This window comes from Streptomyces sp. NPDC002588 (assembly GCF_040295925.1).
GTDB lineage: Bacteria > Actinomycetota > Actinomycetes > Streptomycetales > Streptomycetaceae > Streptomyces.
Genome location: NZ_JBEOWF010000002.1, coordinates 1 through 57671, shown reverse-complemented (window position 1 = coordinate 57671; position 57671 = coordinate 1). Strand labels below are relative to the sequence as shown.

At 72.5% G+C, this 57671-nt stretch carries 51 protein-coding genes (1 of these 51 running past the window's edge); 31 read left to right on the top strand and 20 right to left on the bottom strand.

From position 1 onward, the window contains the following. The 3 genes in view from ABT057_RS02940 to ABT057_RS02930 are tightly spaced (each overlapping or abutting the next) and all read left to right on the top strand, a layout consistent with a single transcriptional unit that may run on beyond the window. Positions 1-325, top strand: partial view of an acyl-CoA dehydrogenase family protein gene (locus ABT057_RS02940; protein WP_352340640.1) — the 3' end only. Its footprint begins 854 nt before the window's first position; the window shows 325 of its 1179 coding nt (coding positions 855-1179); its start codon lies off the left edge, out of view; the stop codon is at positions 323-325. Then, on the top strand, positions 322-837 hold the full coding sequence (locus ABT057_RS02935) for a nuclear transport factor 2 family protein (protein WP_352340639.1): 516 nt from the start codon (positions 322-324) through the stop codon (positions 835-837). Before ABT057_RS02940 ends, ABT057_RS02935 begins: the two co-directional genes overlap by 4 nt. Continuing rightward, on the top strand, positions 834-1589 hold the full coding sequence (locus ABT057_RS02930) for an SDR family NAD(P)-dependent oxidoreductase (protein WP_352340638.1): 756 nt from the start codon (positions 834-836) through the stop codon (positions 1587-1589). The genes ABT057_RS02935 and ABT057_RS02930 overlap by 4 nt, the downstream gene beginning before the upstream one ends. A gap of 2 nt (positions 1590-1591) precedes the next feature. Here the strand turns inward: ABT057_RS02930 and ABT057_RS02925 are convergent, their stop codons facing one another. After that, positions 1592-2773, bottom strand: a complete 1182-nt coding sequence (locus ABT057_RS02925) for a CaiB/BaiF CoA transferase family protein (protein WP_352340637.1) — start codon at positions 2771-2773, stop codon at positions 1592-1594. Positions 2774-2920: 147 nt separating this feature from the next. Between ABT057_RS02925 and ABT057_RS02920 the strand changes: the two genes are divergently transcribed. From ABT057_RS02920 to ABT057_RS02895, 6 genes are read left to right on the top strand one after another with little or no spacing between them, the layout of a single operon-like run. Further along, on the top strand, positions 2921-3427 hold the full coding sequence (locus ABT057_RS02920; RefSeq protein WP_352340636.1) for a PaaI family thioesterase: 507 nt from the start codon (positions 2921-2923) through the stop codon (positions 3425-3427). Positions 3428-3431: 4 nt separating this feature from the next. Continuing rightward, complete coding sequence (locus tag ABT057_RS02915; protein ID WP_352340635.1) at positions 3432-4280, top strand: enoyl-CoA hydratase-related protein; 849 nt, start codon at positions 3432-3434, stop codon at positions 4278-4280. 17 nt (positions 4281-4297) lie between these two features. Continuing rightward, on the top strand, positions 4298-4750 hold the full coding sequence (locus ABT057_RS02910; RefSeq protein WP_352340634.1) for an FAS1-like dehydratase domain-containing protein: 453 nt from the start codon (positions 4298-4300) through the stop codon (positions 4748-4750). Next, positions 4747-5169 (top strand): MaoC family dehydratase, encoded by a 423-nt coding sequence (locus ABT057_RS02905; RefSeq protein WP_352340633.1) that lies wholly within the window; start codon positions 4747-4749, stop codon positions 5167-5169. The genes ABT057_RS02910 and ABT057_RS02905 overlap by 4 nt, the downstream gene beginning before the upstream one ends. Before the next feature lie 4 nt (positions 5170-5173). Next, positions 5174-6625 (top strand): class I adenylate-forming enzyme family protein, encoded by a 1452-nt coding sequence (locus tag ABT057_RS02900; protein WP_352340632.1) that lies wholly within the window; start codon positions 5174-5176, stop codon positions 6623-6625. Continuing rightward, on the top strand, positions 6618-7721 hold the full coding sequence (locus ABT057_RS02895; protein ID WP_352340631.1) for a serine hydrolase domain-containing protein: 1104 nt from the start codon (positions 6618-6620) through the stop codon (positions 7719-7721). The genes ABT057_RS02900 and ABT057_RS02895 overlap by 8 nt, the downstream gene beginning before the upstream one ends. A gap of 38 nt (positions 7722-7759) precedes the next feature. Here ABT057_RS02895 and ABT057_RS02890 read toward each other — a convergent pair whose 3' ends face one another. After that, positions 7760-8941, bottom strand: a complete 1182-nt coding sequence (locus ABT057_RS02890) for an amidohydrolase family protein (protein ID WP_352340630.1) — start codon at positions 8939-8941, stop codon at positions 7760-7762. Positions 8942-9052: 111 nt separating this feature from the next. Further along, a complete protein-coding gene (locus tag ABT057_RS02885) occupies positions 9053-9859 on the bottom strand; it encodes a FadR/GntR family transcriptional regulator (RefSeq protein WP_352340629.1) in 807 nt (268 codons plus the stop codon). A 154-nt stretch (positions 9860-10013) separates the two neighbouring features. On the opposite strand from ABT057_RS02885, the gene ABT057_RS02880 reads away from it, so the two are divergent. Further along, positions 10014-10820 (top strand): enoyl-CoA hydratase-related protein, encoded by an 807-nt coding sequence (locus tag ABT057_RS02880; protein ID WP_352340628.1) that lies wholly within the window; start codon positions 10014-10016, stop codon positions 10818-10820. Beyond that, complete coding sequence (locus ABT057_RS02875; RefSeq protein ID WP_352340627.1) at positions 10817-11398, top strand: DUF2889 domain-containing protein; 582 nt, start codon at positions 10817-10819, stop codon at positions 11396-11398. Before ABT057_RS02880 ends, ABT057_RS02875 begins: the two co-directional genes overlap by 4 nt. A 34-nt stretch (positions 11399-11432) precedes the next feature. Here ABT057_RS02875 and ABT057_RS02870 read toward each other — a convergent pair whose 3' ends face one another. After that, positions 11433-12659: an acyl-CoA dehydrogenase family protein gene (locus tag ABT057_RS02870; protein WP_352340626.1), complete on the bottom strand. Its 1227-nt coding sequence runs from the start codon at positions 12657-12659 to the stop codon at positions 11433-11435. A 126-nt stretch (positions 12660-12785) separates the two neighbouring features. Here ABT057_RS02870 and fabG point away from each other — a divergent pair, with 126 nt between their 5' ends. From fabG to ABT057_RS02845, 5 genes are read left to right on the top strand one after another with little or no spacing between them, the layout of a single operon-like run. Then, positions 12786-13532: a 3-oxoacyl-ACP reductase FabG gene (fabG, locus tag ABT057_RS02865; protein ID WP_352340625.1), complete on the top strand. Its 747-nt coding sequence runs from the start codon at positions 12786-12788 to the stop codon at positions 13530-13532. A gap of 26 nt (positions 13533-13558) precedes the next feature. Beyond that, positions 13559-14791 (top strand): acetyl-CoA C-acetyltransferase, encoded by a 1233-nt coding sequence (locus ABT057_RS02860; protein ID WP_352340624.1) that lies wholly within the window; start codon positions 13559-13561, stop codon positions 14789-14791. Between the two features lies 1 nt (position 14792). Further along, the gene (locus ABT057_RS02855) at positions 14793-16232 is read left to right on the top strand and encodes an OB-fold domain-containing protein (protein WP_352340623.1); all 1440 of its coding nucleotides are present in this window, start codon (positions 14793-14795) and stop codon (positions 16230-16232) included. Further along, positions 16229-17437 carry an acetyl-CoA acetyltransferase gene (locus ABT057_RS02850; protein WP_352340622.1) on the top strand — a complete coding sequence of 403 codons (1209 nt, stop codon included), beginning with the start codon at positions 16229-16231 and terminating at the stop codon, positions 17435-17437. Before ABT057_RS02855 ends, ABT057_RS02850 begins: the two co-directional genes overlap by 4 nt. Before the next feature lie 28 nt (positions 17438-17465). Next, positions 17466-18260: an SDR family NAD(P)-dependent oxidoreductase gene (locus tag ABT057_RS02845; RefSeq protein ID WP_352340621.1), complete on the top strand. Its 795-nt coding sequence runs from the start codon at positions 17466-17468 to the stop codon at positions 18258-18260. Between the two features lie 4 nt (positions 18261-18264). On the opposite strand, the gene ABT057_RS02840 is transcribed toward ABT057_RS02845, so the two are convergent. Next, on the bottom strand, positions 18265-20955 hold the full coding sequence (locus ABT057_RS02840) for an ABC transporter permease subunit (protein ID WP_352340620.1): 2691 nt from the start codon (positions 20953-20955) through the stop codon (positions 18265-18267). Positions 20956-21089: 134 nt separating this feature from the next. Between ABT057_RS02840 and ABT057_RS02835 the strand changes: the two genes are divergently transcribed. From ABT057_RS02835 to ABT057_RS02815, 5 genes are all read left to right on the top strand, one after another. Next, positions 21090-22331 carry an ABC transporter substrate-binding protein gene (locus ABT057_RS02835; protein WP_352340619.1) on the top strand — a complete coding sequence of 414 codons (1242 nt, stop codon included), beginning with the start codon at positions 21090-21092 and terminating at the stop codon, positions 22329-22331. Between the two features lie 32 nt (positions 22332-22363). After that, positions 22364-23068, top strand: a complete 705-nt coding sequence (locus ABT057_RS02830) for an ABC transporter ATP-binding protein (protein ID WP_352340618.1) — start codon at positions 22364-22366, stop codon at positions 23066-23068. Between the two features lie 18 nt (positions 23069-23086). After that, on the top strand, positions 23087-24430 hold the full coding sequence (locus ABT057_RS02825; protein WP_352340617.1) for a phenylacetate--CoA ligase family protein: 1344 nt from the start codon (positions 23087-23089) through the stop codon (positions 24428-24430). After that, positions 24427-25809: an acyl-CoA reductase gene (locus ABT057_RS02820; protein WP_352340616.1), complete on the top strand. Its 1383-nt coding sequence runs from the start codon at positions 24427-24429 to the stop codon at positions 25807-25809. The genes ABT057_RS02825 and ABT057_RS02820 overlap by 4 nt, the downstream gene beginning before the upstream one ends. 84 nt (positions 25810-25893) lie before the next feature. After that, on the top strand, positions 25894-26694 hold the full coding sequence (locus ABT057_RS02815) for a VOC family protein (protein ID WP_352340615.1): 801 nt from the start codon (positions 25894-25896) through the stop codon (positions 26692-26694). Positions 26695-26963: 269 nt separating this feature from the next. Here the strand turns inward: ABT057_RS02815 and ABT057_RS02810 are convergent, their stop codons facing one another. Beyond that, entirely contained in the window at positions 26964-28529 is a 1566-nt protein-coding gene (locus ABT057_RS02810; RefSeq protein WP_352340614.1) for an FAD-dependent oxidoreductase, read from the bottom strand. A 110-nt stretch (positions 28530-28639) separates the two neighbouring features. Here ABT057_RS02810 and ABT057_RS02805 point away from each other — a divergent pair, with 110 nt between their 5' ends. Beyond that, complete coding sequence (locus tag ABT057_RS02805) at positions 28640-29116, top strand: SRPBCC family protein (protein ID WP_352340613.1); 477 nt, start codon at positions 28640-28642, stop codon at positions 29114-29116. 115 nt (positions 29117-29231) lie between these two features. On the opposite strand, the gene ABT057_RS02800 is transcribed toward ABT057_RS02805, so the two are convergent. Then, positions 29232-29615, bottom strand: coding sequence for an STAS domain-containing protein (locus tag ABT057_RS02800; protein ID WP_352340612.1), 384 nt, complete (start codon positions 29613-29615; stop codon positions 29232-29234). Between the two features lie 156 nt (positions 29616-29771). On the opposite strand from ABT057_RS02800, the gene ABT057_RS02795 reads away from it, so the two are divergent. Further along, entirely contained in the window at positions 29772-32714 is a 2943-nt protein-coding gene (locus ABT057_RS02795) for a GH92 family glycosyl hydrolase (RefSeq protein ID WP_352340611.1), read from the top strand. Positions 32715-32925: 211 nt separating this feature from the next. On the opposite strand, the gene ABT057_RS02790 is transcribed toward ABT057_RS02795, so the two are convergent. The 6 genes from ABT057_RS02790 to ABT057_RS02765 form a co-directional block, all read right to left on the bottom strand. Beyond that, positions 32926-34626, bottom strand: coding sequence for an ABC transporter ATP-binding protein (locus tag ABT057_RS02790; RefSeq protein WP_502973760.1), 1701 nt, complete (start codon positions 34624-34626; stop codon positions 32926-32928). A gap of 337 nt (positions 34627-34963) precedes the next feature. After that, the gene (locus tag ABT057_RS02785) at positions 34964-35125 is read right to left on the bottom strand and encodes a hypothetical protein (RefSeq protein WP_352340610.1); all 162 of its coding nucleotides are present in this window, start codon (positions 35123-35125) and stop codon (positions 34964-34966) included. Positions 35126-35267: 142 nt separating this feature from the next. Beyond that, a complete protein-coding gene (locus tag ABT057_RS02780; protein ID WP_352340609.1) occupies positions 35268-36770 on the bottom strand; it encodes a sigma-70 family RNA polymerase sigma factor in 1503 nt (500 codons plus the stop codon). Between the two features lie 144 nt (positions 36771-36914). Continuing rightward, complete coding sequence (locus ABT057_RS02775; protein ID WP_352340963.1) at positions 36915-38186, bottom strand: sugar ABC transporter permease; 1272 nt, start codon at positions 38184-38186, stop codon at positions 36915-36917. A 5-nt stretch (positions 38187-38191) separates the two neighbouring features. Beyond that, complete coding sequence (locus tag ABT057_RS02770; protein WP_352340608.1) at positions 38192-38965, bottom strand: ATP-binding cassette domain-containing protein; 774 nt, start codon at positions 38963-38965, stop codon at positions 38192-38194. 45 nt (positions 38966-39010) lie between these two features. Further along, positions 39011-40099: a sugar ABC transporter substrate-binding protein gene (locus ABT057_RS02765; RefSeq protein ID WP_352340607.1), complete on the bottom strand. Its 1089-nt coding sequence runs from the start codon at positions 40097-40099 to the stop codon at positions 39011-39013. A 254-nt stretch (positions 40100-40353) separates the two neighbouring features. Here ABT057_RS02765 and ABT057_RS02760 point away from each other — a divergent pair, with 254 nt between their 5' ends. Then, the gene (locus ABT057_RS02760; protein ID WP_352340606.1) at positions 40354-42621 is read left to right on the top strand and encodes a SpoIIE family protein phosphatase; all 2268 of its coding nucleotides are present in this window, start codon (positions 40354-40356) and stop codon (positions 42619-42621) included. Next, entirely contained in the window at positions 42618-43703 is a 1086-nt protein-coding gene (locus tag ABT057_RS02755; protein WP_352340605.1) for a sugar ABC transporter substrate-binding protein, read from the top strand. Before ABT057_RS02760 ends, ABT057_RS02755 begins: the two co-directional genes overlap by 4 nt. Here ABT057_RS02755 and ABT057_RS02750 read toward each other — a convergent pair. Further along, the gene (locus ABT057_RS02750) at positions 43693-43938 is read right to left on the bottom strand and encodes a zinc-ribbon domain-containing protein (RefSeq protein ID WP_352340604.1); all 246 of its coding nucleotides are present in this window, start codon (positions 43936-43938) and stop codon (positions 43693-43695) included. The two genes, ABT057_RS02755 and ABT057_RS02750, sit on opposite strands and share 11 nt — an antisense overlap. A 225-nt stretch (positions 43939-44163) precedes the next feature. On the opposite strand from ABT057_RS02750, the gene ABT057_RS02745 reads away from it, so the two are divergent. Continuing rightward, on the top strand, positions 44164-45144 hold the full coding sequence (locus ABT057_RS02745; protein WP_352340603.1) for an SMP-30/gluconolactonase/LRE family protein: 981 nt from the start codon (positions 44164-44166) through the stop codon (positions 45142-45144). Positions 45145-45242: 98 nt separating this feature from the next. On the opposite strand, the gene dmpG is transcribed toward ABT057_RS02745, so the two are convergent. Genes dmpG through ABT057_RS02730 form a run of 3 tightly spaced genes read right to left on the bottom strand, consistent with a single transcriptional unit; the run spans position 45243 to position 47997 of the window. After that, positions 45243-46250, bottom strand: coding sequence for a 4-hydroxy-2-oxovalerate aldolase (gene dmpG / locus ABT057_RS02740; RefSeq protein WP_352340602.1), 1008 nt, complete (start codon positions 46248-46250; stop codon positions 45243-45245). Beyond that, positions 46247-47185: an acetaldehyde dehydrogenase (acetylating) gene (locus ABT057_RS02735; RefSeq protein ID WP_352340601.1), complete on the bottom strand. Its 939-nt coding sequence runs from the start codon at positions 47183-47185 to the stop codon at positions 46247-46249. The genes dmpG and ABT057_RS02735 overlap by 4 nt, the downstream gene beginning before the upstream one ends. Beyond that, positions 47182-47997: a 2-keto-4-pentenoate hydratase gene (locus ABT057_RS02730; protein WP_352340600.1), complete on the bottom strand. Its 816-nt coding sequence runs from the start codon at positions 47995-47997 to the stop codon at positions 47182-47184. Before ABT057_RS02730 ends, ABT057_RS02735 begins: the two co-directional genes overlap by 4 nt. A 101-nt stretch (positions 47998-48098) precedes the next feature. Here ABT057_RS02730 and ABT057_RS02725 point away from each other — a divergent pair, with 101 nt between their 5' ends. After that, complete coding sequence (locus ABT057_RS02725; RefSeq protein ID WP_352340962.1) at positions 48099-48821, top strand: IclR family transcriptional regulator; 723 nt, start codon at positions 48099-48101, stop codon at positions 48819-48821. 44 nt (positions 48822-48865) lie between these two features. Here the strand turns inward: ABT057_RS02725 and ABT057_RS02720 are convergent, their stop codons facing one another. Then, positions 48866-51784, bottom strand: a complete 2919-nt coding sequence (locus ABT057_RS02720) for a glycosyl hydrolase 115 family protein (RefSeq protein WP_352340961.1) — start codon at positions 51782-51784, stop codon at positions 48866-48868. 177 nt (positions 51785-51961) lie between these two features. Then, positions 51962-52561 carry a sigma-70 family RNA polymerase sigma factor gene (locus tag ABT057_RS02715; RefSeq protein WP_352340599.1) on the bottom strand — a complete coding sequence of 200 codons (600 nt, stop codon included), beginning with the start codon at positions 52559-52561 and terminating at the stop codon, positions 51962-51964. A gap of 74 nt (positions 52562-52635) precedes the next feature. Here ABT057_RS02715 and ABT057_RS02710 point away from each other — a divergent pair, with 74 nt between their 5' ends. Then, entirely contained in the window at positions 52636-53619 is a 984-nt protein-coding gene (locus ABT057_RS02710; RefSeq protein ID WP_352340598.1) for an alpha/beta fold hydrolase, read from the top strand. Here the strand turns inward: ABT057_RS02710 and ABT057_RS02705 are convergent. Beyond that, positions 53555-54082: an SMI1/KNR4 family protein gene (locus ABT057_RS02705; protein ID WP_352340597.1), complete on the bottom strand. Its 528-nt coding sequence runs from the start codon at positions 54080-54082 to the stop codon at positions 53555-53557. The two genes, ABT057_RS02710 and ABT057_RS02705, sit on opposite strands and share 65 nt — an antisense overlap. 135 nt (positions 54083-54217) lie before the next feature. Between ABT057_RS02705 and ABT057_RS02700 the strand changes: the two genes are divergently transcribed. The 3 genes from ABT057_RS02700 to ABT057_RS02690 form a co-directional block, all read left to right on the top strand. Beyond that, entirely contained in the window at positions 54218-55099 is an 882-nt protein-coding gene (locus ABT057_RS02700) for an SCO6745 family protein (RefSeq protein WP_352340596.1), read from the top strand. Positions 55100-55418: 319 nt separating this feature from the next. Continuing rightward, positions 55419-55874, top strand: a complete 456-nt coding sequence (locus tag ABT057_RS02695; RefSeq protein ID WP_352340595.1) for an RpiB/LacA/LacB family sugar-phosphate isomerase — start codon at positions 55419-55421, stop codon at positions 55872-55874. A 139-nt stretch (positions 55875-56013) separates the two neighbouring features. Further along, a partial coding sequence (locus ABT057_RS02690) for a phosphoketolase (protein WP_352340594.1) occupies positions 56014-57671 on the top strand: 1658 nt, incomplete at its 3' end.

The window sequence follows — 57671 nt, the reverse complement described above, 5'->3', positions numbered from 1 at the left end:
GATCGTCGACGCCTGGATCTCCGTACGCATCATGCGCACCACCAACCTCCGCACCCTCGCCGAACTCACCGCGGGCCGCACCCCGGGCGCGCAGGCCACCACCGCCAAGCTGTACGCCTCGACACGCCACCAGCAACTCGGCCGGCTCGCCATGGAGCTCGCCGGGCCCGCCGGGCAGATCGTCGGCGAGGACTACGGCCTGGACACCCGCCAGCGCTCCTTCCTGCTCTCCCTCGCGGAGACGATCTACGGAGGGTCGAGCGAGATCCAGCGGAACATCATCGGGGAGCAGCTCCTCGGTCTGCCGAAGGAGCCCCGGCCATGACCTCGATCGAGGACCGCCTGGACCGCGTCGAGTCGCAGCTGGCCGTCCAGCAGCTGCCCGTCCGCTACGCGCTCGCCGTGGACGCCCGCGACCTCGATGCCTGGGTGGGCTGCTTCCGGCCCGACGTGCAGCTGGGACGGTACGGCCGGGGGCGGGCGGCGCTGCGGTCGTACATCGAGCCCCTGGTCCGGGGCTTCGGCCGCTCCGTCCACCAGATCTGCGGCCACCGCGTCGAGTTCACCGGCCGGGACACCGCCACCGGCTCCGTCTACTGCCGGGCCGAGCACGAGGTGGGGGAGCGGTGGATCGTCATGGCCATCCGCTATCTCGACGACTACGCGCGCGTCGACGGCGAGTGGTACTTCTCCCGGCGCCGTGAACAGCACTGGTACGCCGCCGATGTGACCGAGCGGCCCCAGGCGGTGGGATTCCGCGGCTGGAAGGGGGCCGGCGAACCGGCGCTGCCGGAGGCTTTCGCCTCCTGGGCGCCCTTCTGGAAGGAGACGCGATGACACGCTTGTCCGGCAGAACGGCACTGGTCACCGGGGCGGGGCAGGGTGTGGGCCGCGGCATCGCGCTCGCGCTGGCGGCCCAGGGGGCGGCCGTGGTGATCACCGGCCGTACCGGGAGCAAGCTCGAGGACACCGCCGGTGCGATCGGCGAGCGCGGCGGGCGGGTGCACAGCGTGGTCGGGGACGTGGGCGAGCGCGCGGACGCCGAGCGCATGGTGGCCGAGACGGTGGGGGTGTTCGGCCGGCTCGACGTGCTGGTCAACAACGCGCAGAGCTCCGTGCAGCGCCGGCTGGAGCAGACGACGTACGACGACGTCGAACTCACCTATCGGAGCGGGCCGTTGGCCGCGTTCCACACCATGCGGGCTGCCCTGCCCCATCTCAAGGCGAGCCGCGGCAGCGTGGTGAACCTCGGGTCCTCGGCCGCCGTGCAGGGCGAGGCGACCTTCGCGGCGTACGCGATGGCCAAGGAGGCGATCCGGGGGCTGAGCCGGGTGGCCGCGCGGGAGTGGGGCGCGTACGGGATCCGGGTCAACGTGGTCTGCCCGGCCGCGCTGAGTCCGGCCGCGGAGGCGTACTTCGCCGATCACCCCGACCGGGCCGAGCAGGTGCTCGCCGGCATCCCGCTGGGCCGGATGGGCGATCCGGAGGCGGACATCGGCCGGGCGGTGGCCGCCCTCGTCAGCGACGACATGTCCTATCTGACCGGGGCGACGCTGATGCTGGAGGGCGGACGGACCCTGCTCGGCTGACGTCAGACGACCCCCCGGGCACGCAGCTCGGCCAGCCGATGATCCGTCACTCCCGCGAGTTCGGCGAGGACTTCGGCCGTGTGCTCGCCCAGCGCGGGGGGCGGGGCGTACCCGTCGACGGGGGTCGCGGAGAGCCGGATGGGGTTGGCGAGCAGCGGCAGCCCCCCGGCCTCGGCCAGCATCTCCCGGTGCCGGATCTGCGGGTCGGCGAACACCTCGGGCATCTCGTTGTACGGGCCCGCGGGCACGCCGTGCCGGTCGAGCAGGTCCAGCCACTCGTCCCGGGGCCGGGTGCGCAGCACCGCCTCGAGGACCGGCAGGATCTCCTCGCGGTGGACGATCCGGGCCGAGGTCGTGGCGAACCGCTCGTCCTGGAGGAGATCGGTGCGGTCGGCCGCCGCGCAGAACGCGGCGAACTGCCTGTCGTTGCCGGCCACCATGAAGAGCGGCCGGTCCGCGCACATGAAGGCCTGGGAGGGGATCCCGCCGTACCCACCGTTCCCGCGCCGCGCCGGCACCTCCCCGGAGACCAGGTAGTTCATCGCGAAGTGCGACAGCGAGGCCAGGCCGCAGTCCAGCAGCGACAGGTCGATGAACTGGCCCTCGCCGGTGGCGTCCCGGTGCCGCAGCGCCGCGAGGACGGCCGTGGAGGCGTACAGCCCCGTGAGGATGTCGACCATGCTGACCCCGACCTTCATCGGTTCCTCGGGGTGCCCGGAGACGCTCATCATCCCGGACATGGCCTGGAAGACGCCGTCGTATCCCGGCCGCCCCGCGTACGGCCCGGTCTGGCCGAAGCCCGTCACCGAGAGGTAGACCAGCCGTGGGTCGAGCTCCCGCAGGCTCTCCTGGCCGAGGCCGTACCTCGCGAGCGTGCCCGCGCGGAAGTTCTCCACGACGACGTCCGAGCGGGCGGCGAGGGCGCGGATCAGTTCCTGCCCCTCGGGGGTGGCGTGGTTGACGGTGACCGACCGCTTGTTGCGGTTGCAGGAGAGGAAGAAGGCCGCGGTGTCGGTTCCCGGGGCGAACGGCGGGCCGTAGGTCCGGGAGTCGTCGCCCGTTCCCGGCCGCTCCACCTTGATCACCTCGGCGCCCAGGTCGGCCAGCATCTGGGTGGCCAGCGGCGCCGCGAGGATGCGGGACAGATCGAGGACACGGATCCCGGCCAGGGCGGTCGACGGCATCTGGCTGCCTCCTTCTGCTGACTTTCGACTGAATGAGTTAGATAAATATACTTCTGAAGTCCCACTTTCGGTCCTATGATTGCTGCAACTAGCCAAATCATGTAACTATATTGGTCGGTCGACAGGCCGAGACCGGAGGGCGTGCTGATGACCGTCGCGGCGAGGACCCTCACCGACCAGGAGCAGCGCGAACACCGTGCGTGGTTCCGGGCCCGCTGGGAACGCGGAGTCGCTTTCAACCGCCTCTGCCGGATCCGGGTGACCCGCTGGGACCCGGACGGCGTCGAGATCGTACTGCCCTACGCCGAGTCCCTCTCCGCCCACGAGGACGTCTTCCACGGCGGGGTCGTCTCGGCCCTGATCGACACCGCCGGCGCCGGAGCCGTCATCGCCGGGCACGACTTCACCAACGGCAGCCGCCTGAGCACCGTGTCGCTGTCGGTGCAGTTCCTGGCACCCGCCCGGGGCGCGGAGGCCGTCGCCCACGCGCGCTGTGTCCGGCGCGGCCGCCGGGTGCACTTCGCCGACGTCGACGTGCTCACCGAGGGCCGGGTCTGCGCGCGGGGGCAGGTGGTGGTGACCATCTCGGGGGAGCGGCCGGGCATCGGTGACCCCATCGAACCGCTGACTGCCGAACCGCTGACACAGGAGTGACGTGATGTCCGAGGAACCCGGCCAGGACGACCTGGTGCTGTACGAGGTCGACGAGGAGGGTGTCGCCACCGTCACCCTCAACCGGCCCGAGCGCAGCAACGCCTGGAGCATCCCCATGGAGCGCCGCTTCTTCGCCCTCCTGGACGAGGCCGCCCACGACCCGGCCGTCCGCGTCGTGATCGTCACGGGCGCGGGCAGGGCCTTCTGCCCGGGCATGGACGTCCAGCGCCTGGAGCAGAACTCCCGGCCGGGCCGGTCCCTCGACCTCCAGGCCCGCGTCCCCATGTACAGCAGGCGGAACCTGCCGAAGCCGCTGATCGCCGCGGTCAACGGCGCCTGCGCCGGCATCGGCCTGGTCCAGGCCCTCATCTGCGACATCCGCTTCGCCGCCCGCGGAGCCCGCTTCACCACCGCCTTCACCCGGCGCGGCCTGGCCGGCGAGTACAACCTGCCGTACGTGCTGCCCCGTGTCATCGGCCTGGAGAACGCGCTCGACCTGCTGCTGTCCGGCCGGGTCTTCGACGCCGACGAGGCGAAGGACCTCGGCCTCGTCAGCCGCGTGGTGGAACCGGGGGACCTGCTCGACGCCGCCCGCGCCTACGCCCGGGACATCGCCCGCAACTGTTCCCCGCGTGCCATGGCCGTCGTCCGCCACCAGGTCTACGCAGACCTGGACCGCCCCTTCACCGACGCCCTCGCCCGCTCCTACTCCGCCATGGAGTTCTTCGCCGGTTCCCCGGACTTCCGGGAGGGCGTGGCGAGCTTCGTGGAGAAACGGGAGCCGAAGTTCGAGGGCCTGCCGCCGGACTTCGACCCCGAGGACGCCACCCGCGGCGCGTTCCTGCCGTACTGACCGAGGAGAGACCGCACATGTCAGGTCAGCCGTTCCCCGTCGAGGCCGGGCACATCATGATGTTCGCCCGGGCCATCGGTGACGAGAACCCCGCCTACGGGGGCGAGGCCGCGCTCGCCCCGCCCACCTTCACCATGGCGAGCGCCCACTACGACCCGGAGTACCACCTGCGGCCCAGGCCGGACGAGGAGTGGTTCGGATCCGGGGGCGGGCCCGGGGCGATGGCCGAGGGCGGCGGCGGACTCCACGCCGAACAGCACTTCGAGTACCACCGCCCGGTCCGGGCAGGCGAGACCCTCTACGCGCACACCGTCGAAGGGCGCAGCTGGGAGAAGCAGGGCCGTACCGGCCGGCTGCTGTTCAGCGAGCGCGTCACCGAGTACCTGGACGCGGACGGCGAACCGGTCGTCAGCGCCGTCACCGTGGCCGTCGTCCCCGAGGGCCCCGCGACCCCGAAGGACGCCCGATGAGCCTGAGCACCGCCGACATCAAGGTCGGCGAGACCCGCGAGAGCGTACTCGTCGGCGATCTGAAGCGCACCCGGATCGTCCAGTACGCGGGCGCCTCCGGCGACTTCAACCCCCTGCACACCGACGAGCGGTTCGCCGTCGAGGCCGCCGGATATCCCGGGGTGTTCGCGCACGGGATGCTCACGATGGGCATGACCGGCCGGGTGCTCACGGACTGGGTCGGGGCCGGGGCGCTGCTGCGCTACGGCGTCCGCTTCAAGGCCCAGGTCTGGCCCGGCGACACACTGACCGCCACGGCCACCGTCGAGTCGGTCGAGGACACACCCGCCGGTCCTGTCGCCCACTTCCACGTCCGTACGGTCAACCAGGACGGCGTCGAGGTGGTCACCGGTACCGCGGCGGCCCGCCTGGAGGCCTGAGCCGATGACCGAGGCGGACGGGGCGACCTGGACCGCGATGGTGGCCGCCGCCCAGGACCACTCCCGCCCGGCCGTCCGGTTCGGCGACCTGACCTGGAGCGGGCGCGAGCTCCTCGGCCGGGCGGGCGGCGCGGCCGACTGGCTGGACACACTCGGTCTGGAGCCCGGCGCACCCGTGCCCGCCCTCGTGGCCACCTCCGCCGACGCGCTCGCCCTGGTGATCGGCGGAGCCGGCGCCGGCCACCCCCTCGCGCCGCTCGGCGTCCGGATGACCGCGTACGAGATCGCCGCCGTGGTCGGGAACATCCCCGGCCGAGTGCTCCTCGCACAGCCGGAGTTCGCCGGCCTCGGCGGGCAGGTCGCCGGGCTGTCCGGAAGGCGGCTCCATGTCGTGCCCGAACTGGACGACAGCATGAGGGCGTTGACCGCGAGACCGGACGAACTCGCGGCCGTCCTGCACACGTCGGGGACGACGGGCCTGCCCAAACCCGTGACGCTGACCCAGCACCGCCTGGCCGCCCGGGCCCGTGTCAACGGACGGCTGTGCGACCTCGGACCCGACGGCTTCTACGGTGGCAGCGCCCCCTTCCACCACATCGCGGGCCTCGGCAACATCGCCGTCGCCCTCGCCGCCGGCGCGCTGGTCACCGGCCTGCCCCGCTTCACCGTGGCGGGCTGGTCCCTGCTGCGGGACCTCGGCACCACCCACACGAGCATGGTCCCGGCGATGCTGGAGACCCTGCTGACCGCCGGAGAGGCACGGCACGAGCGGCTGCGGGTCCTCCAGTACGGCGGCGCGCCCGTGCGCCCCGGCACCCTGCGGCGGACGTACGAGGCGATGCCCGGCGTCCGCATGCTCAACATGTTCGGCCAGACCGAGGGCTCGCCGATCAGCGTGCTGACCCCGGAGGACCACCGGGAGGCGGTCTCGGGCCGCACCGAGCTCCTGCGTTCGGTGGGGCGCCCCGCCCCCGGGGTCGAACTCAGGGTCGACGGCGCCGGTCCTGACGGTGTCGGCGAGATCCACGCCCGCGCCGCCCATTTCTTCCGGATCGACGCCGAGGGCTGGCTGCACAGCGGCGACCTGGGCCGAGTGGCGGAGGACGGCTATCTCTACCTCCTCGGCCGGCGCGGCGACATGATCATCCGCGGCGGCGAGAACGTCCATCCGCTGGAGGTCGAGACCGTGCTCGCGGCGCACCCCGGCGTCGCGGACGCGGCGGTCGTCGGCGTGCCCGACGAACGGCTCGGCCAGACCGTCGTGGCTTTCGTCGTACCCGCAGACCCCGATGTCCCGCCGGATCCGGCGGGACTCAGGAAACACACCCGCGCCCGGCTGTCCGGGTTCAAGGTCCCCGTCCGCTGGTGGTTCGTGCCCGACCTGCCGCGCAACGCCAACGGCAAGGTACTTCGGCGTCGTCTGCGGGAGCCGTACGCAGGAGGAACAAGTGCCTGACCATGTCGACGAAGTCGACCCGGAGCGGCTCGACACGCTGCTGAGCCGGATCCGCCGGGCGGTCGAGCAGGGCCCCCTGCCCTCCGCCCAGGTCGCAGTCGCCCGCGGCGGCCGGCTGGTGGCCTTCGAGACCTACGGCGACGCCCACCCCGGCACCCGGTACGTCCTGCAGTCCGTCGGACGGTCGGTCGTCGCGGGCGTGGTGTGGAAGCTGATCGGCGACGGACTCCTGGACGTGGGCGAGCAGGTGGCCTCGATCATCCCGGAGTTCGCGCCGAACGGGAAGGAGACGGTGACCGTCGAGCAGGTGCTCACGCACACCGCCGGCTTTCCCTTCGCCCCGCTCGGCCACCCGAAGACCCTGGACCGCGAGCAGCGGCTCGCCGCCTTCGGGCGCTGGCGGCTGGACTACCCGCCGGGCAGCCGCTTCCAGTTCCACCTCACCTCGGCCGCCTGGCTGATCGCCGAGATAGTCGAGCGGCGCACCGGCCTCGCCTTCGCCGACCATCTGCGCGAGCGGATCACCGGGCCGCTCGGCCTGACCTCGCTCCAGCTAGGCGTCCCGGTGGACGAACAGCCCGGCACCGTCGCCCCGATGCTCGCCACCGACCGCACCGACGACGGCCAGGAGCCGGATCCCTGGGGGCCGTGGTACCTGTCCGACCCGAAGGTCCTGGCGGCCGGCGAGCCCAGCCACGCCCTCGTCGCCACGGCCGCCGACGTCGCCCTCTACTTCCAGGCGCTGGAGCATTCGGGGCTGTGGAAGCCGGAGGCGGTCGCGGAGGGCACCCGGATCCGGCTGACGGAGCACCCGTACGGGGAGCGGATCTACGGGGGCGGCGGAGACCGCCGTACCAGCATGGGGCTGTTCGTCACCGTGGCCGGACCGGACGCCGGCAGCAACCTGCCGTCCACCGGCTCGCCCGCCCTCTTCGGCAGCGCCGGTGCCGCCTACCAACTGGGCTTCATGGACCCGGAGTCCGGCCTGTCCTTCGCCTGCCTCAGCAACGGCTATCCACTCGCCGGCTACGACCACACTCCGCAAGGCACCGCGCTGATCACCGACATCGCGAACCTGGCGGCGGGCCTGGTCTGATCGACCGGGCCCGCCGCCAGGCGGGGGAGTTGTGACGCTCAGCGGCTGACGAGCCGCTGGGCGTTGTGGTACATGATGTCGTCCTGGGCGGACTCGTCGAGCTCCGCGATGAGCTTGCGGAAGTCGGCCGGGGCGGCGAGGCCCTCCGCGTGCGGGAAGTCGGAGCCCATGACGATGGACTCGTGGTGGCCGAGACGCTTGACGACGCCCACGATGTCGTCCTCGGGGTAGGGCACCACGCGGACGTGCTTGCGGAAGATCTGGCTGGGACGCTCGTCCAACTGCCCGCCGATCCAGGGGCCGTTGCGGCCCATGCCGCGGCTCTTGTCCATGTGACGGACGAAGTGCGGCACCCACTCGGAGCCGAACTCGGACACCAGCACGTTGATGTCGGGGAAACGGCCGAAGAGGTTGTCGAAGATCAGCGCCGACAGCGTCTCCTCGATGGGGCGCTGGCCGTAGGTGTTCTGCCACTGCCAGGCCGACATCCGGAAGTGGATGGGGCTCGGGTCGTAGCCCCAGGCGGGCGCCACCTGCGAGTTGTAGTAGAACTCGCTGATGTGGTAACAGACGCTCGCCCTGGCCTCGTTGACGAGTTTCCAGAACGGGTCGAAGTACGGGTCGCCCGGCGAGCGGCCGTACATGGGGCCGGTGGGCAGCAGGATGAAGCGGGCGCCCTGGTTCAGGACGTACTCGAGTTCCTTGACCGCGCTGGGCAGGTCGCGCAGGGACAGCAGCGCCGGGGCGTAGATGCGGCCCTGGTGGTCGAAGCCCCAGACCTCGTTCATGTAGCGGTTGAACGAGTGGTAGTTGGCGTAGAGCGGCTCGACCCCGCTCACGTACTCCTCGGCGACCAGCGCCCAGCCGCCCGGGTACATGATCGTCTGGTCGAGTCCCTGCTCGTCCATGATCCGCAGCCGGGCCTCGCGGTTCTGGTACGCCTCGTGCATCGGCTCGAACTGGTAGGTCTCCTCGGGATTGCCCGAGGCCATCGCCTTGAGCATCTCCTTCAGCGAGCCGGGTCGGTAGACCTGTCCGAACTCCGGTTCCAGGCAGACGACGATCCGGTCGCCGGCGAGGATCACCTCCCGCCCGTCCGGCAGGGTCACCGGTGCGACAGCCGCACCGAGGAACTCCTTCGGAAGGTAGCGGGTGAAGGAGTCCCGCTCCTCGTACATGTGCTGGTCGCAGTCGAAGATGCGCCCTCGCTGTTCGGCCATGGCCGTCGCCTCCGGACCCCAGAGCTATTCAGTACGCCTCCTATAATTATCTAACTGTTTATCGCGCGCAAGGGGCCGGGGTGGACGGAGGTGTGGAGGGGGCGTGTCCGCTCAGTCGATGAGCTCGAGCACCGTCTTGGGTCCGGCGGAGTTCACCACGTCGTCGGCGCTGGAGATGTGCCGCTGCCACAGCTTCTCCGCCTCGTCGGCCTTGCCGGACTCGATCAGGCCGACCAGCCGGACGTGCGCCCGGTGTCCCTTGAGGGCCTGGGCCTGCTGGGTCTCGGTGTCGGTGGCGGCGGCGGTGTACGAGGCGTTGGCGCGGTCGATGATGTTGCGCAGCATGCCGCACAGCAGGATCAGTGTCTGGTTGCCGGTGAGCTCGACCAGCAGGGCGTGGAAGGCGTCCTGTGCGTCGACCAGGGCGAGCGGGTCGTCGAGGGCGGCCTTCTCCGCGGCCACCGCGTCGCGCAGCCGCTTGATGTCGTCCGCCGTGTGCTTCGCGGCGAGCTGGCGGGCGCAGGGCGGCTCGATGACGGCCGCCGCGCGGTAGATGTCGCCCAGGGTGGCGCCGCGGTACTCCAGGATCAGGCCGGCGAAGCGGGCGGCGACGTCCGAGTCCGGCGCGCTCACCCGGGCGCCGCCGTGGGCGCCGCGCCGCACGCTGATCAAGGACTCCGACTCCAGTACCCGGAACGCCTCGCGCAGGGTCGGCCGCGAGATGCCGAACTGCTCCATCAGGCCCGACTCCGGCGGCAGCGCGTCGCCGGGCTTCAGCTCACCCCGGACGATCTGCCGGCGCAGGTGTGCGGCGACCAGTTCGGCGGTCTTCGGCACCCGCACCTGTCGTCCGACGCGGCTGCGGGAGGGGGCGGGTACGGCCGCCGGTCGTGCTGCTGCGCGGGCTGCCTCGGCCACGGTGGGCCCTCCTTGGGTAGCAAACCTTATATAGCAAAATGAATCTTCTTAGTGCATCGAGCGTACCAGGTCAAGGGAAGGATGGATCTTCCCTTGAGCGGGGCTTCTAGGATATAGATGATTCATCTATCTATTAGGTGTGGGAGTGGCCTCGATGACCGAGAATCCGACCCCGGTGATCCTCACCGAACTCACCGACGACGGGGTCATGGTGCTCACCCTGAACCGGCCCGAGCGCCACAACGCCTGGACGCTGGAGATGGAGCTGCTCTACAACGAGCTGTTCGACCGGGCGGAGGCGGATCCGCGGGTACGGGCCGTGGTGCTCACCGGCGCCGGACGCGGTTTCTGTCCGGGGATGGACATGAGCGTGCTGGACGGGGCGTCGTCGGGTGCCCGCCCGTGGCCGACCGACCGGCTGCCGCCCCGCACCCGGCCCATGTCCTTCCCGAAACCCGTGGTGGCGGCCGTCAACGGCGCCTGCGCCGGCATCGGCTTCAACCAGGCGCTGATGTGCGACGTACGGTTCGCCGTGCCGCACGCCAGGTTCGCCGCCGCCTTCAGCGCGCGCGGTCTGGTCGCCGAGGACGGGGTGGCGTGGCTGCTGCCCCGGATCGTGGGCTACGGCAACGCCGCCGACCTGCTGCTCTCCTCACGGAAGATCACGGGATCGGAGGCCCTCGCGATGGGCCTGGTCAATCGCCTCGTCGAGCCGGACGAACTCCTCCCGGTGGCGCTCGCGTACGCCACCGACCTGGCGCGGTCGGCGAGTCCCTACGCGATGTCCCTCATCAAGCGGCAGCTCGCCGACGACCAGGCGCGGACCTTCACCGAGAGCCGTGACAGCGCCGCCGCGCTGCTGGCGACGGCCAAGCGGGCTCCCGACTACCGCGAGGGGGTGCTGAGCTTCATGGAACGCCGACGACCCGAGTTCGCGGGGCTGGAAGAGGCCTCCGCATGACCCGCGCCGAGCTTCCCCTGCATCGCCGTACGGTCACCGTCACGGCGTACGAGGAGGCCGGCGGGGAGATCTCCGTAGAGGCGGAGCTGCGCGACGAGCGTCCTTGGGAGAAGCCGCCGGGCGGGGTCGTCCACCGTATGGCGCTCGCGGTGCGGATCCGGCTCGCCGACATGGTGATCACGGCGGCCGGCGCGCACATGCGGGAGTTCCCGCACGCCGAGTGTCCGCTGATCGCCCCCGCCTTCGACGGACTGGTCGGGCTGAGCGTCGCGGCCGGGTACAACCGGGCGGTCCAGGAGCGCTTCCGCGGAGTCTCCGGCTGTACCCATCTGCACGAGCTGTCCCGCGCCCTCGGCCCTGCCACCGTCCAGGCGGCGATCTCCGCGGGCGCGCTGCGCCGCGCCGCCGACGGCGTGCCGGTGCACAATCCGCGGGCCACCGCCGGCGTGCTGAACAGCTGCCACATCTGGGCCCCGGACGGGGTGGGCCTGCGCAAGCTGGACGCGGGCTGGCGCCCGGGAACGGGCCCGCGCCCGGTCCCGGAAGTCGGCGCGTTCGAGCGGCCCGCGGGCCGGTGACGCCCGCGGGCCGTGCCGCCGGACGCGGGGGCGCCTACGGGCCGGTGATCCTGGGTTCCCGCGGCAGCCCGAGGACCTTCTCCGCGAGGATGTTCCGCTGTACCTGCGAGGTTCCCGCGTAGATCGTGCCGGAGCGGGCGATCAGATACGTCGTCGACCACGACGCCGAGGAGTTCGCGGCACCGGGGTCGTCGGCGCGGTAGGTGCGCAGGGGCGGCCGGCCCGCCGGCACCTGGCCGTGCAGGCCCATGATGTCCATCGCCAGATCGGTGACCTCGGTGTGGTACTCGCTCCAGTACAGCTTGGCGATCGACGTCTCCGGGCCGGGCTCGGCGCCCTTGAGCCAGCCGGTGAGGATCCGGTAGCCGAGGTAGCGCATGATCTCGACCTTGGACCAGCACCAGGCGATCCGCTGCCGGATCACCGGGTCCTGGTCCCTGCCGTACTGCCGGGCCAGCTCCACCAGCCGCTCCACCTCGGCCCGGAACAGGACCGGGTTGGTCGCCGCCTCCTCGCCGCGCTCCACGCCCAGCAGGCTCTGGGCGACGGTCCAGCCGTTGTCCACCCCGCCGACGACGAGGTCGGCCCGGGTACGGGCGCCGTCGAAGAACACCTCGTTGAAATGGAGCTGCCCGCTCATCATGCGGAACGGGCGCACCTCGACGCCGGGCTGGTCGAGCGGGACCAGCAGGAAGGAGATGCCGCGGTGCCAGGGCGCGGCGCTGTCCGTGCGGGCCAGGACGAAGATCCAGTCGCTGTGGTGGGCGCCGGACGTCCACACCTTCTGCCCGTCGATCACCCACTCCTCGCCCTCGAGCACCGCCCGGGTCCGCAGGGCGGCCAGGTCCGAGCCCGCGTCCGGCTCCGAGTACCCCTGGCACCAGGTGTCCTCACCGCTGAGGATGCGCGGCAGGAAGCGGGCCTTCTGCTCGTCCGTGCCCCAGCGCAGCAGCGTGTTCGCCAGCATCTTCACGCCGAAGGTGTCCTGTGGCAGCCCGAACGGCACTCCGGCCAGGGCGAGTTCCTCCATCAACACGACCTGGTGGAGCTTGGACAGGTCACGGCCGCCGTAGGGCTTCGGCCAGGTGAGGGAGAGGTAGCCGCGCTCGGCGAGCCGTCCGCGCCAGTCGCGGGCGAAGGCCCGGGCGGCCTCCTCGTCGAGGGCGCCGATGCCCTTCCAGTCCGACGGCAGCGCCTCGGTGAGGAACTCCTTGACCTCGGCACGGAACGCCTCGGTCTGCGGGGGATAGCTGATGTCCACCTGCTCTTCCTCCCTGTCGATGCACCTGCCGATGCACCTGGTGATGCCCCTGTTGATACTTTCAGTGTAATAGGTTATCTATTTTAGAAGAATAAGCGAGTGACGGAAGGGTCGGGGCGAGCGGACATGGGACTGCTGGACGGCCGGAACGCCGTGGTCACCGGCGGCGCACAGGGAATCGGCTACGAGATCGCCGGCGTCCTCGGCGGCGCGGGTGCCCGCGTGGTCATAGGCGACCTGGACGAGGGCGCCGCGGCCGAGGCCGCCGAGCGGCTCGCGGGGAACGGCGTCGAGGCCTCCTCGGCGCGCTGCGACGTCACCGACGAGGACCAGGTCGCCGCCCTCGTCGCCCACTGCGCCGAGGTCTTCGGGCCCGTCGGCGTCATGGTCAACAACGCCGGCATCACCCGGGACGCGACCCTGCGCAGGATGCCCGTCTCCGACTTCCGCGCCGTCCTCGACGTTCACCTCACGGGCGCCTGGAACGGCACCCGCTTCGCCGCCGAGGCGATGCGCGCACACGGCCGGGGCGGCAGCATCGTCAACATCTCCTCCATCGCCGGCAAGGTCGGAAACTTCGGGCAGACCAACTACAGCGCGGCCAAGGCCGGACTCGTCGGCCTCACCAAGGCCTCCGCGAAGGAGCTGGCCAAGGCGGGCATCCGGGTCAACGCCGTGCAGCCGGGACTGATCCGTACCGCGATGACGGAGGCGATGCCCCGGGCGGCCTGGGACGCCAAGCTCGCCGAGATCCCGATGGGCCGCGCGGGCGAACCCGCCGAGGTCGCCCAGGTGGTCCTCTTCCTCGCCTCCGGCATGGCGAGCTACCTCACCGGAGCCGTGATCGAGGTGACCGGTGGCCGGTACATGTGAATTCCCGTCCACGAAAGGCATGACGGATGCGTGACGCGGTCATCTGCGAACCGATACGGACCCCGGTGGGCGGCTACGGGGGAGCCTTCCGCGACGTCACCGCCGCCGAACTGGCGGCCGCCGTCGTACGGGCCGTCCTCGACCGCACCGGGATCCCGCCGTCGGCCGTGGACGACGTCCTCCTCGGCCAGTGCTACCCCAACGGCGAGGCCCCGGCCATCGGCCGTGTCGCCGCCCTGGACGCCGGACTGCCCGTCGAGGTGCCCGGACTCCAGATCGACCGCCGCTGCGGCTCGGGACTCCAGGCGGTCATCACCGCGGCGATGCAGGTGCAGACCGGCGCGAGCGACCTCGTGCTGGCCGGCGGTGTCGAGTCCATGAGCCGGGCCGAGTTCTACACCACCGACGTCCGCTGGGGCGTGCGCGGCGCCGGCACCACCCTCCACGACCGCCTGGCCCGCGGCCGCGTCACCTCGGGCGGCGCCAACCACCCGGTACCCGGCGGCATGCTGGAGACCGCCGAGAACCTGCGCCGCGCGTACGGCATCCCCCGCGAGGAACAGGACGCACTCGCCCTGCGCTCCCACGAGAAGGCCGTGGCGGCCCAGCGCGAGGGGCGCTTCACCGACGAGATCGTGCCCGTGACGGTACGGACGCGGCGCGGCGAGACGGTCGTCCACACCGACGAACACCCGCGCCCCGACTCCTCGTTGGAGAAACTCGCCACGCTGCGACCGGTGCTCGGCCGGCAGGACCCGGAGGCGACGGTCACGGCCGGCAACGCCAGCGGGCAGAACGACGGCGCCGCGCTCTGCGTCGTCACCCACCCCGAGCGGGCCGCCGAACTCGGCCTGCGCCCCCTCGGCCGGCTGGTCTCCTGGGCCGTCGTCGGCGTACCGCCGGAGACCATGGGCATCGGCCCGGTCCCCGCCACCGCCCGGGCACTCGAGCGCGCCGGACTGAAACTCGCCGACATCGACCTCATCGAACTCAACGAGGCGTTCGCCGCCCAGGTGCTCGCCTGCACCCGGGAATGGGCCCTGACCGAGACCGACTTCGAGCGGTTCAACGTCAACGGCTCCGGTATCTCGCTCGGCCACCCGGTCGGCGCCACCGGCGGCCGCATCCTCGCCACCCTGCTGCGCGAACTCGACCGCCGTCAGGCCCGCTACGGCCTGGAGACCATGTGCCTGGGCGGCGGCCAGGGACTGGCCGCGGTCTTCGAACGACCCGGCAACGACATCACCGGAGGACGCTGACATGCCCGGACTGCTCGCATACGGCGCCCACGTGCCGTACCACCGGCTCGCCCGGGCCGATGTCGCCGCCGCGCTGGGCACCGGTGCGGGGAGGGGAACCCGGGCGGTGGCCGGCTACGACGAGGACACCACGTCGATGGCCGTCGAGGCGGCCCGGGTCGCCCTGGCCCGCGACGGTCTGCGGCCCCGCATCGGCCAGCTCTTCCTGGCCACCGCCGCCCCCGCCTACCTCGACAAGACGAACGCGACCGCCGTGCACGCCGCGCTCGGCCTCGGCGAGCACGTGCTCGCCGCCGACATGGCCGGATCCGTCCGCTCGGGCCTCGGCGCGCTGGTGACCGCCGCCCGCTCCCCGGTGCCCACCCTGGCCGTCCTGTCCGACCTGCGCACCGGCCTGCCCGGCGGCGCCGACGAGGTCGCGGGCGGCGACGCCGCGGCGGCGTTCGTCTTCGGCGGACACCGGGGCGACGCGCCGGTCCTCGCGGAACTGCTCGCCCACGACACCGTCAGCGACGAGATCCTCGACCGCTGGCGGCTGCCGGGCGCCCCCGCCTCCCGTGTCTGGGAGGAGCGCTTCGCCGAGGAGATCTACGTGTCCCTCGCCGACAAGGCGCTGGCCGCCGCCCTCGACCAGGCGGGCCTGGAGCGCGGGGCCATCGACCACCTCGTCGTCGCCGGGCTGCACGCGCGCGCGTGCGCGTCGGTCCGCCGCACGGCGGGGGCCCGCCCCGAGGCGGTGACCCCGGACCTCTCCGCGGTGATCGGCAACGCGGGCACCGCCCAGCCCGGGCTGCTCCTCGCCGACGTCCTCGACCGGGCCCGCCCCGGCGAGGTCATCGCGCTCCTCGTGCTCGGCGACGGCGCCGGGGTGCTCCTGCTGCGCGCCACCGACGCGCTGCCCGCCCACCGCGCCGCCCGCCCGGTCGCCGCGCAGATCGCCGCGGGCGGCCCGCCGATGCCCTACGCCACCTATCTCTCCTGGCGCGGCCTCCTCGACCGCGAACCGCCCCGCAGGCCGGACCCGGAGCCGCCCTACGCCCCGCCCGCGCACCGCCGGGCCGGCTGGAAGTACGGCTTCGTCGCCGCCCGCTGCGAGAAGTGCGGCACCCGCCAACTGCCACCGGACCGGGTGTGCGCCTCGTGTCACAGCGTCGACTCCATGACCGACGAGCCCATGGAACACGTCAGGGGTACGGTCGCCACGTACACCGTGGACCGGCTGGCCCACACCCCGAGCCCGCCGATGCTCGTCGTGGTCGTCGACTACGACGGCGGCGGCCGGTTCCGCTGCCAGCTCACCGACGCCACCGAGGCGGACGCCGTCATCGGCGCCCGGGTGGAAATGACGTTCCGGCGTACGGTCACCGCCGCCGGCGTGCACAACTACTTCTGGAAGGCCCGCCCGGTGCGCGCGGGCGAGACCGAGGGGACACACCGATGAGCTCGCACGGAATCCGGGACCGCGTCGCGATCGTCGGTATGGGCTGCACGCCCTTCGGCGAGCACTGGACCCGCTCGGCGGACGACCTGCTGGTCGACGCCGTGGGCGAGGCCGTGACCTCGGCCGGTGTCACGCTCGACGACGTCGACGCGTTCTGGTTCGGCACCCAGGCGTCCGGCGTGTCCGGTCTGGCCCTGAGCCGTGCCCTCCGTCTGCCGAACAAGCCCGTCACCCGGGTCGAGAACATGTGCGCCACCGGCTCCGAGGCGTTGCGGGGTGCCTGCTACGCCGTCGCCTCCGGGGCGTACGACGTGGCCATGGCCGTCGGGGTGGAGAAACTCAAGGACTCCGGCATGTCCGGGCTCTCCGGGACGGCGATCCCCGGCGCGGGCGACGACAGCCGCGGTGAGATCACCGCCCCCGCGAACTTCTCCCTCCTCGCCCCCGCCTACGCCGCGAAGTACGGCCTGTCGGAGGAGGAGATGAAGGACGTCATCACCCGTATCGCCTGGAAGAACCACGTCAACGGGGCCCGCAACCCCCGCGCCCAGTTCCGCAAGGAGGTCCCGGCCGAGCGCATCCGGTCGGCGCCGATCGTCGCGGGCATGCTCGGCGTGTTCGACTGCTCGGGCGTCTCCGACGGCTCCGCCGCGGCGATCGTCGTACGCGCCGAGGACGCCTACAAGTACACCGACAGGCCGGTCTTCGTGAAGGCGCTGTCCTTCGTCGCCGGCCCCGCCGACGGCCTCCTCGACCCGGGGTACGACTTCACCACCTTCCCCGAGGTCGTCGTCTCCGCGCAGGAGGCCTACCGGCAGGCGGGGATCACCGACCCGCGCGCCGAACTCGCGCTGGCCGAGGTCCACGACTGCTTCACGCCCACCGAGCTGGTGCTGATGGAGGACCTGGGCTTCGCGGAACGCGGCCAGGCCTGGAAGGACGTCACGAGCGGTGCCTTCGACCTCGACGGATCGCTGCCGGTCAACCCGGACGGCGGCCTGAAGGCCTTCGGTCACCCGATCGGCGCCTCGGGCCTGCGGATGATGTTCGAGGCCTGGCTGCAACTGCGCGGCGAGGCGCCGCCGGAGCGCGCGGTGCGGACCCTGGCCGAGGGGCGCTCGCTCGCCCTCACCCACAACCTGGGCGGCGGGCCCGGCGAATGCGTGTCCTTCGTCTCCGTCGTCGGGAGTCAACTGTCGCAGTGAGAGTCGTAGTGAGAAAGGCGGTTCGGGCATGGGACGGCTCGACCAGAAGATCGCGATCATCACCGGGGCCGCGTCGGGCATCGGCGCGGCCACCGCGCGCCGCGTCGCGGCCGAGGGCGCCCGCACGATCGTCGCGGACCTGAACCCGGAGGGCGCCGAGGCGGTCACGGAGGAGATCCGGGCCGCCGGCGGCGCCGCGACGGCCGTCGCCGTCGACCTCGGCGACGTCGGCAGCGTGCGCGCCATGGTGGCGGCGGCCGTCGAGACGTACGGCGGCCTCGACGTCCTGCACAACAACGCGGCGGCCACCCACCTGGCCGCCCGCCGGGACCTGGCCGTCCTGGAGGCCGACCCGGCGGTCTGGGACGACACGATGCGGATCAACCTGCGCGGGACCATGGTCGCCATCCAGGCGGCCGTCCCGCACCTGCTGGCCCGGGGCGGCGGCTCGATCATCAACACCTCGTCCGGGGCCGGCCTCGCGGGCGACCTGCGCAACCCGGCCTACGGCGCGTCCAAGGCCGCCCTCGTCAACCTGACCCAGTACGTCGCGACGCAGTACGGCAAGCAGGGCGTGCGCTGCAACGCCATCGCGCCCGGCTTCATCGTCACGCCGGCCAGCTCCGGTTCGGCGCACGGGGCGATCCGGGAGGCGATGCTGCGGCACCATCTCACCCCGCGCCTGGGCCGCCCGGAGGACGTCGCCTCGGCGGTGGTGTTCCTCGCCTCCGACGAGTCCTCCTTCATCACCGGCCACACCCTGCGGGTCGACGGCGGCCTGCTCGCCCACCAGCCGTATGTCGCCGACCTGCGGGACGCGTAACCCGTCAGGCCAGGGCCTCGGGCTCCAGGTCGCCCAGATAGGCCGCCCGCACCGCCGGATCGCGCCGCACCTCCTGAGGGGAGCCGGCGCAGATCCGGCGGCCGAAGTCCAGCACCACGATCCGGTCGCAGACGCTCATCACCATGTCGACGTCGTGCTCCACGAGCAGGACGCCCATGCCCCACTCCTCGGCCAGCCGCCGCACCAGGCCGGCCAGCTCCCGTGTCTCGTCGTCCGACAGTCCCGCCGCCGGTTCGTCGAGCAGCAGCACCGACGGCGAGGCCGCCACCGCACGGGCGATGGCGAGCAGCCGCCGCTCCCCGTACGACAGGTCGCCCACCGGCCGCTCCAGGCTGTCCTGGAGTCCGAACTCCCTTACGGCGACCAGGACATGGGCGGGCAGCGGGCGGCTGCCGGGACGGATCAGATCGGTGAGGAAGGCCCACCTGCCGGGCCGGTCGCAGGCCGCGTACAGGTTGTCCAGGACGGTCATGTCCTCGAACAGCTCCAGCGACTGGAAGGACCTGCTGAGCCCGGCGGCGGCCCGCCGGTGCACCGGCAGCCGGGTCACGTCCCGCTTCCCGAGGTGTACGGTGCCCGACGCGGCCCGGGTGAAGCCGGTGACGGCGTCGATGGCGGAGGTCTTGCCGGCGCCGTTGGGCCCGATGAGTCCCACGACCCGGCCCGGCTCGATGTCGAAGGAGAGCCCGTCGACGGCGACGACACCGCCGTAGCGCACGGTCAGATCCCGCACCCGCAGCGCGCACGGCGCGGCCCGGCCGACCGCCGCCGCGGCCTCGTCGCCCCGGTCCTGGTCCGCTGCGGCGGCGGGGCGCCCGGGCAGCAGCCGCGCCGCGCCCTCGCCGACCTCCCGCCCGATGCCGTCCTGGTTGCCCACCAGCGTCAGTACCAGGGCGACGCCGCCGATCAGCGGCATCCAGTCGCTCAGCCCGGGCAGGATCAGGTCACCGAAGCGGGCGCCGACCGTGCCCGCCGCGAAGGTGGCGCCGAACAGCGGGCCCACGAGGAAGCCGGCGCCGCCGATGACGGCGAGCCCCAGCGCGGTCACCGAGTCGAAGCTCGCGAAGTCGGAGAAGACCACCGACGTCGACCGGAAGCCGGTGAGCACGCCGGCGAGCGCGGCGATGGCCGCGGACAGGCCGAACGCGTAGAGCTTGGCCGCGCGGACGTCGATGCCGAGGGCGGCGGCGGCCCGTTCGTTGGCCCGTACGGCGACGAGCCGGCGGCCGGTCCTGCTGCGCCGTACGTTGGCGACCACGAGCGTGGCCAGGGCGAACAGCACGAGGACGACGGCGGCGTACCGCTGCGGATGGTCGATTCCGGAGATGCCGACGCCGAACAGCGTCTGCTTGCCCACGGCGATGCCGTCGCTGCCGGGGGTCGTGGACAGATCGGTGTTCTGGAAGACCATCGCCTCCAGCGTCGTGCCGAGGCCGAGAGTGATGATCGCCAGGTTGACGCCGCGGGTGCGGACCGCGGGGAGCGCGAACAGCAGGCCGATCGGGACCGTGCCCAGCACACCTGCCACCAGGGCGAGTTCGAACGGCCAGCCCCAGTCCGCGGCGGCGTGCCCGGCGATGAAGGCGCCGGTCCCGGCGAGGGCGTAGGCCGCGAGGGAGACCTGCCCCGCGTAGCCGGTGACCACCACGATCGACAGGATGACCAGCGACAGCACCAGCGTGTTGGTGATCGCGTCGGCCCACAGCGGCGAGGAGAGGCTCACCAGCACCAGTCCCGCCGCGACGGCGAGCACCAGCGGGACGGGGCGGACGCGTCCGGTGCCGAGGGCGGGCAGCCGCTCCAGGAACGTGCCGCGCAGCGGCAGCGCCCGGCCGCGCGCGACCAGCACCAGGGCGATGAACAGGAAGGGCACCGACGAGGCGAGGCCGGTGACGCCGGAGCCGAAGCGGGTCAGTTCGGACTGCACGACGCCGATGACCAGACCGCCCGCCAGGGTGACGGGGAAGGAGGAGAACCGGCCGACCAGCGCGGCGGCCAGCGCGCTCAGCAGCAGTGTGGTCAGACCGCCCACGGACAGGCCGATGACCGGCACGATCAGGATGCCGGTCAGCCCGGCGAGCGCCGAACCCAGCGCCCAGTTGGCGGCGGCGACCAGGTCGGGGGACCAGCCGAGCGAGGCGGCGGCGCCCTCGTTCTCCGCGACCGCCGTGGTGCCCAGCCCGAACAGGGTGTGCCGGTAGAGGAGATGAAGGCCGGCGGTGATGACGACCGCGATGCCGAGCAGCCACGCCCGGTCCTCGGAGACCGTCGCGCCGGCGATGGTCAGCAGCCGGGCCGGCAGCCTGCCCGGCACCAACTCCAGGCTGTCGCCGTAGCGTTTGACGGCGACGGCGGTGAGCACGATGAACACGGCCAGGGTGCCCACCAGCCGGGCCGGAGAGGACGCCCGGCGCAGCGGGCGGATCACCAGCAGATGGGTGAGCAGCCCCAGCAGCGCGGACGCGAGGACCCCGCAGCCGGTGGCGGGCCAGTAGGGCACGCCGTGTTGCGCGGCGAGCTCCCACTGTACGTAGGCGCCGGCCATTCCGATGGCGCCGTGGGCGAGGTTGAGCACCCCGGAGCCCCGGTAGACCAGCACGATGCCGTGCGCGGTGAGTGCGTAAAGGGCCCCGAGCCCCAGGCCGAGCAGTGCGAAACGCAGGACGTCGTCCATCTGTGGCACCTCCAGACAGACAGAGTAATTATTTAAATAATTGTGTCCAGAGTACTTCACTAACCAATGTCGCCGCCTCCATGCTGTTCGGCATCTCGACGTCGCCCAATGGGCGCGAGCCTCGTGGAGGAACCATGAACCACCCACGCCGACGCAGAACCACCGCGGCGAGCTGTCTCGCGGTGACCGCGACCCTGCTGGCCGCCGGATGCGGGGGAGAGGCGTCCGGCAGCTCCACGGAGACCTCCTCGCTGAAGGGCACCCCCGTCAAGGTGATGGTCTGGGACCCGGAGGACACCCAGGGCAGCGCCCAGCCCGGCGTCCGCCTCACCGCCCAGGCCTACGAGAAGTGGATCAACGCCAACGGCGGGATCAAGGGCGGCCCGCTGAAGGTCGTCACCTGCAACGAGAAGAACGACCCCGACGAGGCCGAGAAGTGCGCCCAGCAGGCGGTCGCCGAGAAGGTCGTCGCGGTCGTCGGCTCCTACAGCCTGGCCGGCGACCGGTACATGCCGATCCTGGAGAAGGCCGGCATCCCCTACCTCGGCGGCACCGGCGTCTCGGCCGCCGAGTTCTCCAGCCCGCTGTCCTTCCCGGTCAACGGCGGCACCCCGGCGGTGTTCGCGGCCCACGGCAAGCAGCTCGTGGAATCCGGCTGCAAGAAGATCTCCGGCGTCCGCTACGACCTGGCCGCCGCCGCGATCGTCTCGCAGTTCCTCACCCTGGGCGCGATGTCCGCCGGCGGCTCCGCCCCCAAGGACCTGAAGGTGCCGGTCACCGCGACCGACCTCGCCCCGCAGGTCGCCGCCGCGACCAAGAACAGCGACTGCGTCAGCGTCATCCTCGGCACGCACTCCGACCTGTTCGTGAAGGCGTACGTCCAGTCCGGCGCCAAGACGAAGCTCGGCAGCGTCGTCGGCAACCTCACCCCGGAGCTCGCCGCGAGCACCGGCGGCAGCGGCAGCCCGCTCGAGGGCGCCGTGATCACCGGCTACTACCCGCCGGTCTCCGACGCGGCATGGAAGGTCTTCAGCGAGGCAGCCTCCGGCAACAAGGAGATCGACACCTCCAACGGCGCCAACGAGACGACCTGGGTGGCCTTCACCGTCTTCACCGAGGCGGTCAAGAAGCTGTCGGCGATCACGTCGAAGGCCCTGGTGCAGGAGCTGAACACCACCTCGGGCATCAGCACCGGCGGCCTGACCCCGCCGCTGACCTGGAGCGCGTCCACGGCCCTGCCGATCAAGGGTCTCAACCGCATCCACAACGCCACCGCCACCGAACTGACCATCCGCGACGGGAAGATCGAGTGGGCGAAGTCCGGATCGACCTTCGTCGACGTCCGCAAGGTGCTGACCGCCGCCTCGGCCGGCTGACCTGTCGCCCGACCGACCGTAGGAGAACGTCCGTGCACGACACCGGACAGCCCCTGATCGAAACCCGCGCCCTGTCCGCCGGATACGGCGCCCGTCCCGTCGTACGCGATCTCGACATCGAGGTCCGCCCCGGCGAGGTCGTCGCCCTCCTCGGGCCCAACGGCGCGGGCAAGACCACGACGCTCCGCGTGCTGTCGGGCGATCTGACCCCCCTGGGCGGCGAGGTGCGCTGGCTGGGGGGCACCGGCCACGCACCCCTGCACCGGCGTGCCCGTGAGGGCCTCGCGTACGTCGGAGAACGCGCGGTCTTCACCCGGCTCGACACCGCGGACAACCTCCGGGTGGGCCGGGTGCGGGCCGAGCAGGCCCTCGCCCTCTTCCCCGAACTCGACAAACGCCTGAGGACGGGCGCCGGCATGCTGTCGGGCGGCGAACAGCAGATGCTGTCACTGGCCCGGGCGCTGTGCCGCGCGCCCAGGCTGCTCCTCGCGGACGAACTGTCCCTCGGTCTCGCCCCCCTCGTGGTCGACCGCCTCCTGCGCGCCGTGCGCGAGGCGGCGGACCGGGGGCTCGGCGCCCTGCTGGTCGAACAGCACGTCCGCAAGGTGCTCGACATCGCGGACCGCGTGTACGTGCTGCGCCGCGGCCGGGTCGCCCTGAGCGGCACCCCGAAGGAACTGCGCGGACAGCTCGACGCGATCGAGTCCTCCTATCTCGCGAACGACCCCACGTCCTGACCGATTGAGGTGGTTGCCGTGCCCAGCGCACGCGAACAGATCCGGAACCTCGCGGTGACCGGAGACACCTTCGACCAACCCGCCGACGAAATAGGCGAGTTGCAGATGGAAGCGGCCCGGGAGACCTTCGCAGCGCACCGCGAGCGCATCCCGCTGCTGCGCACCCGGGCCGAGGAGACCGGCGTGCGGGACATCGGCGGCCTCGAGGACCTCGTGCCGCTGCTGTTCTCCCACACCAGCTACAAGTCGTACCCCGTCTCCCTCATCACCCAGGGCCGCTGGGACCGCCTGCTGCGCTGGTACTCGACCGTCTCCGTGGTGGAACCGGACGAGGTCGACGTGGAGGGCGTCCGGGACATCGACGAGTGGACCGACCGCGTCACCGCCGCGGGACACCGCCCGTACATCACCAGCGGCACCTCGGGGAAGGTCTCCTTCCTCAACTGCGACGCGAGCGACCTGGGTTTCCTGCGCGACATCCTGGAGAACCTCACCTGCTGGCCCGACCCGCTGCCGCCCGAGCCCACCCGGCGCGCCTATCTGCTCGCCCCGGCCGGCGGCCCGATGCGCTCCATCGACGGCTACCGCTGGCATGCGGAGGTCTTCGCCAGGCCCGGCGAGACCCGCCTGCTCACCGAGGAACCACTGCGGGTCTCCGAGCTGATGAGCAGTGCCCTGCTGCGCCGCCGCATGGCCGAGGGCACCGCGACCCCGCAGGAGATCAGCTCCTTCGAGAGCGCGTCCGCCTCCCGGGAGCGGGAACTGGACGCGGCCGTGAACCGGATCGTCGACGACATCGCCGAGCACCGCGACGAACCGCTCCTCGTCGCCGGCATGAACAACCAGCAGTTCACCCTGATCCAGGCACTGCGCGCGCGGGGCGTCGCCGACGGCAGCCTCCACCCGGACACCCTGGTGCTCAGCGGTGGCGGCAACAAGAACGGGGCGCTGCCCGACGACTACCAGGAGCAGTTCGCCGCCTTCTACGCCGGCGTACGGCGGGTGCGCAGCTACGGCATGACGGAACTCCAGGGCTCCTGCCTGGCCTGCGAGCGGGGCCACTACCACCTGCCGCCGTGGGTGATCCCGCTGGTGCTCGACCAGCCGGGAGAGAAGCTGCTGAACACCGAAGAGGCCGTCGTGGAAGGGCGGTTCGCGTTCCTGGACGTCTCCCTGGAGGGCCGCTGGGGCGGACTGATCAGCGGTGACCGCGTCCTCGTCGACTTCGCGCGGTGCGCCTGCGGCCGTCCCGGACCGGCCGTCCTGCCGGACATCACCCGCTACGGCGACCTCGGCGGCGACGACAAGATCACCTGCGCCGCGACGCTCGACTCCTACGTACGGGGGATGATCCACGGATGAGCGGCACCGCACTCGACGGCGCGGTGGCCGTCGTCCATGTGATCCGGGGCGAGGCCGACGACGGCCCGCACCTCACCCACGGCCGCGGGAGCTTCACCGCACCGGCCCTCGACCTGGACCGCCTCGTATGGCCCCGCAGCGAACCCGGCCCCGCCTTCCACGTGCCCGTCGCGGAGATCGTGGAACTGCTGGTGGAGACCGGCGAGGCGCTCAGGGCCGACCGGGACGGCCTGCTCGCCGAGGCACTGGACCGGATGGCCCCGGTCAGTCGGCTCCCCGCCGAGATCCTCGAACGCGCCTACGCCGCGCTGTGGCGCAGCTTCCGGCGACCCTCCCTGTACGCCCAGATCGACCACGAACTCGGCGGGGCGGACGTCCTCGACGGCTGGCGCGAGGTGCGGCTCCCCGAGGGCCGGGTCGCGGCCACCCGCGCCTTCCCGCCCCGCCTGGTGCACATCATCGCCGGCAACGCGCCCGGCGTCGCCGCGATGTCGGTGGTGCGCGGCGCGCTCACCAAGGGCGTCAATCTGCTGAAACTGCCCTCGAACGACCTGTTCACCGCGACCGCGATCCTGCGCACCATGGCCGCTGTGGCCCCCGGGCACCCCGTCGTCCGCTCCTTCTCGGCGGTGTACTGGCGTGGCGGCGACGAGAGCGTGGAGAGCGTGCTGTTCCGGCCCCAGTTCTTCGACAAACTGGTCGCCTGGGGTGGCGAGGGCACGATCCGCGGCGCGCTCAGATACGTCGGCCCGGGATTCGAGCTCGTCTCCTTCGACCCCAAGACCTCCATCTCGCTCATCGGCCGTGAGGCCTTCGCCTCCGCCGAGGCCCTGGCCAGGGCCGCCGACGCGGGCGCCGCCGACGCCGCGTTCTTCAACCAGCAGGCCTGCGTGGCCAGCCGCTTCCAGTTCGTCGAGGGCTCGCCGGAGGAGGCCGACCGCTACGCCGCGCTGCTGTGCGAACGCCTGGGTGTGGCCCGGGAGTTCAGCTCGGCGGGCGGTCCGCGGGTGCCCGCGGAACTCCGGGAGGAGATCGACGTACTGCGCTCCATGGAGCCCGACTACCGGGTGTGGGGCGGCTACGACGGCACGGGTCTGGTCATCCGCTCGTCAGAACCCGTGGACTTCCACCCCGACGGCAAGATCGTCAACGTCGTGCCGGTGGGCGCGCTGTCCGAGGCCGTCGCACACGCCGGGGTCGCCACCCAGACCGTCGGCGTGTTCCCCGACTCCCGCAAGACGGAACTGCGCGACGCCCTCGCCTGCGCCGGTGTCCAGCGGGTGGTCTCCCTGGGCGGAGCGGGCGGCATGCCACCGGGCCTCTCCCACGACGGCTTCTACCCCCTGCAGAGACTCATGCGCTGGGTGAACGACGAGTGACGGACGGCCCGCGGCGGCCGACGCGCGGTTGTCGGTGCCGGATGTCACGCTGAAATCACCAGGACCTGCGAAAGGGGAACTGCCGTGATCACCACCGACGTCACTCCCGGCGCCCCCTGCTGGCTCGACCTCGGCACCCCCGACGTCCAGGCCACCGCGGCCTTCTACGGCGCGGTGCTCGGCTGGGAGTACGAGCCGATGGGCGAGACGGAGGGGGACATGGAAGGCGGGATGTTCCAGAAGGACGGCAAGACCGTCGCCGGACTCGGCAAGCTCACCGAGGAGGGCGCGCGCCCGGCCTGGATGATCTATTACGACGTGACCGACGCGGACGCCACGACCCAGGCCGTGGAGCGCGGCGGCGGCACGGTGCGAGTGGCACCCAGGGATCTCGGCGAATGGGGGCGGATGGCGCAGTACAGCGACCCGCTCGGAGGCCAGTTCGCCGTCTGGCAGCCGGGGCGGAACACGGGCTTCGAGCTGGTGGAGGAACCGGGCTCGCTGACCTGGACCGAGCTGTACACCACCGACGCGGTGGCCGCGCGGGAGTTCTACGGCGGGGTCTTCGGCTGGCAGTTCAGCGACATGGAGATGCCGGGCGGCGTCGGTACGTACACCCTCATCACGCCCGCCGGGCTTCCCACGGAGCGCATGCAGGGCGGTCTGATGGAAGTCGGCAAGGAGGATCTCGCCCTGGCGGGCGGGCACCCGTACTGGCATCCGGTCTTCGCCGTCACCGACTGCGACGCCGCGGTCGCCGAGATCACCGGGCACGGCGGCGGTGTGCAGACGGGCCCGGCGGACGCGGAGGGCGTCGGCCGGCTGGCCGTCTGCCTCGACCCGTCGAACGCGGACTTCGTGGTCCTCGACCCGGCCCGCGCCTGAGCCGACACGGCCGACAGAGGGGGCCCGGACCCACCGGGCCCCGTCTGTCGCGGTCTGGGAGCGGCCCTTGCGGCCCCCGCCCGGTGCTCGGCGGTGCGGAACGAGCGACGGGCGCTCGGGTTGTCCTGCTGACGGGTCCCTCCACGTCGGGAGACCAGCCGTGCTGTCCGGTGCCCTGGTGGCGGCTCGGTCCCTGGCCGTGCGGCGGCTCGGACGCCTGCGGTTTCCTAAGGGCTGTCCCGTAATTCCCGGCGGGCGCGCGACGACAATCACCCCTCTGTCGGTCGCTCCTGTCCCGGGAGTTCGCGCCTTTCCAGCGGCCGCACGGCGGGGCCCTGGAGCACCCGTCCGTCCGGGGCGAAACGGGAACCGTGGCACGGGCACTCCCGTGCCTGCTCCGCGTCGTTGAAGGACACGATGCAGCCGAGGTGGGTGCAGCGCGCCGAGACCGCCCGGACCTCCCCGCTCCCGTCCCGGTGGACGGCGAGCTGCCGGGCTCCGAGGCGCACCACGGCGCCGTGCCCCGGTGGGACGTCGTCCGGCGCGAGCCCCGTCACGGGCGGCAGCCGGTCGGCGACGAAGTGCCGGGCCACCTGGGCCTGGTGCTTCAGGAACGACGTCCCCTCGCGGAACACGGATGCCAGGCGGCGCGGATCGTACAGGCCGTCCCACGCGACCTCGCGGCCGTTGATGAGGTCGCTGAGCAGCCCGCCCGCCATGATGCCGCCGCTCAGACCCCAGCCGCCGAAGCCGGTGGCCACGCAGGTGTGCCGGCTGCCGGCGTGGAGGGGGCCGACCAGCGGGACGGAGTCGGTGGAGTCGTTGTCCTGCGTGGCCCAGCGGTGGGTGAACGTGAGCCCGCCGAAGCGGTCGTCGGCCCAGGCCGACAGCCGGGCGAACCGCTCCTCGACGTCCGCGGTGCCCGGGGCGAAGTGTTCCCCGGTGACGATCAGCAGGCGTTCGCCGTCACGGTACGGCGCGGTGCGCACCGACCGCGTGGCCCGCTCGGGGGTGATGTACATGTCGCGCGGGGCTCGGCCCTCGTCGAGAGGCGCGGCGACGACGAGTTCACGGCGTGGACTCAGGCGGGTGAACAGCAGAGCGCGGTCGAACACGGGACAGTGCGTGGCGACCACGACCTCGCCGGCGCGCACCGCCACACCGCTGTCGGTGCGCAGCACACAGGGTTCGCCCTCGGAGAGCCCGACGACGCGCGTCCCCTCGTACACCGTGCCGCCGCGCCTGAGCAGGTCGTCGGTGAGCGCCGGCAGGTACTTGCGGGGATGGAACTGGGCCTGCCCGCTCACCCGGACCGCCCCGGCGACGGCGAAGGGCAGTCCGGTCTCGGTGACGAACTCGGCCGGCAGCCCCGCCGCCCGCGCCGCCTCGGCCTCCGCCCGCAGTGCGCCGACCCGCCGCGGGTCCTCGGCGTACGTGTACGCCGCCGTCTCCTCCCACTCGCAGTCGATGCCGAGTTCGTCGACGATCTCGCGGGCGTGGCGGATCGCCGCGGTCTGCGAGCGCGCGTACAGCCGTGCGCCCTCGGGGCCGCGGGTGCGGCGCAGATGCTCGTAGACCAGGGTGTGCAGGGCGCTCAGTTTGGCCGTCGTGTGCCCGGTGACCCCGGCGGCCACCCGGTCGGCCTCCAGTACCGCCACCTCGCGTCCCTGCCGGACCAGTTCCCAGGCCGTGCTGAGTCCGGCGATGCCGGCGCCGATCACGGCGACGTCGACGGTGAGATCGCCCGAGGGCGGGGGAGCGGGAACGCCGGGCGGCGCGGTCTCCAGCCGGCGCGATCCCCGGCGGACCCCCTGGATTCCTGTGTCGGCGTTCATGGCGCCCGAGTGCCCGGCGCGGTGCGCGATACGCCCGAAATGGAGGTCTTCGTCGCCGAGGACCCGGGTACTCGGCGCCGTGCGGAACGACCGTCAGCGAGGAGGAGCACATGAGCACGGTGAAGGAAGCAGTGGACGTCGAGGTGCCCGTCCACGCCGCCTACAACCAGTGGACGCAGTTCGAGGAGTTCCCGCGCTTCATGGAGGGCGTCGAGGAGGTGCGGCAGCTCGACGACCGGCACAACCACTGGATCACCAGGATCGGCGGGGTGCGGCGCGAGTTCGACACCGAGATCGTCGACCAGTTCCCGGACGACCGGATCACCTGGCGGGCCGTCGAGGGCGAGACCCGGCAGCGGGGATCGGTCAGGTTCCAGCGACTCGACGACACCCACACCCGGGTGGAGCTCACGATGGACATCGAGCCCACCGGCATGATCGAGAAGGGCGCGGACATGTTCGGCATGATCGACCGCCGCATCAAGGGGGATCTCCACCGCTTCAAGGAGTACATGGAGCAGCGCGGGGGAGAGACGGGCGCCTGGCGGGGTCGGATCCGGCCCGAGAACCCCGGTTCGACCCTCTGACAGGTCCCCGTGCCCGCCGGCCGCGCCGGCGATCGCGGCCACCGGCCGTCGCCCCGACGGCTGACCGGACGAACGGTCCGTCCTTCCGGCCCGGGGCGGCGGCCGGCTCGTCCGCTCAGTCCGGGGCGGCGGCCGCGTCCTCGACGGTCTCCCGCACGACCAGGACGGCATCGGCTCCGGTGAGCTCGAGCACACGCCGGAGCTGGGGTGCCGGCGCGGCGACCCGCAGGGTCCCGTCCTGGTGGAGGCGGAGCAGGAGGTTCAACAGGGTGGAGTCCGCGAAGCTGATCCCGGAGGCGTCGAGCACCACCCGCGAGTGTTCTTCGGCGGCCGCTTGCAGCGCCTCGGCCAGCGGACCCAGCGAGTTCAGGTCGTAGGAGCCGCTCGCCACGACCACCCAGGCGCCGCCCGACGCGTACTGAACCGGTCCCGTCGGCTCGGGCGCCTCGTCGCCGAGTTGGGCAGTCGGCTCTTCACCGTGTCTGTCGACCGGACTCATGCCCAGCAGTATGCCCGCTGGGACGGTTCCGCGACCGCTCCTCGCCGTTCCGCGGCATTCACCAGATTTTCCGCGAGGGGTTCCCCTGTCGAACTCCCTGAAGTGAACTATGAGACATCGTTGTCATCGCCCGCCGACCCGAAAGGCACCGACATCATGTCGTTAGCCGCCGCCCTCCCGTCCCCGCCGCCCTCGCCCGGCCGCCGAAGACTCCTCACGCTCGCTCTGGCCGTCGGCACGATCGTCGCCACACTGGTTCCGGTGTCCGCCGCCACCGCCCAGAGCCGTGATGTCGCCGCCTACGACGCCGTCGACCCGTTCATCGGGACCCGGCTGGACACCACGCAGAACAAGGGCAACAGCGCCTACGGCAACACGTATCCGGGCGCCACCGTGCCGTTCGGCATGGTGCAGTCCAGCCCCACCACCTACCGCTCCTCGGACGGAGACCAGAAGGGCGGCTACGAGTACACCGCGGACAAGATCCGCGGCTTCGGCATGACCCGCCTCTCCGGCACCGGATGCGAGGGCCGCTTCAGCGGCTTCGACTTCCCCGTGCTCCCCTACACCGGCGCCCTCGCCGACGGCGCCCTCCCCGCCAGCCCCGCCACCTCGGTCACCGACTACTACCTCGGTTTCGACCACTCCACCGAGAAGGCCGACCCCGGCTACTACTCCGTGGACCTCGCGGACGGCGTCTCGACGGAGCTGACCGCCACGACGCGCACCGCCGTGAGCCGTTACGACTTCCCCGCCGAGGGCGGCTCGGCACTGCTGCTCGACGTGGCCGGCTCCAACAACCGCGTGTTCGGCAGCGAGGTGACGGTCGACGGAAACACCGTCAGCGGCTGGGTGGAGACCGCGTCGGTGTGCGACGAGGGCGGCCGCTACCGGGCCTACTTCTCGGCCACCTTCGACCGGCCCGTCAGGTCCTACGGCACCTGGGAGGGCTCCGCGGTGCGGCCGGGCGTCGCCTCGGCCTCCGGCGGGACCACCAAGCACGGCGCCGGCGCCTGGCTCGTCTTCGACAAGGGTGCGAAGGTCACCGCGAAGACCGGCCTCAGCTACGTGAGCGTCTCGAACGCCGCGCGCAACGCCGCCGCCGAGACCCGTGGCCGCGGCTTCGACCGGGTGCGTGCCGAGGCCGCGCGGGTGTGGCGGGACGCGCTCGGCACCGTCGACGCGGACGGCGGCACCCGTGAGGAGCGCGTGAAGTTCTACACCGCGCTCTACCACTCGCTGCTCCACCCGAACGTCTTCGACGACGTCAACCGCGAATACCGGGGCTACGACGGCCAGATCCACCAGGTCGCCAAGGGCCGCCACGAGTACGTCACCTACGCCGGCTGGGACACCTACCGCAGCCAGTCGCAGCTGGTCGCCCTGCTGTTCCCCGAGGTCGGCAGCGACATCGACCAGTCGATCACCGACATGGTGCGCCAGACCGGCAGGTGGCCCAACTGGCCCCACCTGAACCAGGCGCAGCAGAAGATGAGCGGCGACTCCCTCCAGTCCGTGCTCGCCTCGATCGACGCGTTCGGCAGCACCGACTACGACCGCCGGGCCGCCCTGGAATCGATGAAGACCACCCAGACCCTGCCCGCCGACTCCACCCTGCGCAGCTACGCCTACCAGTACGAGTCCGTCGGCTTCATCGAGAACGCCAAGGGCGACTCGGCGACGTCGAAGACGCTCGAGTACGCCGTCGACGACTTCGGCATAGCCCAGCTCGCCAGGCGCCTCGGCGACGAGGAGACGTACGGCCGGTTCATGGTCCGCGCCCAGAGCTGGCAGAACCTCCTGGACGACACCGGCGACGCCATCCGCCCGCGCAGCCGCACCGGCTTCGACCGGAACTTCGACCTCGGTGAACGAGGCGACCAGTTCGAACAGGCCACCGGCTACCAGTACGGGTGGATGGTGCCGCAGAACGTGGGCACCCTCATCGAGAAACGGGGCGGCATCGAGGCCGCCACCAAGGCCCTCGACGAGCACACACAGAACCTGGACGCGGGCGTCTACGACACCACCGGCGCCTACCTGAGCAACCAGCCCAGCTTCAGCATGCCGTACGTCTACAACTGGCTCCGGCAGCCGAACCGTACGGCCGACGTGCTGCGCCGTGCCGTCGACGAGATGTACGACACCACCCCGTCGGGACTGCCGGGCAACGACGACCTCGGCTCGCTGAGCAGCTGGTACGTCTGGGCGAACATGGGCATCTATCCCGCCGTGTACGGCACCGCGAACCTGGTGGTCGGCGGCCCGATGTTCGACCGCGTCGTGGTGGACAGCGCCGGAAGCGGCCGCAGGATCACCCTGAACGCGCCGGGCGCCGACCGTGCCTCGTACGTGACGGGCATGAAGGTCAACGGCCGGGCCACGACCCGGTCCTGGCTGAACGAGGACTTCGCCCGCAAGGGCGGCAGGCTCGACTTCACGATGTCCCGCACACCCGGCACCTGGGGCACCCGGGCGGCCGACGTCCCCCCGTCGTACACGGACGGCACCGACGCCCGCAACAACACCGGCACCACCCCCGACGGCCACGGCGACCTCGGCTCCCTCGACCTCAGCGACAACTCCCTGTCCCGGGAACAGCTCGCCGCGGCGGGCGCCGCCCCGGGCGCCGCGCTCCCGCTCGGCGACACCGGCATCGAGTTCACCTGGCCCGACACCGAACCCGGGCAGCCCGACAACTGGATCCCGCACGGCCAGCGCATCCCGATGGGCGGCGTGCCGGCCGGCGGCGTCTCCTTCCTCGGCCTGGCCACCAACGGCCCCTCGCAGGGCACCGCGGTCGTCGAGTACACCGACGGCTCCACCCAGTCCGTCCCGGTCCAGTTCACCGACTGGACGCCCGGCACCGCCTACCAGTTCGGCAACGTGCCTCTGGTGACGACGACCGGCCGCAACCGGGCCGCGGGCGGATCCGACACCCTGCAGGCCAAGGTGTTCGCCACCAGTCCCCAACTCCTGGATCCGGCCAGGCGGGTGGCGGCGGTCGTCCTGCCGCAGGGCACCGACCGCGGCGTCATGCACGTCTTCGACGTCGCCCTGACCGCGCCGCTGCCGTCCGCACCCACGGCGGACCGCTGACCGCCCGGCGCCGGTCCGCGGCACCGACCCGGTGGTGCGGACCGGCGCCGACGGCCGGCGGGACAAGGGGTGCGCCGGGCGGAGTGCACGTGGCGCTGTCCGCGGACGGCTGCCGCGCCGTGTCGTGCGACGGTGTCGGCACGTGCTCCGCTGGGAGCCGGAGCGGGAGTACACCCGCCCGCCCGGATGATCCGGGTACCTGCCCGGTGGCTCACCCCGCCCAGGCCGGGGCGGGGGCCTGCATCGTGCGGGAGTGGTACAGGCGGGCGTAGGTGCCGCCCAGGGCGAGGAGTTCGTCGTGGCGGCCGGCCTCGGTGAGCCGGCCGTGTTCGAGGACGAGGACGCGGTCGGCGTCGGGGGCGAGGTCCAGGTCGTGCGTGATCATGAGGGTGGTGCGACCGGCCATGAGGCGCCGCAGCGGTTCGACGATGCGGCGCGCGGCGATGGCGTCGAGGCCGGTCGTGGGTTCGTCGAGGACCAGTACGGGGGCGTCGCGCAACACCGCCCGGGCGATGGCGAGGCGTTGCAGCTGGCCTCCCGACAGGCGGGCGGAGTTCGGGTCGACCTGGGTGTCGTAGCCGTCGGGCAGCGCGGTGATGAAGTCATGGGCGTCCGCGGTCCGGGCGGCCTCCTCGATGGCGTGGTCGCTGGCGCCGGGCCGGCCGCAGGCGATGTTGGCGCGGACGGTGTCGTGCAGGACGAGGGTCTCCTGCGGGAGCAGGGCGACGTACTCGCGCAGCCGGTCGAGGGGGAAGGCGCCGAGCGGGGTGCCGTCGAGGAGCACGGCGCCGGAGTCGGGGTCGTAGAAGCGCAGGAGGAGTTTGGAGAGGGTGGACTTGCCGGCGCCGCTGGGGCCGGTGATGATCACGGTCTCGCCGGGCCGCACGGTGAAGGAGAGCGCGTCGAGGGCCGTGGCGGAGGTGCCCGGATAGCGGAAGGAGACGTCCCGTACCTCGATGGTGCCGTCGGGCCGCCCGGTCGGCGGGTGCGCCGGGCGTTCGGGGTCGCTGACGGCGGGCCGGGCGTCCAGGATCTCGACGAGCCGCTCGGCGCCCGCGGTGGCGGCGGTGACGAGCAGGCCGAGCTGGGCGAGGCTGCGGATGGGCGGGTAGAGGTAGCTGAGCAGGGCCGCGAAGGCCAGCAGCCGGCCGAGGGTCATCTGCCCGGCGGAGATCTCCCAGACGCCGATGCCGATCACGGCCAGCACACAGACGGTCTCGATGACCTGGACGATCTGGCCGTACGCCTGGTTGAGGCGGGCGGAGCGCACGGACGCCCGGAACCAGGCCGTCGCCTCCTGCTTCAGCCGCCGGCGTTCGGCGTCCTCACGGCCGTAGGCCTGGGTGAGGACGAGGTTGCCGAGTGACTCCTCCACCACCGAGGTGACCGCGCCGTCGGCGACCCGGCCGTCCCGGGCGACGGACCGGACGCCGGCCGAGAACTTCCGTGCGGCCAGCCAGAACAGCGGGGCGAGCGCGAAGGTGGCCGTGGCCAGGTCCCAGCGCAGCCAGAACGCGGCCGCCGCGTAGAAGACGGCGCTGAACAGCGCGGAGGCGGTGCCGAGGAGGCCGGAGACGGCCATCTGCTCGATGGACTCGACGTCACCGGTCAGCCGCGAGAGCAGATCGCCCTGGCGGTGCCGCTGGAAGAAGTGCGGGGGCAGTTTCTGCACATGGTCGAAGACCCGCTCGCGCAGCCGCATCACGAACCGCTCCGAGACCCAGACGGAGAGGGAGCCGCCGGCGTAGCCGATGGCCGCGCCGACCACGGCGAGGGCGAGCCACTGCGCGGCGGGGGTCCAGAAGGCGTCCAGGGAGCCGTTGCTCAGCGCGTTGTCGGTGAGGTCGCCGAACAGCAGGATGGCGGCGGTCTCGGCGAGCGCTCCGAGGACGGTGCACAGCCAGACGGCCACGAGCCAGCGCCGCAGCCCGCTGGTCAGGGGCCAGAAGCGGCGGAAGGCGGCGCGGGCGGTGAGGGTGCCGGCACTGTTCTTTCCGTAATCCTCGTATTGTTCCGGGTGCTGTTCCTCTTCTTCGTACGGCGCTTTTTCGTTTCCCTGGAAAATCGGAAATCCGTAATCGGAGAGTTCGATGCCGGATGGAATGCTCCGAGGATATGTCCCCGGTGAATGATCCGTGGGCGCGCGCATATTTCTCCCTGCGATCCGTGCACAGCCGTGGACGGTGCGTGAGTGCCGGAGGGCCGGCGCGTGTGCCGCCGGCCCTCCCGCTCTCAGCTGGGGTTATGCGTCAGGCGCCGGGCTGCTGGGGGCGCAGGGGGGCGCCGGGGCGCGGACGGCGACGGCCGGCCTGCTGCGGGGGCGGCGGAACCCGGTTGGGGTTCGGGCCCTGGTTCGGGTCCGTGTCGGGGTTGCGGCGAGGGGTAAGCGAGGAAATCACCCTGAAGCTCATGCCGACTCCTTCTGAGTTTCCAGTACCTGCACGGGATGGGAATTCCGTACGGAGGGGGAAGGGATCAGGGCCGTCGCCCTGGGCGATCCCGCCGCCCGATGAGAAGGAACTTAACACGGAGCTGTGCGCCGCAACGGGAAATTCAGAATTCAGCCCGCGAATGAATGCTGTGAAAACCTTGGTAATTCCTGGGATCTGAATGTCTGTCAGACCGGTGGTGGGGAAGTTCGCAGGTGGGTCCGGGGTCGGAGGGCTGTGGGTCCTCCGGGGTCGCCTCGTCGGCCGGCTCCGTCGGTTGCTCTTCTTCGGGCGCGGGCTCCTCGGTCACGGGCTCCTCGGTGACCGGTTCCTCGGTGACCGGTTCCTCGGTCGCGGGTTCCTTTGTCGTGGGCTCCTCGGTCGTGGGCTCCTCCGGCGCGGGTGCGTCGGTCGCGGGCGCCTCGGCCGCCGGCTCCGCGGCCGGTTCCCGGCTCGAAGCCGCCGCGGGTTCCTCGGCGCCGGCCGGGTCCGTGGTGCCCGAGGGGGAAGCTGCCGGGACGTCGGCGGCGCCGGCCCCGGCCGGCCCGGGGCGGTCGCCGTTCTCGGCGGCGGCCTTCTCGGCCACGACGACGGTCGCCGCCGGGGCCTTCGACGGCTCGGTCACCGGCACCCGCACCGCGGGCGCGTCGGCCACCGGGGTGCGCTGCGCCGGCGCCGGGGCGGATTCGGCCGGGCCGAGAACGAGGAAGAGCGCGGTGGCGCCCGCCGCGAGCGCCCCGGCCGCCACCGCCACCGGCGCCTTCGAACCGCCGATCGTGGCGTCGCGCACTCCGTGCAGCAGACCGGCACCGTGCCCGGCGCCCTGCCCGGCCGCGGCCGCGCCGGCGGAGCCCGCGGCGAACGCCGCCAGGAACTTGCTCGTGCCACCGCCCAGCGCGAGCACGAGCAGGGCCGGGCCGGCCAGCGCGGGCAGCCGGTCGTTGGCCCGCATCAGCGCGGCGAGCCGTGCGCGGCAGTCGTCGCAGGCGTCCACGTGACCGAGCAGCCGTTCACCCTGCCGCGCGGTCGCGGCGCCGCGGACGTACGCGGGCATCCGGGCCCAGTACACCTGGCAGGCGGGGTCGTCCGGGGCGCCGGTCTGGGCGCGCAGATACGCCTGCCGCATGCCCTCCCGGGCCCGGTGCAGCAGGACCGCCGTCGCCCCCTCCTTGGTGCCCAGCTGGGGGCCGATGGCCGACAGCGGGTGGCCCTCCGCCTCCGCCAGCCACAGCGCCTTCACCCACCGCTCGGGCAGCTGGCCCAGGACCCGCACCACCAGGTCGACGCGGGACACCTCCTCGGCCGGGTCGCCGCCGTGCCCGCCGGTCTCGGGTCGCTCGTCGGTCTGCGGATCCTGCGGCGTCTCGCGCACCGCGGTCCCGGAGGCGATGGCGAGATGCCGCACGGTCGTCCGCAGGTACGCCGGGACGTTGTCGATCTCGTGCCCCTCGGCGAGCCGCCGCCACACCCGGAAGTGCGCCTCGGCGACGAGGTCCTCGGCGGCCCACGCGTTTCGGGTGAGCGAGCGGGCGTACGCGACGAGACGGGGCTGCTGCTCCTCGTAGATCCGGGCGTACCGGGCCGTGGCGGAGGGTGGTGCGGAGGCGGCGGTGGACCTGTCGGACATGGAGGAACGCTCCAGTTGCCTGCTGAGGGGCGGAAGGATTTGTCAGCCTAGATGACAAAACTTTCAACGAAAGTTGCGGCTGCCGTGTGATGTGACGCACATCACGACCGCGGGTGCCGTGGCGGCCGGGCCGGGGACGCCAGGTCATGCCCGGCCGTGCGCCTCCTGGGAACGGCGGGACAGCGCGTCGATGACCACCGCGGCGAAGAGCACCCCACCGGTGATCACGAACTGGACCGCCGGGGGAGTGTCCGTGATCGCCATGCCCGAGGCGATCGACTGGATGACCAGCATGCCGAGCACCGCCGACCAGGTCGTGCCGCGTCCGCCGAACAGGCTGGTGCCGCCGATGACGGCCGCCGCGATGGCGTTGATCAGCAGGACGCCCGAGCCGGAGGTCTGGCTCACCGAGGTGATGCGCGAGGCCAGGAACAGGCCGCCGATCGCGGCCATCGTGCCCGAGACGGCGAACACCGCGGTCTGTACGCGCGTCACGTCGAGACTGGCGCGCCGGGCCGCCTCGATGCTCCCGCCGACGGCGTAGACCTGGCGTCCGTAGTGGGTGCGGCGCAGCAGGACGTCGAGCCCGGCCACCAGCACCAGGAAGATCAGCAGGGCGAGCGGGAGCCCCTGGAAACGGTTGAGCAGGTACGCCGTACCGAACGCGATCACCGCGGTGCCTCCCGTGCGCACCGCGACGGCCCGCAGCGGGCGGTGCGGCATGCCCACGGCCCGCCGGCGCCGGCGGTCCCGGTCGGCGGCCAGGAACACCGCCGCCGTGGCCACCGCGGCCAGGCTGTAGGCGACGGCGTCCTGGGTGAAGTAGTAGTTGGTGAGGTCGGCGACCAGCCCGTCCTCGTCGAGGTTGACGGTCCCGCTGTCGCCGAGCACGGCGAGCATCAGGCCGTTCCAGGTGAGCAGCCCCGCGAGGGTGACGACGAAGGCCGGCACCCGGGTCCGGGCGATGGAGTAGCCCTGTACGACGCCTGCCACGGTGCCGGTGAGCACCCCGATGACGAGGGCCAGCCATTCCGGTACGCCGTTGTTCACGTTCAGCACCGCGAAGGCGGCCGCCGCGAGACCGCTGATCGAGCCGACGGACAGGTCGAGCTCGCCGAGCAGCAGCACGAAGACGATGCCGACCGCGATCATCCCCGTCCCCACGATGTCCACGCTGAGATTGGACAGGTTGCGGGGCGAGAGGAAGTTCTCGTTGAGGGACTGGAAGGTGATCCAGACGACGGCGAGGACGCAGATCACGGGCAGGGATCCCGGCTCACCGGCGCTCACCTTGCGGCGCAGGAGCGCGAGTCCGGCTCGCACCGCTCCCGCCACCGTGCGCCGGGGGTGCGGCTCGGGAGGGTGCGGGCCGGCCGCGGAGCTCTCGGCCCGGGCGCCCTCCGCGGCCTTGTGCATGTCGCTCACCACCCCGACTCCCGGTGGGCCGGCCGGCGGGGCACGTTCTCCGTGGCGCCGGTGATGGAGGAGATGATCTGTTCCTGGGACACGGTGTTCACGTCGAAGAAGCCGTTGTTGCGGCCGAGCCGCAGCACCGCGGCCCGGTCCGCGAGCGCCTTCACGTCGCCCATGCTGTGGCTGATGAGCAGGACGCCCAGACCGCGGTCGCGCAGCCGGTCGATCAGGTCCAGGATCTCGGAGGTCTGCTCGAAGCCGAGTGCCGCGGTCGGCTCGTCCAGCAGCAGGACGCGTGGCTCGGCGAGCAGCGAGCGGGCGATGGCGACCGTCTGCCGCTGGCCGCTGGAGAGCGAGGCCACGGGGCCGCGCAGATCGGGCACGCGCCGGGTCAGGCGCTCCAGCAGCCGTCGGGTGCGGCGTTCCATCTCCATCTCGTCGAGGAAGCCGTACCTGCGGATCTCCCGCCCGAGGAACAGGTTCCCGACGACGTCGAGGTTCCCGCACAGCGCGAGGTCCTGGTAGACGGTGGCGATGCCGAGGTCCCGCGCGTCGTGCGGGCGTCTGATGTGGACCGTCCGGCCCTCCCACTCGATGACGCCCTTCTCCGCCGGGGCCACCCCGGAGATCACCTTCACCAGGGTGGACTTGCCGGCCCCGTTGTCCCCCAGCAGGGCGACGACCTGGCCGGAGTGGATCTCCAGCTCGATGTCGGTGAGGACGTCGACGACGCCGTAGCGCTTGCACACCCCGCGCAGCGCCAGCAGGGGGGGATCCGGCACCGAAACCAACTCCTTCCCCGGGCCCGCCTCCGGCGCGCCGGTCCGTCAGGTCAGTCCGGCCTTCTCGCAGGCGGCACGGAGCCGGGGGGTGCAGATCTGGTCGACCGAGTGCAGGCCTTCCTTGACCACGGTGTCCTTGATGGTGTCGGCGGTCACGGACACCGGCGTCAGCAGCACGGCCGGCACCCGTCCGTCGCCGCGCGTCGCCACCTCGCCCGTCGCCACCCGGCCGAGCCCCTCCTTGCGGGCGGCGGCCACGGCCATCGCGCCGCCGGCCTCGGCCTCGGGCCCGAACGGCTTGAAGACGGTCATGTACTGGTCGCCGGCGACGATCCGCCGCAGCGCGCCGAGCTCCGCGTCCTGGCCGGTGACCGGGGGCAGCGGATCGATCTTGTTCGCCTTCAGGGCCGAGATGCTTCCGGCGGCCAGGCCGTCGTTGGCCGCGTAGACCCCGTGGATGGCCTTGACGCCGAGGGCCGCGATGGCGGCGGACATGTTCATGTGCGCGGTCTCGGTCCGCCACTGCAGGGTGTCGTACGCCTTGCCGATGCGCACCTTCCCCCGCAGCACGGACAGCGCGCCCTCCTTGAACGACGCCGCGTTCGGGTCGGCCGGGTCGCCGTTCATCATGACGATCTGGGGGTCGGGCGCCTTGTCGCCCATGGCCCGCAGGAGAGCCCTGCCCTGGAGCCGGCCGACCTCGACGCCGTCGAAGGAGACGTACCCGGCGATCGGGCCCTCGGCGAGCCGGTCGTAGGCGATGACGGGGACGCCCGCCGCACGGGCCTTGGAGACGGCGGGGCCGAGGGAGCGGGCGTCCACGGCCACCAGCACGATGGCGTCGACCCCCTTGGTGATCATCGAGTCCATCTGCTCCTGCTGATTCGCCACCTCACCCCGGGCGTTGGCGTGCTCGATCTCGCAGGTGTCGCACAGCTCCTGGATCTTCTTCTCGAGCAGCGGCCGGTCCTGCGCCTCCCAGCGGGCCGTGGTGGCGTCCGGCAGCAGCAGGGCGATGCGCGGCCCGTCGCCCCCGCCGGCATCGGCCCCGGCACCCGCGCCGCAGGCCGCCAGCGCGACGACCGCCGTGACCGCGGTCATCGCGGCGGCCGTGTCCCGTATGCAGGCCTTCATGGGGGATACCTACCAGTGCTGTCTGCCGTGGACGAAAATCATGACAATGACGAGAATGATGACGATGAGTAGATATGTTCTGTTGGTCCGTATATGCGATTCTGGTGGGTGGGTGCCCCGTTCTCAACCTGTCGGCACCTGCGACAGGGACGGGAGGTACGTTGCGGACATGCCTCGACCGGGCCCTGACCTTCGCCGGAGCGAGACGGGCAGCGGTCTACGCGCCCGGGGCCGGGAAGGAGGAACTCCGGCTGATGGACTCGGCCGGAGATCCCCCGCACGAGCCCGGGCCGCCGGAGCGGCTGCCCCTGTCCGGTGACTCCCCGGCGGCGCGCGCCTTCCTCACCGACCGCCCGCTCTGGCTGACCGCGGAGTCCTCGCTCGGCGCGCTGCCCCTCGACGCCGACGGCCGGCGGCTCGGCTGCCTCGTCGTCACGGGAGTCTCGGCGGCCGGCTTCGAGGCCGAACAGCGCCGCTTCCTGGAGCGCTACGCCGACGCGGTCGCCGGGCTCCTCCAGCCCGTCACCGGACCGCCCGAACCCTCCTCCCTGCTGGACCCCGCGCTGCGCAGCCTGCGCGTCGGCTCCTTCGTGCTGGTCCCGGACACCGGTCTGATCGAGGCGGACGAGACACTCCTCGGCCTGGTCGGCATCTCCGCCGACGACTTCGACGGCAAGGTGGACACCCTGCTCGCGCACGCCCTCCCGGAGGACATGCACGCCCTCATGTCGGTCCTGGAGCCGTCCCCCCTGGCCTCCGGACGCCGGGACCTGGAGTTCCGGGTCCGCGGCCCCACCGGCGAGATGCGCTGGCTGAGCCTGAGCTGCCGGGTGGAGCCGGCCACCCCCGGCCGGCCGGAACAGGTGCTCGGCGTGGTGACCGCCACCCCGGTCCTGCGCCGCAGCGCCGACGACGTCTCCCGGATCCAGTGGCTGACCGCCGCGCTCGACGACGCCGTCACCCTCGGCGACGTCGGCCGGGTCGTGGTCGCCGCCCTGCGCGAACCGCTGGGCGCCGACCGGGTGGCGCTCGCCGCCCTCCAGGACGACCGGTTGATGGTCACCGTGCTGGACCCGCCGCAGCCCGCCGCCTGGCCCGAGGCGTGGCGCGCCGAATGGCGCACCGAGTGGCCCGACGCCCCGGTGCGCTCCCTGCCCACCCTCCGGGCGGCCCTCGCCGACGGCCGGATGGACCTCTGGCCGGCCGGCGCCGCCCTCGAACCGGGCCTCGACGGCATCGGCCCCGGCGGCCTCGCCGTCCTGCCACTGCCCGCCAAGGGCCGCGTCGCCGGGGTGTGCCTGGTCGGCTGGGACCTGCCGCACGAGTTCGTCCCCGAGGAACGTTCCCTGCTCACCGCCACGTCGGCCCTCGTGGGACAGGCGCTCCAGCGCGCCCACGCCCACGACGCCGAGCAGGAACTCGCCACCATGCTCCAGCGCAGCCTGCTCCCACGCCGCCTGCCCGAACTCCCCGGCGGGACGGCCGTCGCCCGCTATCTGCCCGCCCGAAGGGGCCTCCAGGTCGGCGGCGACTGGTACGACGTCATCGCCCTCTCCCAGGACCGGGTCGCTCTCGTCATCGGCGACGTGCAGGGACACAGCGCCGGCGCCGCCACGATCATGGGCCAGATGCGGACCGCCGTCCGGGCCTACGCCATGGAGGGCCACCCGCCCGACGTGGTCGTCTCGCACGCCAACCGGCTCCTGGTGGCCATGGAGACCGACCTCTTCGCGACCTGCTGCTACGCCGAGCTCGACATGGAGGAGGGCAACATCCTCTTCGTCCGCGCCGGGCACCTCGCCCCGCTGGTGCGCCACCCCGACGGCGGCACCGAGGAGGTCGAGGTCGAGGGCGGGCCCCCGCTGGGCATCCTCGCGGAGGCGGAGTTCCCGATGACCTCGGTGGCGCTGGCCCCCGGCGCGGTCCTCGCACTGGTCACCGACGGCCTGGTCGAGGCCACCGACCTGCCCCTCGACGAGGGCATGCGCCGCACCCGCACCGCCCTCGCCGCCGCCGACCCCGCGGACCCCGGCACGATGGCCGACCAGCTCCTCGGCGACGCCGGCCGCCGGGAGGACGACGTCGCCCTGCTCCTCCTGCGCTACGACGGGATGGAGACCCGGCCGATCCGGGCCGGCTGGATGGTCTGGCGGCTGCCCGACGCCGTCATGCACGCCCGCCGTTTCACCGCCCGCACCCTGCGCCGCTGGAAGGTTTCCGATGTCGCCGACGCGGTGCTCCTCGTCGTCTCCGAACTGGTCACCAACGCCCTCGTGCACACCCAGGGGCCGGTCCGCCTCGACCTGGTGCTGCGCGGCGACCTGGTGCGGGTCGGCGTGAGCGACGCCTCGCCCCGCGCGCCCGCCAAGCCGGTCATCGTGGACTGGGAGTCGACCGGCGGCCGGGGCCTGTTGCTGGTCGAGGCGATGTCGGAGGCCTGCGGCACGGTGCCGGTGGCCGGCGGCAAGCAGGTGTGGAGCGAGATCGCCGTACCAGGCGAAGAGACAGGTGACCGGTCATGAGGATCCACGGACGACGCCTCGCCGCCGCGCTGGCCACGGCGCTCCTGGCGCTGACCGCGGCCGCCTGCGGCGGGGACGGCGGCGGCCGAGGGGACGACGCCTTCACCGTCGGCCTGCTGCTCCCCAGCCGCTCGGTGCCCCGCTGGGAGCACTCCGACCGGCCGCTGATCGAGGCACAGGTGAAGAAGCTCTGCCCGTCGTGCGCCTTCGAGTACGCCAACGCCGAGAACGACGTGACCAGACAGCGCCAGCAGATGATCTCCATGGTCACCAAGGGGGCCGGCGTCCTGATCCTGGACGCCGCCGACACCCGGGCGATGCGCTCCTCCATCCAGGAGGCCCGCAAGGCGGGCGTCCCGGTGGTCGCCTACGACCGGCTCGCCGAGGGCCCGGTCTCCGGCTTCGTCGGCTTCGACGCCCTCCAGGTCGGCAGGCTCCAGGGCCAGGCCCTGCTTCGGGCGATGGGCGACCGGGCCGACGGCGGGAGAGTCGTGATGATGAACGGCGACCCGAGCAGCACCAACGCCGACTGGTACCGCGACGGCGCCCTCTCCGTCATCAAGGACCGGGTACGCATCGCCAGGTCCTACGACACCCAGGACTGGAGCACCCAGGTCGCCCACGCCAATATGTCCGCCGCCGTGGCCGCCCTCGGCCCCGACCGCATCGACGGCGTCCTCGCCGCCAACGACAACATCGCCGCGGGCGTCATCTCCGCCCTCAAGAGCGCCGGCGTCACGAAACTCCCGCCCGTCACCGGACAGGACGCCGACCTGGACGCGGTACGCCGCATCGTTCGGGGCGAGCAGTACATGACGGTGTACAAGTCCTTCTCGAAGGAGGCCGCCGCGGTCGCCGGGATGGCGGTCGCGCTGGGACGCGGCGAGGACCTGGACGGCACCGCCACGACGACCGTCGACAGCCCCACCACCCGGGACATCCCGGCCGTGCTGCTCACCCCCAGAGCGGTGACGGCCGGGGACGTCCGGCGGATCCTGGTGGACGGCGGCGTCTACACCGTCGACCGGATCTGCACCCCGGATCTGCGGGCGGCCTGCGAGCGGGCCGGTCTCACCCGGTGACCGTCCCCTGGGCCTGCAACCGCTCCGCCTCGTCCCGGGTCAGCTTCTGTTCGGCGGCACAGAACGTGCACTGCGTCAGGTACTTCGTCGACACCGGGAACAACGGGACGAAGAACAGCGTGAACTTGGTGACGCGCTTCCTGAGCGTGTGCGCGGAGGGGTTGCCGCAACGACCGCACACCAGCGTCACTATCGCCAGCTGGTACAGGTATCCCTTGGTGCCGAAGATGATCACGGCGCTGTTCCCTCTCGGTCGGTGCCCGGCTGCGCAGCCCCGGCCGGTGACCGGCTGCACGGCACAGTCTCGTGCATCCGGCAGGCGGGTTCATGCCCTGGGCCAGGCGGGGGAACTCCCGGCCGCGACTGCCACCGCCGCCACCGCAGCGCCGCGATGTTTCTCTCGCGCCGCACACCGGCGTTCCGCGCTTCCCCTCAGCGCTCCCCTCACGAGGAGAGGTCCATGCCCCGACTTCCACGCCTGGCGGGCGTCACCGCTGCCGCGCTCGCTCTCGGTCTGCTCGCGACGGCTCCCGCGGCGGGCGGCGAACCGACCGTGTCCGATCCGCACGTCGTCGCCCACTTCGACTTCGCCGCGGGACAGACCCCCGAGAACATCGCGCTCGAACCCGACGGCTCCGCCGACCTGACCTTCGCGGGCGCCCGCCAGGTCGCCAACGTCACCCGCGCCGGCGTGACAAGGATCCTCGCCACACTGCCCGAGGTGGCCGACCCCGACACGCCGAACCTGGGCGCCGCCGTCGTCCTCGGCATCGCCCGCGCCTACGACGGCACGCTCTATGTCAACTACGCCACCGGCACCCGCGAGACCGGTATCTGGCGCATCGCCCCCGGCGGCGGCACGCCCGTCCAGATCGCCCAGCTGCCGTCCGACGGGCTGCCCAACGGCCTGGCCCTCGACGAGCGCCGCGGCGTCCTCTACGCCGCCGACTCCGTGCTGGGCACCGTCTGGCGCGTCCCCGTCGAGGGCGGGAAGCCCACGGCCTGGGTCACAGGGGCCGCCCTCGACCCGGGCAAGGTGCCGCCCGCGTCCGGCTTCGGCGCCAACGGCCTCAGGCTCCACCACGGCGCGGTGTGGGTGTCCAACACCGACGCCGGGAGTGTCCTGCGCGTCCCCGTCCAGGAGGACGGCTCCGCCGGTCCGATCCAGACCAGGGCGACCGGACTGGTCGGCATCGACGACTTCGGCTTCCTCGAGCGCCACCGCGACACCTTCCTCGCCGCGCTCCTGACGGCCGACCAGGTCGCCCTGGTACGCCCGGACGGCACCCGCACCGTCGTCCTGACCCGGCAGGACGGCCTGTCCAACCCCGCCTCCGTCGCCGTACGCGGCCGGACCGTCTACGTCCCCAGCTCGGCGTTCTTCACGATGCAGGACCCCAACCTGCTCCTGGCCCGGGTCCACCAGCGCGACCGCGGCTGACCGGGGGCCGTCCGCGGCCCGCCCGGAGCCGGTGGCTCACCGGGCTCCGGGCCGTGCGGCGGCGCCTCTCTCCGTCCTCCTCCACCCGGGGCACCGGCTCAGCCGCGCGCCACCAGGTCAAGCGCGACGTCGGTGATCATGTCCTCCTGGCCGCCGACCATGGCCCGCCGGCCGACCTCGACCAGGATGGCGCGGGTGTCGAGCCCGTAGCGGGCGGCGGCCGTCTCGGCGTGCCGCAGGAAGCTGGAGTACACGCCCGCGTAGCCGAGGCTGAGGGTCTCGCGGTCCACCCGCACCTCGCGGTCCTGCAACGGCCGTACGAGATCGTCGGCGGCGTCCATCAGCGGGAACAGGTCGCAGGCGTGCTCCCAGCCCATCAGGTCGGCGACCGCGACGAACGCCTCCAGGGGGCAGTTGCCCGCACCCGCGCCCTGCCCGGCGAGCGAGGCGTCCACCCGGACGGCGCCGCTCTCGACGGCGACCACGGTGTTGGCCACTCCCAGGGCGAGGTTGTGGTGGGCGTGGATGCCGAGGGAGGTGGCCGGGTCGAGCACGTCGCGGTAGGCGCGGAAGCGGTCGCGGACGCCGTCCATGGTGAGCCGGCCACCGGAGTCGGTGACGTAGACGCAGTGGGCGCCGTAGGACTCCATCAGCTTGGCCTGCCGGGCGAGTTCGGCGGGTTCGGCCATGTGGGACATCATCAGGAACCCGGCGACGTCCATGTCCAGCTCCCGCGCGGCGGCGATGTGCTGGGCGGAGATGTCGGCCTCGGTGCAGTGCGTGGCGACCCGGACCGAACGGATCCCGAGGGAGTGCGCCTGCTTGAGGTCGTGGACCGTGCCGATGCCGGGCAGCAGCAGCGTGGTCGGCACGGCGTGGTGGGTGGCGTCGGTGACGGCCTCGATCCACTCCCAGTCGGTGTGGGCGCCGACGCCGTAGTTGATGCTGGAGCCGGCCAGACCGTCTCCGTGGGCGATCTCGATCGCGGCCACGCCGGCCGCGTCCAGCGCGGCGGCGATGGCGCGCGCCTGGTCGACGGTGTAGCGGTGGCGGACGGCGTGCATGCCGTCCCGCAGGGTGACGTCCTGGACGTACAGACGGGTCATCGCGAGGCCACCTCCGTGGCGCGGTCGGCGGCCATGCGTTCCGCGGTGCGCAGCGCGGCCGAGGTCATGATGTCGAGGTTCCCGGCGTAGGCCGGCAGGTAGTGCGCGGCGCCTTCGACCTCCAGGAACACGGAGACCTTCAGGGTCTCGCCGGCGCCGGGGGCGAGGGTGTGCAGCGGATCGTCGGCGGCCACCCGCTCGAACTGCACCTTCTGCTTGAGCCGGTAGCCCGGCACATACGCCTGGACCCGGCCGACCATCTCCTCGACCGACGCGGTGACCGCCTCGGTGGCACAGTCGGAGACCAGGCAGTGCACGGTGTCCCGCATGATCAGCGGGGGCTCGGCCGGGTTGAGGACGATGATCGCCTTGCCCCTGGCGGCCCCGCCGACCTTCTCGATGGCCGAGGACGTGGTCTCGGTGAACTCGTCGATGTTGGCGCGGGTGCCGGGGCCCGCCGAGCGGGAGGCGATGGAGGCGACGATCTCGCCGTAGTGGACCGGGGTGACCGCGCCGACCGCCGCGACGACCGGGATGGTGGCCTGGCCGCCGCAGGTGACCATGTTGACGTTCGGGGCACCGAGGTGGGCGTCGCCGTTGACCGGCGGGACGACGTACGGGCCGAGCGCGGCCGGGGTGAGGTCGACGAGGGTGCGGCCCAGCGGGCGCAGCACGTCGTCGTGGTGGCGGTGGGCGCCCGCCGAGGTCGCGTCGAAGACGATCTCGACGTCGGCGAACTCGTCGAGACCGACGAGGCCCTCCACCCCCTCGTGGGTGGTGGCCACCTTGAGGCGGCGGGCGCGGGCCAGACCGTCGGAGTCCGGGTCGATCCCGGCCAGCGCGGCGATCTCCAGGCTCTCCGACAGCCGCAGGACCTTGATCATCAGGTCGGTGCCGATGTTCCCGGAACCGATGATGGCGACCTTCGTGCTCACTGGCCTTCCCCTTCCGCGGCGAACCGGACCCGCACGGAGCCCAGGTCCGAGATGTGTGCCTCGAACGCGTCCCCCGGTGCGGCGGGCGCCATCGGACCCAGCGCCCCGGTCAGCACCAGGTCGCCCGCGCGCAGCGGATCGCCCCGCTCGGCGAGTGCCGAGGCCAGCCAGACCGCCGCGTTGAGCGGGCTGCCGAGACAGGCGGCGCCGGTGCCCTCGGAGACGGTCTCGCCGCCCCGGGTCATGCTCATCGCCACGGTCCGCAGGTCGACGGCCGTGAGCGGCACCGGGGTGGCGCCCAGCACGTACAGCCCGCAGGAGGCGTTGTCGGCGACGGTGTCGACCAGGGAGATGTCCCAGCCCCGCACCCGGCTGTCGACGATCTCCAGCGCGGGCAGCGCGAAGTCGACCGCGCGCAGCACGTCCACCACGGTGCACTCCCGGTGCGGCAGGTCCCGCCCCAGCACGAGCGCGACCTCGGCCTCCACCTTCGGCTGCAGCAGCCGCCCCACGGCCACCTCGCCGCCGTCCGGCACGGCCATGTCCGCGAACAGCGCGCCGAAGTCGGGCCGGTCCACACCGAGCTGGCGCTGTACGGCCTCGGAGGTCAGGCCGATCTTCCGGCCGACGATCCGGCGGCCGGCGTCCAGGCCGCGCCGCACGTTCAGCTGCTGCACGGCGTACGCGGTCTCCACATCGCCGCCGTCGTCGAACAGGTCACGCACCGGCGGGCAGGCGGCCCCGCTGCGGGTGGCCTCCGCCAGCAGGTCGGCGGCCTTGACCACGGCCGGTGGGTCGAGCTCGGTCGTCACGGTGTGCCTCCAGAGGAGCGGTGGGTCGAACACCGGTATAGACACCCCCGCGGCAAAGGGACAAACTCTGTTCCGTGACACGGAACCTCAACGGCGGCAGCATGCTGGAGAAGGCGGCGACGATCCTGGAGAGCTTCAGTCCCAGTGGTGGTCCGTTCCGCCTGTCGGAACTGTCGGAGCGCACCGGTCTGCCCAAGCCCACCGTGCACCGGCTGGCGGCCGACCTGGTCCGCCTCGGCTGGCTCGAGCGGTCCGGCCAGCGGTACCGGCTGGGCACCAAACTGTTCGAACTGGGCTCGCTGGTGCCGCACCGGCTGGATCTGCGCGAGGCGGCCCTGCCCTTCCTCCAGGACCTGTTCGAGGCCACCCGCGAGACCGTCCACCTGGGTGTGCGGGAGGGCCTGGAGGTCGTCTACCTGGAACGCATCCACGGCCACGAGGCCCTGCGGCTGCCCTCCCGCATCGGCGGCACCCTCCCGCTGAGCTGCACCGGAGTGGGCAAGGCCCTGCTCGCCTTCTCCGGCGCCGAGCTGACCGAGGAACTGCTGTCCCGGCCGCTGCCGAGCCTCACCCCCCACTCGATCACCGACCCGGCCCGGCTGCGGATGACCCTGGAGAAGATCCAGGTCTCCGGCCTCGCCTACGAGGAGCAGGAGGCCGCGCTCGGCGTCAGCTGCATCGCCGCCCCCGTCTTCGCGGGCGGCACCACGGTCGCCGCCCTCTCGGTCGCCGTACCCCGCTCCCGCTTCAGCCCCGCCCAGCTCGCCCCCGCCGTACGGACCGCGGCCCTCGGACTGTCCCGGGTGCTGCGCGGCCAGACCTGAGGCCGTCACCGCCTCACTGGTCGGGCGCGGGCGCTGTCACCGCGTCACTGGTCGGGTGCGTTCAGGCCCGGCCCGATGTCCGGATCCGGGTTGAACACCGGGTGGTAGCTCTCCGGCGGGGCGAGATAGGCGGCGGCCGGCGCTCCGCCCGTGTCGACGACGATCTGGTCCACCGCGATCCCCGGATCGACCATGAAGATCCGCAGCACATGCTCGCCGGGCTCGCCGACCGTCACCGTGGTGGTCAGCTTCTCCACGCCCTCCTCCACCTCGCGCGCCCAGGCGTCCCCACGGTTGCCGGTGGCGATGTTCTGCCCCGTCAGCACCGTCACCGGCTGATCGTCGAGGCCGACCGCGAGCCGGCGCGCGCCCCGCTCGTCGAGCGAGGGCAGCCGGAAGACGGTGACCGGGAAGGTGCCCGTGCCGCTGAAGCGCACCCGGTACCGCAGCTCCGGTGCCCGGGTCGCATGGTCCCCGGTGACCGGGGCGGCCGTCGACGGCACGGCCTCCACCGCGCCCGTACGGCGTCCGAGACCGCGTACGGTCCGCCAGCGCGCCCCGCCCCGCGCCACCCGCCGCTCGGTGTGCACGGCGTCGATCGAGATGTACCCGTCGGCCTCGAGGAACCCCCGGGCCCTGCGGCGTTCCCGCTCCCCGCCGTTCACCACCCGCAGCGGCACCTCGAAGCGCCGGCCGGCGCCGGTGAAGGCGACCGCGGCGTCGAGCGCGCCCTCGGGGACCTGCTCCCAGTCGATCTCGACCCACACCCGCACCTGTTCGGTGAGGGAGCCGCCGGACGAGCTGAGCCGGACCCATGGCTGATCGGCCTCTGCCTCCCAACTCACGGTGAGGAAGCCGGTGTTGAAGACGTCGACGAATCGCCGGTCACGGGTGACGGAGGAGAACGCGAGGGGCCGGTCCGTGCCGGTCTCGTTCCCCTGGGCCGCGACGCCCAGTCCGGACGTCTCCTGCCGGGCCACGCGGGTGACCGCCGGGCGCCCCGGTGCTTTGGGGATCTCCGACGGATAGGGGTTGATGTACCCGTCCCACTTCCCGCCCGCCACCTCGGTGTTGTACCGCGCGGTGAGCGCCGCCTCCGCCGTGTGCGCGGCCTCGGCCAGGTCCGCGAAGCGGTTGGCGCCGGCACCCCGGCCCTGACGCACCGCGAGCGCGTTGCGGTCCGCCCAGTAGTACTTGAGGTTCATCAACCAGGCGCCGTGCACCGGGTATCGGACGAGTTCGTAGAAGGCGTCCTGGTGCGCGGCGGGCAGTCCGGCGCCCACCGCGCGGACCCGCTCCAGCAGCCGGTCGTACGCGGCCATCCGCCGCCCCGCCTCGTCCCCGTGATGGACCACGGAGAAGACGTTCCGGTCGATGAACTCCGGTCTGCGCTCGGCCGCCAGCCGGTAGTACTCGCTGCGGATCGCGGCGATCTCTGCCGCGTGCCGCCGCCCGAACTGCCGCCCGTACCACTCCACGAGGAAGCCCTCGACGTCTTCGGCGTCCCACCGGTCCACGTCCCAGGCCAGGTCCATGGAGAAGGACAGCCCGGTCTCGATCGACTTCAGGTCGCCGACGTTGAAGATCCACATCCGGTCCGCACCGTGCTCGTACACCCGGCGCAACTCCTGCCAGACCTTCGCCAGTTGCGTGGTGTCCAGCCACAGATAGCTGCGCGGGCGGCCCCAGTAGGACAGGTGGTAGTAGATCCCGTTGCCGCCAGGGCGGGCCCGCTCCGCGTCGGTCGGCAGCTGGCGCATGTTGCCGTGGTTGTCGTCCGGCCAGATCAGTGTGACGTCGTCCGGCACCTCCACGCCCGCGTTGTAGAGGTCCAGGACCTCCTTGTAGGGGATGAAGATCTGCGGCTCGGCCGCCGCACCGACCTCCTCCGCGAGGATCCTGCGCTGGTCGGCGATGATGTCGTTCATCACCGCCACCTTCTCGGGGACGGTCGTGGCGTACTTCGTCTCCAGCGCGGTGTCGTGCAGCCCGCGCATGCCGATCGTCCAGCTGCTCTCGTACGCCGCGTTCTCGCGGGCCCTCGCCCGCCAGTAGTCGGAGATCACCGTGGGGTTCACCGTGTAGTCGTACACCGGCAGACTCCCGTCGGCGCCCCGGTGCTCCTCCGCCCAGGGCGCCCACTCGTGGACGCCGTTGCGCAGCAGCGCCTCGGGGTGGCTGGAGCCGACGACGATGCCGTAGCGGTCGGCGAGTTCGGGGTTCTCCCGGTACTTGTTGAAGAAGTCGGAGTACGGATGCATGGCGGGCCACAGGTAGTTGGCCTTCAGGCGCAGCAGCAGCTCGAAGAGACGCCGGTACGTCTCCGGGCCGATGTTCTTGTCCGGCTCCTGGGTGCGATGGGACCAAGTGGTCAGGTTCTGTTCGTCGTTGATGAAGACACCCCGGTAACGGACCGACGGCTCCAGCCGCTTGAGCGGCTTGGCGGGCACGGTGAGGGTGGCCCGCCGCTCCACGGGGACGTCGGCCCACCAGTACCAGGGGCTGACCCCGATGCGCTCCGAGGTGTCGTACACCCCGTAGACCGTGCCGCGCCGGTCGCTGCCCGCGATCACCAGGGCACGGTCCACTCCGGGCACCGGACGGTCCACCACCTGGGTGACGGAGGCCTCCCGGCGCCCCTCGACCCGTGAGACGTCCAGGCGCCCCCGGGCGACGAGCCGGTCGATGACCGGGCTGGCGCCCAGGGTGCCGACCAGGATCAGCCCTGAGGCCCGCTCCGGCAACGTGTGCCGCAGCTCCGGCCGGACTCCGGTGACCCGCTCCACGTCGGCCTGCAGGTCGCCCGCCACCCGGATCACCGCGGGGTCGTCCGCCGCGTCCACATGGACGGCGACGGCGACGCCGTCCCGGGCCAGGGTGAAGTCGGGGCGGTCGGGCGAGGCGGCGGCGGAGGCGGCGGGGAGCACGGCGGGGAGGAGGGGGGACATGCCTGCGGCCGCCATGCCCCGCAGGAACGACTTGCGGGACGGTGAGAACGGGGTGGGGGAGGTGGGGTGCGGCACGAGACGCTTTCCCTTCCGTGCGCGGGACGGTGGGCTGCTGGCATGAGCATGCTAGAAAGCGCTTGCTCTCGGCACCTTAGGTCAGCCCCCGCAGACGCGTCCATAAGCGTGCGCCGGTCAGCCGCCGCGCAACCGGTCGCGCTGCAGCCGCCGCGCCAACGCGCGGCGCACGGACGCCGATCCGGTGGTGCCCGTGGCCTCCGACTTCGCCGGGAGGTCGAGACCCCGGCTGATCCTGTCGTACGCCGCGCGGTGGCCGGCGGGCAGCTCGGCCCGGTGCGCCCGCAGGTCCTCCTCGACGAGCCGCCGCAACTCGTCGACGTGCTGGGGGGTGAAGCGCTTTCGGCCGCGGGTGACGGCATCGACGTACCGGGTGCAGTGCGCGGTGTGGCCGAGGCTCTCCGAGATCTCCTCGGCCAGGCCCCACAGGCGCCCTTCGAGCCAGGGGAGGTCCGGCTGCTCGAGGTCGAACTCCGGCGCGGATGACGGGTCGGTGTCCCGGTGCTTCGCCATCTGCTTGGAGACGGCGGGCTGGCTCATCCCGGCGAGCCGGGCGATGGTCTCCTGGGTCCAGCCGAGACCGGCGAACACCTGGATCAGCTCCGCGCGCAGCCGCCGCATCTCCTCGCCCGCGCGGATGACCTCGTTGATGTCGGCGAGCATCCGCTCGGCCTGCGCCTCGGTCAGTTTCCCGGAACCGCTTCCCGTACCTGCCACAACCCGGTTATACACCCTGCCCGTGGGGGATAACCGGGTTGTATTACCTGGTTATGAGTGCCAGGATCCCGGGCATGTCCTCCTCCTCGGCCTCCTCGGCCTCCTCGGCCTCCTCGGCCTCCTCCGGCTCCTCCGCCTCGTCCTCCCACGCCTCTTCCCGCACCTTCTCCGCCTTCGACGGCACCCTGCTCGCCTGCCGCACGGTGGGCGACGGGCCCCCGCTCGTCTGTGTCCCCGGTGGCCCCGCGGACTCCGCCTACCTCGGCGACCTCGGCGGTCTGTCCGCGTACCACCGGCTGATCGTCCTGGACCTGCGCGGCACCGGCCGGTCGGCGGTCCCCGAAGACACCTCCTCCTACCGCTGCGACCGGCTCGTCGACGACGTCGAGGCGCTGCGCGTCCACCTCGGGCTGCCCCGGATCGACCTGCTCGGGCACTCCGCGGGTGCGAACGTCGTCACGCAGTACGCCGCCCGGCATCCCCGGCGCGTCGGCCGGCTCGCCCTGGTCGGCCCGGGCACCCGCGCCGTCGGCGTCGAGATCACCGGCGAGACCCGGCGTGAGCTGGCGCGGCTGCGGAGTGGTGAGCCGTGGTTCGCCGAGGCGTACGCCGCGCTGGAGGCGATCACCGAGGGCAGGGACGGGGACCGGGAAGCCGTCGCCCCCTTCTTCCACGGCCGTTGGGACGCCGCCGCGCGGCGGCGTCATGCGGCCGACCGGCCGGACAACGAGGAGGCGGTCGCGCTCTTCGGGGCCGAGGGCGCCTTCACCCCCGAGGCCACGCGAGCGGCGCTCACCGCCCTCGCGGCTCCCGTCCTGCTGCTCGCCGGGGAGTTCGACCTGAACAGCCCGCCCCGGTCGGTCGCGGAGTTCGCGGAACTGTTCCCGGACGCTTCCCTCGTGGTGCAGCGGGGAGCCGGGCACTACCCCTGGCGGGACGACGCCGAGCGGTTCACGGCCACGGTCTCGGCGTTCCTGGACGGGGAATCCGATGTCAGCGGCACAGTGCGGAAAGGTCCTCCTCGAACGCCGGGAACTCGGCCTTCGCCTCGGCGGTGATGGTCCGGGCGGGCCGGCGCGGGGTGGTGGCATGCCGGGCGGCCAGTTCCGCCAGCTCCGGCCGGGGGCGTACCTCGCGGTCCGGGTATATCGCGGCTTCCATCGGGCCGTAGCCGTCGGCCAGCACCCACAGAAAGTCCGACAGGTTCGGCGCCACCACCCCGACTTCGCCCTCCGAGCCCAGGAACACCACCGGCTGCTCGGTCAGGGGCAGCCCCGGGCGCACGCACCACAGGGCGGCGAGGCCGCCGGTGCCGTCCTGCCCGAAGACGCGGTAGGCGGCGCCGTCGAGCTCGTGGTTCCCGGTCCACTGGCGGATCCACTCCGTCGTCTCCTCGGCGGAGTCGAAGGTGTCGTACGGCTCGAAGTCGAAGCCGTCGCCGTCTTCGTACGGGAATTCCGCCGTGGCCACCTCGGCGAGGGCGGGCGGGAAACGGCGGTCGCCGGTGATCGTCTCGGTCATGAGTGCAGAGTAGATCCAGCCACTGACAACGCCCCGCGGGGTTGTTATGACAGCTGTCATGGCGGATGCTGCCCCGGGACACCGCCGAGCCGGGAGGCGCGGGGTGAGGGACACCGGCGAACCGGGAGGCACGGAGTGAGGGACACCGTCGCGCGGGCGATGTGGGAGCGGTTCGAGCCGGTCCACGGCCTGGTCTATTTCGCCCCCGAGGTGCGCCGGGCCGCCGACGGCCTCGGTCTGCGCGGGTACTGGATGGGCTACTTCGCGCTGCGCGCGGCTCCCCTCGGCCCTGCGCCCGCCTCCGTCGTCACCGGTTGCTTCTACGTCTTCCACCCCGACCGCGTGGCCCGCGCCCTGCCCGACGCCTGGTCCCGCGCGGACCCGGCGGACGTCCTCGCGGCACGCGCGCATGCCGTGGACGCCGCGATGACCGGTCTCTACGGCCCCGATGTCGTCGGCTCCGCCGAACTGGCCGAGGCGGCGGACCTGGCCTGGGCGGCCGCGCAGGCGGCGGACACGGCCGGGCGGGTGCTCGGCGCCGCCAACCAGGCCCTCGCCCGGCCGCCGCAGCCGTCCGTCAGGCTCTGGCAGGCCCTGACCACCCTGCGCGAACACCGCGGCGACGGGCATGTCGCCGTGCTCGTCGGCCGTGGCGTGGGACCGGTCGCCGCCATGGTGCTGAAATGCGCCGCGGGGGAGTCGGACGGGGAGTTCCAGCGGACGACCCGCAAGTGGGACCTCGCGCAGTGGCAGGCGGCGGAGGCGGAGCTGCGCTCGCGCGGGTGGCTCGACGGGGCCGGGAAGCTCACCGAGGCGGGGGCGGCCGCCCGGGCGGAGATCGAGGCCGCGACCGACGCCGCGGCCGCCACCCCCTGGACCGCCCTCGGCCCCGACGCCACGGACCGTCTCGCCCATCTGCTCGAACCGCTCGCCCGGACCGTCCTGGACTCCGGCATCGTCCCGGCCGCCAACCCGGTCGGCCTGACAGCCGGAACTTGGCGAACCACCGCCGTGTGACGTTCGATCAGCGCGGCGCCGCCGCCGGGGCCACGAACCGGCAGGGCCGGGAAGCGGCGGTCTGCGGCCGCCCGGGGCGACGCACGGGGCCGGGAGGCGGTGAGAGCGCGGGCGAGCGCCCGGTCGTCGGGGCGGCGATGCCCCGAGGCGGCCCGGCCCTGCCCGACCGGCACGAGACGCTCCGGCCCCGGATCGCCGCCGCGCAGGCCTCGCCCGGTCTCGCCGACGGCGGGCCGCGCCGCGGCCATGAGGACGCTGTCCCCACTTCCGGAGGCTGCCCGGGGCGACAGCGGCCGCCTCCCCTCAGTAGGCTCCCGGCATGCGGATCTCCGTCTCCTCGGACATGGACGAACCCGTGGCCCGCGCTCTCGTCGCGGAGCTGCGCGGGCGCGGGCACGACGTGGTGACCCACGGCGCCCTGCGCCCCGGCGCCGACCCGCAGTGGGCGGTGTGCTCGGCGGCGGCCGCGCGGGACGTGGCCGAGGGGGCGGCGGAGCAGGCCGTGGTGTGCTGCTGGACGGGTACCGGCGCGTCGATCGCCGCCAACAAGGTGCCCGGTGTCCGCGCCGCCCTGTGCACCGACGCCTACACCGCGGACGGCGCCCGCCGCTGGAACGACGCCAACGTCCTCGCCCTCAGCCTGCGCCTGACCTCCGAGCCGCTGCTCAAGGAGATCCTCGACGCCTGGTTCGCGGCCCGGGCCAGTGAGGACGCCGAGGACCGGGGGAACGTCCGGCACGTCGACGGGCTGGACGCGGGCCGCGGGGAATCCTGACCGACGTCGCCCCGTACGGACGGATCCGCTCCTCCGTATGGGGCGGCAGGCCCTGTGGGGTACCCGGCGCCGGGAAAAGGCGGGGAGGTACGGACCCGTACGCACCTCCCCGCGACCCCGATCCGGAAGGGACCCCGAGATGTCCGCCGACCTGCAGCAGTCGTCCGCCCGGCTCACCGACGACGAGGTCAGGACGCTGCACGCCCACTGGCGCGCCGCGAACTACCTGGCCGTCGGCCAGATCTACCTCATGGCCAACCCCCTGCTCACCGAGCCGCTGCGCCCGGAGCACGTCAAGCCGCGGCTGCTCGGCCACTGGGGCACCTCACCCGGGCTCAACCTCGTGTACACCCACCTCAACCGCGCCGTCCGCACCCGTGACCTGAACGCCCTGTGCGTCTGGGGTCCGGGACACGGCGGCCCGGCCGTGGTCGCCAACGCCTGGCTGGAGGGGTCGTACACCGAGACCTATCCCGACGTCACCCGGGACGGGGAGGGCATGGCCCGGCTGTTCCGGCAGTTCTCCTTCCCGGGCGGTGTGCCGAGTCATGTCGCCCCGGAGACGCCGGGTTCGATCCACGAGGGCGGTGAGCTCGGCTACTCCCTCTCCCACGCGTACGGCGCCGCCTTCGACAATCCCGGCCTGCTGGTCGCCTGTGTGATCGGCGACGGGGAGGCGGAGACGGGGCCGCTGGCCGCCTCCTGGCACTCCGACAAGTTCCTCGATCCGGTGCACGACGGCGCCGTCCTGCCCATCCTGCACCTCAACGGCTACAAGATCGCCAACCCGACGGTGCTGTCCCGCCTCCCCGAACACGAGCTGGACGAGCTGCTGCGCGGCTATGGTCACGACCCCGTCCACGTCACCGGCGACGAGCCGTACGCCGTCCACCGGGCGATGGCGCAGGCCATGGACACCGCCCTGGACCGCATCGCCGCCTTCCAACGCGCCGCCCGCGAGGACGGCGCCGGCGAGCGGCCCCGCTGGCCGGTGATCGTGCTGCGCACCCCGAAGGGCTGGACCGGTCCCGCCCAGGTCGACCGGCTGCCCGTGGAGGGCACGTGGCGCTCCCACCAGGTCCCGCTGGCCGCCGTCCGCGAGAACCCCGACCACCTGCGCCAACTGGAGGCATGGCTGCGTTCCTACCGGCCCGAGGAACTCTTCGACGAGCAGGGCAGGCCCCGGCTGGACGTGCTGGCCTGGATCCCCGACGGCCCCCGCCGCCTCGGCGCCACCCCGCACGCCAACGGCGGACTGCTGCTGCGTGAACTCCCCCTGCCCGGCCTGGACACCTACGCGGTCCCGGTCGACAAGCCCGGCACGACCCTGCACGAACCCACCGCCGTCCTGGGCGAGTTGCTCGCGGACGTCATGCGATCCACCGCGCAGCGAAGGGACTTCCGGCTCGTCGGCCCGGACGAGACCGCCTCCAACCGGCTCCAGGCCGTCTACGGCGCCACCGGCAAGGCCTGGCAGGCGCAGACCCTCCAGGTCGACGAACACCTCGACCGGCACGGCCGGGTGCTGGAGATCCTCTCCGAACACACCTGCCAGGGCTGGCTGGAGGGCTACCTCCTGACGGGCCGTCATGGGCTGTTCTCCTGCTACGAGGCGTTCGTGCACATCGTCGACTCGATGGTCAACCAGCACATCAAATGGCTGCGGACGACACGGCGGTTGCCGTGGCGCGCCCCCATCGCCTCCCTCAACTACCTGCTCACCTCGCACGTGTGGCGGCAGGACCACAACGGGTTCTCCCACCAGGACCCCGGCTTCGTCGACCACGTCCTCAACAA

Coding starts and splice junctions, on each gene's coding strand:
- ABT057_RS02935 (WP_352340639.1), top strand. CDS start 322: ATGACCTCGATCGAGGACCGCCTGGACCGCGTCGAGTCGCAGCTGGCC.
- ABT057_RS02930 (WP_352340638.1), top strand. CDS start 834: ATGACACGCTTGTCCGGCAGAACGGCACTGGTCACCGGGGCGGGGCAG.
- ABT057_RS02925 (WP_352340637.1), bottom strand. CDS start 2,773: ATGCCGTCGACCGCCCTGGCCGGGATCCGTGTCCTCGATCTGTCCCGC.
- ABT057_RS02920 (WP_352340636.1), top strand. CDS start 2,921: ATGACCGTCGCGGCGAGGACCCTCACCGACCAGGAGCAGCGCGAACAC.
- ABT057_RS02915 (WP_352340635.1), top strand. CDS start 3,432: ATGTCCGAGGAACCCGGCCAGGACGACCTGGTGCTGTACGAGGTCGAC.
- ABT057_RS02910 (WP_352340634.1), top strand. CDS start 4,298: ATGTCAGGTCAGCCGTTCCCCGTCGAGGCCGGGCACATCATGATGTTC.
- ABT057_RS02905 (WP_352340633.1), top strand. CDS start 4,747: ATGAGCCTGAGCACCGCCGACATCAAGGTCGGCGAGACCCGCGAGAGC.
- ABT057_RS02900 (WP_352340632.1), top strand. CDS start 5,174: ATGACCGAGGCGGACGGGGCGACCTGGACCGCGATGGTGGCCGCCGCC.
- ABT057_RS02890 (WP_352340630.1), bottom strand. CDS start 8,941: ATGGCCGAACAGCGAGGGCGCATCTTCGACTGCGACCAGCACATGTAC.
- ABT057_RS02880 (WP_352340628.1), top strand. CDS start 10,014: ATGACCGAGAATCCGACCCCGGTGATCCTCACCGAACTCACCGACGAC.
- ABT057_RS02875 (WP_352340627.1), top strand. CDS start 10,817: ATGACCCGCGCCGAGCTTCCCCTGCATCGCCGTACGGTCACCGTCACG.
- fabG (WP_352340625.1), top strand. CDS start 12,786: ATGGGACTGCTGGACGGCCGGAACGCCGTGGTCACCGGCGGCGCACAG.
- ABT057_RS02860 (WP_352340624.1), top strand. CDS start 13,559: ATGCGTGACGCGGTCATCTGCGAACCGATACGGACCCCGGTGGGCGGC.
- ABT057_RS02855 (WP_352340623.1), top strand. CDS start 14,793: ATGCCCGGACTGCTCGCATACGGCGCCCACGTGCCGTACCACCGGCTC.
- ABT057_RS02850 (WP_352340622.1), top strand. CDS start 16,229: ATGAGCTCGCACGGAATCCGGGACCGCGTCGCGATCGTCGGTATGGGC.
- ABT057_RS02845 (WP_352340621.1), top strand. CDS start 17,466: ATGGGACGGCTCGACCAGAAGATCGCGATCATCACCGGGGCCGCGTCG.
- ABT057_RS02840 (WP_352340620.1), bottom strand. CDS start 20,955: ATGGACGACGTCCTGCGTTTCGCACTGCTCGGCCTGGGGCTCGGGGCC.
- ABT057_RS02835 (WP_352340619.1), top strand. CDS start 21,090: ATGAACCACCCACGCCGACGCAGAACCACCGCGGCGAGCTGTCTCGCG.
- ABT057_RS02820 (WP_352340616.1), top strand. CDS start 24,427: ATGAGCGGCACCGCACTCGACGGCGCGGTGGCCGTCGTCCATGTGATC.
- ABT057_RS02810 (WP_352340614.1), bottom strand. CDS start 28,529: ATGAACGCCGACACAGGAATCCAGGGGGTCCGCCGGGGATCGCGCCGG.
- ABT057_RS02805 (WP_352340613.1), top strand. CDS start 28,640: ATGAGCACGGTGAAGGAAGCAGTGGACGTCGAGGTGCCCGTCCACGCC.
- ABT057_RS02800 (WP_352340612.1), bottom strand. CDS start 29,615: ATGAGTCCGGTCGACAGACACGGTGAAGAGCCGACTGCCCAACTCGGC.
- ABT057_RS02795 (WP_352340611.1), top strand. CDS start 29,772: ATGTCGTTAGCCGCCGCCCTCCCGTCCCCGCCGCCCTCGCCCGGCCGC.
- ABT057_RS02785 (WP_352340610.1), bottom strand. CDS start 35,125: ATGAGCTTCAGGGTGATTTCCTCGCTTACCCCTCGCCGCAACCCCGAC.
- ABT057_RS02780 (WP_352340609.1), bottom strand. CDS start 36,770: ATGTCCGACAGGTCCACCGCCGCCTCCGCACCACCCTCCGCCACGGCC.
- ABT057_RS02775 (WP_352340963.1), bottom strand. CDS start 38,186: ATGCACAAGGCCGCGGAGGGCGCCCGGGCCGAGAGCTCCGCGGCCGGC.
- ABT057_RS02765 (WP_352340607.1), bottom strand. CDS start 40,099: ATGAAGGCCTGCATACGGGACACGGCCGCCGCGATGACCGCGGTCACG.
- ABT057_RS02760 (WP_352340606.1), top strand. CDS start 40,354: ATGGACTCGGCCGGAGATCCCCCGCACGAGCCCGGGCCGCCGGAGCGG.
- ABT057_RS02755 (WP_352340605.1), top strand. CDS start 42,618: ATGAGGATCCACGGACGACGCCTCGCCGCCGCGCTGGCCACGGCGCTC.
- ABT057_RS02745 (WP_352340603.1), top strand. CDS start 44,164: ATGCCCCGACTTCCACGCCTGGCGGGCGTCACCGCTGCCGCGCTCGCT.
- dmpG (WP_352340602.1), bottom strand. CDS start 46,250: ATGACCCGTCTGTACGTCCAGGACGTCACCCTGCGGGACGGCATGCAC.
- ABT057_RS02725 (WP_352340962.1), top strand. CDS start 48,099: ATGCTGGAGAAGGCGGCGACGATCCTGGAGAGCTTCAGTCCCAGTGGT.
- ABT057_RS02720 (WP_352340961.1), bottom strand. CDS start 51,784: ATGGCGGCCGCAGGCATGTCCCCCCTCCTCCCCGCCGTGCTCCCCGCC.
- ABT057_RS02710 (WP_352340598.1), top strand. CDS start 52,636: ATGTCCTCCTCCTCGGCCTCCTCGGCCTCCTCGGCCTCCTCGGCCTCC.
- ABT057_RS02705 (WP_352340597.1), bottom strand. CDS start 54,082: ATGACCGAGACGATCACCGGCGACCGCCGTTTCCCGCCCGCCCTCGCC.
- ABT057_RS02695 (WP_352340595.1), top strand. CDS start 55,419: ATGCGGATCTCCGTCTCCTCGGACATGGACGAACCCGTGGCCCGCGCT.